This window comes from Winogradskyella flava, from assembly GCF_014243395.1.
GTDB classification, from domain to species: Bacteria; Bacteroidota; Bacteroidia; order Flavobacteriales; family Flavobacteriaceae; genus Winogradskyella; species Winogradskyella flava.
The window spans coordinates 115,343-173,013 of the sequence record NZ_JACLCP010000005.1 but is presented as its reverse complement, the minus strand read 5'-3'; the positions used below and the strand labels follow the sequence as shown (position 1 = coordinate 173,013).

At 34.2% G+C, this 57,671-nt stretch carries 62 protein-coding genes (2 of these 62 running past the window's edge); 39 read left to right on the top strand and 23 right to left on the bottom strand.

What is annotated here, in order from left to right:
* Nucleotides 1-250 carry the 3' portion of a hypothetical protein gene (locus H7F21_RS15040; protein ID WP_221892490.1) on the top strand. 245 nt of this gene lie to the left of the window's left edge, so the window shows 250 of its 495 coding nt (coding positions 246-495); its start codon lies beyond the left edge, outside the window; the stop codon is at nucleotides 248-250.
* Between the two features lie 51 nt (nucleotides 251-301).
* Here H7F21_RS15040 and H7F21_RS15035 read toward each other — a convergent pair whose 3' ends face one another.
* From H7F21_RS15035 to H7F21_RS15015, 5 genes are all read right to left on the bottom strand, one after another.
* Nucleotides 302-958 carry a carboxypeptidase-like regulatory domain-containing protein gene (locus tag H7F21_RS15035; RefSeq protein ID WP_185790128.1) on the bottom strand — a complete coding sequence of 219 codons (657 nt, stop codon included), beginning with the start codon at nucleotides 956-958 and terminating at the stop codon, nucleotides 302-304.
* Nucleotides 959-1,106: 148 nt separating this feature from the next.
* Nucleotides 1,107-2,189, bottom strand: coding sequence for a bifunctional 3-deoxy-7-phosphoheptulonate synthase/chorismate mutase type II (locus H7F21_RS15030; RefSeq protein ID WP_185790127.1), 1,083 nt, complete (start codon nucleotides 2,187-2,189; stop codon nucleotides 1,107-1,109).
* Nucleotides 2,190-2,210: 21 nt separating this feature from the next.
* Nucleotides 2,211-3,062 (bottom strand): prephenate dehydrogenase, encoded by an 852-nt coding sequence (locus tag H7F21_RS15025; RefSeq protein WP_185790126.1) that lies wholly within the window; start codon nucleotides 3,060-3,062, stop codon nucleotides 2,211-2,213.
* 4 nt (nucleotides 3,063-3,066) lie between these two features.
* A complete protein-coding gene (locus H7F21_RS15020) occupies nucleotides 3,067-4,209 on the bottom strand; it encodes a pyridoxal phosphate-dependent aminotransferase (protein WP_185790125.1) in 1,143 nt (380 codons plus the stop codon).
* Nucleotides 4,206-5,033, bottom strand: a complete 828-nt coding sequence (locus H7F21_RS15015) for a prephenate dehydratase (RefSeq protein ID WP_185790124.1) — start codon at nucleotides 5,031-5,033, stop codon at nucleotides 4,206-4,208. Before H7F21_RS15015 ends, H7F21_RS15020 begins: the two co-directional genes overlap by 4 nt.
* Before the next feature lie 375 nt (nucleotides 5,034-5,408).
* Here H7F21_RS15015 and gldA point away from each other — a divergent pair, with 375 nt between their 5' ends.
* Nucleotides 5,409-6,302 carry a gliding motility-associated ABC transporter ATP-binding subunit GldA gene (gldA, locus tag H7F21_RS15010; protein WP_185790123.1) on the top strand — a complete coding sequence of 298 codons (894 nt, stop codon included), beginning with the start codon at nucleotides 5,409-5,411 and terminating at the stop codon, nucleotides 6,300-6,302.
* On the opposite strand, the gene H7F21_RS15005 is transcribed toward gldA, so the two are convergent.
* The 5 genes from H7F21_RS15005 to H7F21_RS14985 form a co-directional block, all read right to left on the bottom strand.
* Nucleotides 6,295-7,038: a head GIN domain-containing protein gene (locus H7F21_RS15005; RefSeq protein WP_185790122.1), complete on the bottom strand. Its 744-nt coding sequence runs from the start codon at nucleotides 7,036-7,038 to the stop codon at nucleotides 6,295-6,297. The two genes, gldA and H7F21_RS15005, sit on opposite strands and share 8 nt — an antisense overlap.
* A 140-nt stretch (nucleotides 7,039-7,178) precedes the next feature.
* Nucleotides 7,179-9,476, bottom strand: a complete 2,298-nt coding sequence (locus H7F21_RS15000) for a M1 family metallopeptidase (protein WP_185790121.1) — start codon at nucleotides 9,474-9,476, stop codon at nucleotides 7,179-7,181.
* Between the two features lie 63 nt (nucleotides 9,477-9,539).
* Complete coding sequence (locus tag H7F21_RS14995) at nucleotides 9,540-10,046, bottom strand: DUF6702 family protein (RefSeq protein WP_185790120.1); 507 nt, start codon at nucleotides 10,044-10,046, stop codon at nucleotides 9,540-9,542.
* 41 nt (nucleotides 10,047-10,087) lie between these two features.
* On the bottom strand, nucleotides 10,088-10,882 hold the full coding sequence (locus H7F21_RS14990) for a peptidase associated/transthyretin-like domain-containing protein (RefSeq protein WP_185790119.1): 795 nt from the start codon (nucleotides 10,880-10,882) through the stop codon (nucleotides 10,088-10,090).
* Nucleotides 10,872-11,687: a carboxypeptidase-like regulatory domain-containing protein gene (locus H7F21_RS14985; RefSeq protein ID WP_185790118.1), complete on the bottom strand. Its 816-nt coding sequence runs from the start codon at nucleotides 11,685-11,687 to the stop codon at nucleotides 10,872-10,874. The genes H7F21_RS14990 and H7F21_RS14985 overlap by 11 nt, the downstream gene beginning before the upstream one ends.
* A gap of 161 nt (nucleotides 11,688-11,848) precedes the next feature.
* Here H7F21_RS14985 and pepE point away from each other — a divergent pair, with 161 nt between their 5' ends.
* Nucleotides 11,849-12,556, top strand: a complete 708-nt coding sequence (pepE, locus tag H7F21_RS14980; protein WP_185790117.1) for a dipeptidase PepE — start codon at nucleotides 11,849-11,851, stop codon at nucleotides 12,554-12,556.
* Between the two features lie 4 nt (nucleotides 12,557-12,560).
* On the opposite strand, the gene H7F21_RS14975 is transcribed toward pepE, so the two are convergent.
* Nucleotides 12,561-12,986: a GNAT family N-acetyltransferase gene (locus H7F21_RS14975; protein ID WP_185790116.1), complete on the bottom strand. Its 426-nt coding sequence runs from the start codon at nucleotides 12,984-12,986 to the stop codon at nucleotides 12,561-12,563.
* 116 nt (nucleotides 12,987-13,102) lie between these two features.
* On the opposite strand from H7F21_RS14975, the gene H7F21_RS14970 reads away from it, so the two are divergent.
* On the top strand, nucleotides 13,103-13,870 hold the full coding sequence (locus tag H7F21_RS14970; RefSeq protein ID WP_185790115.1) for a M48 family metalloprotease: 768 nt from the start codon (nucleotides 13,103-13,105) through the stop codon (nucleotides 13,868-13,870).
* A gap of 50 nt (nucleotides 13,871-13,920) precedes the next feature.
* Here H7F21_RS14970 and H7F21_RS14965 read toward each other — a convergent pair whose 3' ends face one another.
* Nucleotides 13,921-14,316, bottom strand: coding sequence for an ankyrin repeat domain-containing protein (locus H7F21_RS14965; protein WP_185790114.1), 396 nt, complete (start codon nucleotides 14,314-14,316; stop codon nucleotides 13,921-13,923).
* Between the two features lie 264 nt (nucleotides 14,317-14,580).
* Between H7F21_RS14965 and gpmI the strand changes: the two genes are divergently transcribed.
* Nucleotides 14,581-16,098 carry a 2,3-bisphosphoglycerate-independent phosphoglycerate mutase gene (gpmI, locus tag H7F21_RS14960; RefSeq protein WP_185790113.1) on the top strand — a complete coding sequence of 506 codons (1,518 nt, stop codon included), beginning with the start codon at nucleotides 14,581-14,583 and terminating at the stop codon, nucleotides 16,096-16,098.
* 42 nt (nucleotides 16,099-16,140) lie between these two features.
* Entirely contained in the window at nucleotides 16,141-16,539 is a 399-nt protein-coding gene (locus tag H7F21_RS14955; RefSeq protein ID WP_185790112.1) for a BT0820 family HAD-type phosphatase, read from the top strand.
* A gap of 11 nt (nucleotides 16,540-16,550) precedes the next feature.
* Here the strand turns inward: H7F21_RS14955 and H7F21_RS14950 are convergent, their stop codons facing one another.
* Entirely contained in the window at nucleotides 16,551-17,816 is a 1,266-nt protein-coding gene (locus H7F21_RS14950; RefSeq protein WP_185790111.1) for an acetyl-CoA hydrolase/transferase family protein, read from the bottom strand.
* 125 nt (nucleotides 17,817-17,941) lie between these two features.
* Between H7F21_RS14950 and map the strand changes: the two genes are divergently transcribed.
* The 4 genes from map to H7F21_RS14930 all read left to right on the top strand — a co-directional run bounded on the left by map (nucleotide 17,942) and on the right by H7F21_RS14930 (nucleotide 21,566).
* Complete coding sequence (map, locus tag H7F21_RS14945; protein ID WP_185790110.1) at nucleotides 17,942-18,760, top strand: type I methionyl aminopeptidase; 819 nt, start codon at nucleotides 17,942-17,944, stop codon at nucleotides 18,758-18,760.
* A gap of 1 nt (nucleotide 18,761) precedes the next feature.
* Nucleotides 18,762-19,526: a class I SAM-dependent methyltransferase gene (locus H7F21_RS14940; protein ID WP_185790109.1), complete on the top strand. Its 765-nt coding sequence runs from the start codon at nucleotides 18,762-18,764 to the stop codon at nucleotides 19,524-19,526.
* A 61-nt stretch (nucleotides 19,527-19,587) separates the two neighbouring features.
* Nucleotides 19,588-20,250, top strand: coding sequence for a peptide-methionine (S)-S-oxide reductase MsrA (gene msrA, locus H7F21_RS14935; RefSeq protein ID WP_185790108.1), 663 nt, complete (start codon nucleotides 19,588-19,590; stop codon nucleotides 20,248-20,250).
* An 89-nt stretch (nucleotides 20,251-20,339) separates the two neighbouring features.
* A complete protein-coding gene (locus H7F21_RS14930; protein ID WP_185790107.1) occupies nucleotides 20,340-21,566 on the top strand; it encodes an alpha/beta hydrolase in 1,227 nt (408 codons plus the stop codon).
* Between the two features lie 19 nt (nucleotides 21,567-21,585).
* Here the strand turns inward: H7F21_RS14930 and H7F21_RS14925 are convergent, their stop codons facing one another.
* On the bottom strand, nucleotides 21,586-22,386 hold the full coding sequence (locus tag H7F21_RS14925; RefSeq protein WP_185790106.1) for a class I SAM-dependent methyltransferase: 801 nt from the start codon (nucleotides 22,384-22,386) through the stop codon (nucleotides 21,586-21,588).
* 40 nt (nucleotides 22,387-22,426) lie between these two features.
* Between H7F21_RS14925 and H7F21_RS14920 the strand changes: the two genes are divergently transcribed.
* A complete protein-coding gene (locus tag H7F21_RS14920) occupies nucleotides 22,427-23,107 on the top strand; it encodes a hypothetical protein (protein WP_185790105.1) in 681 nt (226 codons plus the stop codon).
* Nucleotides 23,108-23,254: 147 nt separating this feature from the next.
* On the opposite strand, the gene H7F21_RS14915 is transcribed toward H7F21_RS14920, so the two are convergent.
* Together H7F21_RS14915 and H7F21_RS14910 are read right to left on the bottom strand one after the other, a co-directional pair.
* Nucleotides 23,255-23,623, bottom strand: coding sequence for a hypothetical protein (locus tag H7F21_RS14915; RefSeq protein ID WP_185790104.1), 369 nt, complete (start codon nucleotides 23,621-23,623; stop codon nucleotides 23,255-23,257).
* Nucleotides 23,624-23,688: 65 nt separating this feature from the next.
* Nucleotides 23,689-24,108 (bottom strand): (4Fe-4S)-binding protein, encoded by a 420-nt coding sequence (locus H7F21_RS14910; protein WP_185790103.1) that lies wholly within the window; start codon nucleotides 24,106-24,108, stop codon nucleotides 23,689-23,691.
* A gap of 108 nt (nucleotides 24,109-24,216) precedes the next feature.
* On the opposite strand from H7F21_RS14910, the gene kynU reads away from it, so the two are divergent.
* The 26 genes from kynU (at nucleotide 24,217) to H7F21_RS14780 (ending at nucleotide 45,206) form a co-directional block, all read left to right on the top strand.
* The gene (kynU, locus tag H7F21_RS14905; RefSeq protein ID WP_185790102.1) at nucleotides 24,217-25,497 is read left to right on the top strand and encodes a kynureninase; all 1,281 of its coding nucleotides are present in this window, start codon (nucleotides 24,217-24,219) and stop codon (nucleotides 25,495-25,497) included.
* 127 nt (nucleotides 25,498-25,624) lie between these two features.
* A complete protein-coding gene (locus H7F21_RS14900; protein WP_185790101.1) occupies nucleotides 25,625-27,067 on the top strand; it encodes an FAD-dependent oxidoreductase in 1,443 nt (480 codons plus the stop codon).
* Between the two features lie 116 nt (nucleotides 27,068-27,183).
* Complete coding sequence (locus H7F21_RS14895) at nucleotides 27,184-27,588, top strand: RidA family protein (protein WP_185790100.1); 405 nt, start codon at nucleotides 27,184-27,186, stop codon at nucleotides 27,586-27,588.
* A gap of 283 nt (nucleotides 27,589-27,871) precedes the next feature.
* Nucleotides 27,872-28,594, top strand: coding sequence for a DUF6090 family protein (locus H7F21_RS14890; RefSeq protein WP_185790099.1), 723 nt, complete (start codon nucleotides 27,872-27,874; stop codon nucleotides 28,592-28,594).
* Between the two features lie 8 nt (nucleotides 28,595-28,602).
* Complete coding sequence (locus H7F21_RS14885) at nucleotides 28,603-29,352, top strand: hypothetical protein (RefSeq protein ID WP_185790098.1); 750 nt, start codon at nucleotides 28,603-28,605, stop codon at nucleotides 29,350-29,352.
* Nucleotides 29,349-30,086: a DUF6090 family protein gene (locus tag H7F21_RS14880; RefSeq protein ID WP_185790225.1), complete on the top strand. Its 738-nt coding sequence runs from the start codon at nucleotides 29,349-29,351 to the stop codon at nucleotides 30,084-30,086. Before H7F21_RS14885 ends, H7F21_RS14880 begins: the two co-directional genes overlap by 4 nt.
* On the top strand, nucleotides 30,086-31,138 hold the full coding sequence (locus H7F21_RS14875) for a DUF6090 family protein (protein ID WP_185790224.1): 1,053 nt from the start codon (nucleotides 30,086-30,088) through the stop codon (nucleotides 31,136-31,138). The genes H7F21_RS14880 and H7F21_RS14875 overlap by 1 nt, the downstream gene beginning before the upstream one ends.
* A gap of 114 nt (nucleotides 31,139-31,252) precedes the next feature.
* A complete protein-coding gene (locus H7F21_RS14870; protein ID WP_185790097.1) occupies nucleotides 31,253-32,008 on the top strand; it encodes a DUF6090 family protein in 756 nt (251 codons plus the stop codon).
* Nucleotides 32,001-32,732, top strand: coding sequence for a DUF6090 family protein (locus tag H7F21_RS14865; RefSeq protein ID WP_185790096.1), 732 nt, complete (start codon nucleotides 32,001-32,003; stop codon nucleotides 32,730-32,732). Before H7F21_RS14870 ends, H7F21_RS14865 begins: the two co-directional genes overlap by 8 nt.
* A gap of 56 nt (nucleotides 32,733-32,788) precedes the next feature.
* Nucleotides 32,789-33,508 (top strand): DUF6090 family protein, encoded by a 720-nt coding sequence (locus tag H7F21_RS14860; protein WP_185790095.1) that lies wholly within the window; start codon nucleotides 32,789-32,791, stop codon nucleotides 33,506-33,508.
* A gap of 101 nt (nucleotides 33,509-33,609) precedes the next feature.
* Complete coding sequence (locus tag H7F21_RS14855; RefSeq protein WP_185790094.1) at nucleotides 33,610-34,326, top strand: DUF6090 family protein; 717 nt, start codon at nucleotides 33,610-33,612, stop codon at nucleotides 34,324-34,326.
* Nucleotides 34,319-34,957, top strand: a complete 639-nt coding sequence (locus tag H7F21_RS14850) for a hypothetical protein (RefSeq protein WP_185790093.1) — start codon at nucleotides 34,319-34,321, stop codon at nucleotides 34,955-34,957. Before H7F21_RS14855 ends, H7F21_RS14850 begins: the two co-directional genes overlap by 8 nt.
* A gap of 31 nt (nucleotides 34,958-34,988) precedes the next feature.
* A complete protein-coding gene (locus tag H7F21_RS14845) occupies nucleotides 34,989-35,717 on the top strand; it encodes a hypothetical protein (protein ID WP_185790092.1) in 729 nt (242 codons plus the stop codon).
* Between the two features lie 139 nt (nucleotides 35,718-35,856).
* Nucleotides 35,857-36,654, top strand: a complete 798-nt coding sequence (locus tag H7F21_RS14840; protein ID WP_185790223.1) for a DUF6090 family protein — start codon at nucleotides 35,857-35,859, stop codon at nucleotides 36,652-36,654.
* On the top strand, nucleotides 36,647-37,360 hold the full coding sequence (locus tag H7F21_RS14835) for a DUF6090 family protein (RefSeq protein WP_185790091.1): 714 nt from the start codon (nucleotides 36,647-36,649) through the stop codon (nucleotides 37,358-37,360). The genes H7F21_RS14840 and H7F21_RS14835 overlap by 8 nt, the downstream gene beginning before the upstream one ends.
* 113 nt (nucleotides 37,361-37,473) lie before the next feature.
* Nucleotides 37,474-38,214 carry a DUF6090 family protein gene (locus H7F21_RS14830; protein ID WP_185790222.1) on the top strand — a complete coding sequence of 247 codons (741 nt, stop codon included), beginning with the start codon at nucleotides 37,474-37,476 and terminating at the stop codon, nucleotides 38,212-38,214.
* Nucleotides 38,215-38,245: 31 nt separating this feature from the next.
* Entirely contained in the window at nucleotides 38,246-38,947 is a 702-nt protein-coding gene (locus H7F21_RS14825) for a DUF6090 family protein (protein ID WP_185790090.1), read from the top strand.
* Nucleotides 38,944-39,318, top strand: coding sequence for a DUF6090 family protein (locus H7F21_RS17525; RefSeq protein ID WP_185790221.1), 375 nt, complete (start codon nucleotides 38,944-38,946; stop codon nucleotides 39,316-39,318). Before H7F21_RS14825 ends, H7F21_RS17525 begins: the two co-directional genes overlap by 4 nt.
* Nucleotides 39,284-39,691 (top strand): hypothetical protein, encoded by a 408-nt coding sequence (locus tag H7F21_RS14815; protein WP_185790089.1) that lies wholly within the window; start codon nucleotides 39,284-39,286, stop codon nucleotides 39,689-39,691. The genes H7F21_RS17525 and H7F21_RS14815 overlap by 35 nt, the downstream gene beginning before the upstream one ends.
* A 43-nt stretch (nucleotides 39,692-39,734) precedes the next feature.
* Nucleotides 39,735-41,174, top strand: coding sequence for an aldehyde dehydrogenase (locus H7F21_RS14810; RefSeq protein WP_185790088.1), 1,440 nt, complete (start codon nucleotides 39,735-39,737; stop codon nucleotides 41,172-41,174).
* A 15-nt stretch (nucleotides 41,175-41,189) separates the two neighbouring features.
* On the top strand, nucleotides 41,190-41,702 hold the full coding sequence (locus H7F21_RS14805; RefSeq protein ID WP_185790087.1) for a PsbP-related protein: 513 nt from the start codon (nucleotides 41,190-41,192) through the stop codon (nucleotides 41,700-41,702).
* A 20-nt stretch (nucleotides 41,703-41,722) separates the two neighbouring features.
* A complete protein-coding gene (locus H7F21_RS14800; RefSeq protein ID WP_185790086.1) occupies nucleotides 41,723-42,505 on the top strand; it encodes an SDR family oxidoreductase in 783 nt (260 codons plus the stop codon).
* 31 nt (nucleotides 42,506-42,536) lie between these two features.
* Nucleotides 42,537-43,073 (top strand): 3-hydroxyanthranilate 3,4-dioxygenase, encoded by a 537-nt coding sequence (locus H7F21_RS14795; protein WP_185790085.1) that lies wholly within the window; start codon nucleotides 42,537-42,539, stop codon nucleotides 43,071-43,073.
* A 98-nt stretch (nucleotides 43,074-43,171) separates the two neighbouring features.
* Nucleotides 43,172-44,257, top strand: coding sequence for an amidohydrolase family protein (locus H7F21_RS14790; protein ID WP_185790084.1), 1,086 nt, complete (start codon nucleotides 43,172-43,174; stop codon nucleotides 44,255-44,257).
* Between the two features lie 52 nt (nucleotides 44,258-44,309).
* Nucleotides 44,310-44,534 (top strand): hypothetical protein, encoded by a 225-nt coding sequence (locus H7F21_RS14785; RefSeq protein ID WP_185790083.1) that lies wholly within the window; start codon nucleotides 44,310-44,312, stop codon nucleotides 44,532-44,534.
* Nucleotides 44,535-44,564: 30 nt separating this feature from the next.
* A complete protein-coding gene (locus H7F21_RS14780) occupies nucleotides 44,565-45,206 on the top strand; it encodes an O-methyltransferase (RefSeq protein WP_185790082.1) in 642 nt (213 codons plus the stop codon).
* 52 nt (nucleotides 45,207-45,258) lie between these two features.
* On the opposite strand, the gene H7F21_RS14775 is transcribed toward H7F21_RS14780, so the two are convergent.
* The 3 genes from H7F21_RS14775 to H7F21_RS14765 form a co-directional block, all read right to left on the bottom strand.
* Nucleotides 45,259-46,764, bottom strand: a complete 1,506-nt coding sequence (locus tag H7F21_RS14775) for a S8 family peptidase (RefSeq protein ID WP_185790081.1) — start codon at nucleotides 46,762-46,764, stop codon at nucleotides 45,259-45,261.
* A 115-nt stretch (nucleotides 46,765-46,879) separates the two neighbouring features.
* Entirely contained in the window at nucleotides 46,880-47,170 is a 291-nt protein-coding gene (locus H7F21_RS14770; protein ID WP_185790080.1) for a Sec-independent protein translocase subunit TatA/TatB, read from the bottom strand.
* Between the two features lie 89 nt (nucleotides 47,171-47,259).
* Complete coding sequence (locus H7F21_RS14765; RefSeq protein ID WP_185790079.1) at nucleotides 47,260-48,354, bottom strand: acyloxyacyl hydrolase; 1,095 nt, start codon at nucleotides 48,352-48,354, stop codon at nucleotides 47,260-47,262.
* 377 nt (nucleotides 48,355-48,731) lie between these two features.
* Here H7F21_RS14765 and metK point away from each other — a divergent pair, with 377 nt between their 5' ends.
* The gene (gene metK, locus H7F21_RS14760; RefSeq protein ID WP_185790078.1) at nucleotides 48,732-49,985 is read left to right on the top strand and encodes a methionine adenosyltransferase; all 1,254 of its coding nucleotides are present in this window, start codon (nucleotides 48,732-48,734) and stop codon (nucleotides 49,983-49,985) included.
* Between the two features lie 125 nt (nucleotides 49,986-50,110).
* Nucleotides 50,111-52,009 (top strand): hypothetical protein, encoded by a 1,899-nt coding sequence (locus H7F21_RS14755; protein WP_185790077.1) that lies wholly within the window; start codon nucleotides 50,111-50,113, stop codon nucleotides 52,007-52,009.
* A gap of 37 nt (nucleotides 52,010-52,046) precedes the next feature.
* On the opposite strand, the gene H7F21_RS14750 is transcribed toward H7F21_RS14755, so the two are convergent.
* From H7F21_RS14750 to H7F21_RS14735, 4 genes are all read right to left on the bottom strand, one after another.
* Entirely contained in the window at nucleotides 52,047-54,836 is a 2,790-nt protein-coding gene (locus H7F21_RS14750) for a TonB-dependent receptor (RefSeq protein ID WP_185790076.1), read from the bottom strand.
* A 115-nt stretch (nucleotides 54,837-54,951) separates the two neighbouring features.
* Nucleotides 54,952-55,845, bottom strand: a complete 894-nt coding sequence (locus H7F21_RS14745; RefSeq protein WP_185790075.1) for a GLPGLI family protein — start codon at nucleotides 55,843-55,845, stop codon at nucleotides 54,952-54,954.
* Between the two features lie 156 nt (nucleotides 55,846-56,001).
* A complete protein-coding gene (locus H7F21_RS14740; RefSeq protein WP_185790074.1) occupies nucleotides 56,002-56,883 on the bottom strand; it encodes a GLPGLI family protein in 882 nt (293 codons plus the stop codon).
* 116 nt (nucleotides 56,884-56,999) lie between these two features.
* Nucleotides 57,000-57,671, bottom strand: partial view of a carboxypeptidase regulatory-like domain-containing protein gene (locus H7F21_RS14735; RefSeq protein ID WP_185790073.1) — the 3' end only. 2,175 nt of this gene lie beyond the right edge of the window; only the last 672 of its 2,847 coding nucleotides appear in the window; its start codon lies off the right edge, out of view — the gene reads right to left on this strand; its stop codon occupies nucleotides 57,000-57,002.

Here is a 57,671-nt window from a genome sequence, read left to right as displayed (position 1 = left end):
CAAGTCTAAGCGCGGTGAAATTAGAACCAAAGAATATGAAGAAACCAAATTATTAAATTTCTATAATCTTGGTGGTATTCGTTTTCAAAACATCGCGGCTAATGATGCCATAATGACCTCTAAAGTAAATACTATGATTGCTGAAGGCTGGGAATTGGCGTTTATCAATACTGGTGTTGAAAGCTCTGGTGGTAAAGGTGATGGACAAGGGATCTTTATTACGAGATATACTTTTAAGCGAAGTATATAAAATACTATACAACAATAAAAAAGGCCCGCAAATTGCGAGCCTTTTTAACTTTTAGCTCTTTATTGCCTTTATTGCTTCAAGATGCTGACCATCCGCCATAATATTGACAATATATATTCCAATGGCATATTCAAATAAATCTAAATTTAGCTTTTCTCCATTCATTTGATGAGTTGTATTTTGAATTATTTGACCATTAATATTGGCTACTAAAATTTTCACCTCATTGTAATCATTATTAAGCTTAATCTGAAATATCCCATCTGAAGATGGGTTTGGATAAAGTTTGATACCTTCATAACTTTCAATAAAGGCTATCTCTATGCCTACAGTACATATGCCACATCGAGAAACTACAGTGCATGTTGTTCTGCAATTAGTTTTTAAACCTTGATCATATGCATTAACAACAACTTCATCAAGCTGATTACTTTCTTCTAATCTAATTTTATAAGTTGTATCATCATCAAGTACAATATCTTTGGTTTCGTACCCTAAATAAGATACAGATAAGGTATCTCCTTTTTTAGCCTCAATTCTAAATTGTCCTTTACTATTTGTTGCTGTCCCCTTTTTCGAATTTTTAATAATAATATTTGCAGATTCTAAAGCCATAGAATCATTCTGCACTATACCTTTTATTATAATTTGAGAAAATGATAGCATTGAGAAACTTAGGGCAGCTAATAGAAATGTAATTTTTTTCATGAGTATTGGTTTTAGTTAATAGACCAAACCTAAGTCATAAGATTACTTCAAAAAATAAGCAATGAGTTAATCCTACTGTTTAATGAGTAAACGTACCCAACAAAAAAGGCTCGCAAAATGCAAGCCTTTTTCCAATTACGCATGTAATCTAGTGATTAATAATCTCTTCTTGATGGTTAATCGATTCTTGGTGAATAGCTTTAAACACCCTAAGAATAAATTCTTCACTTAAATTTTTCTCTTCGCCTTGAAGAATCATTTTACCCAAGATTTCATTCCAACGTTTGGACTGTAAAACCGCAACGTTGTGATCTTTTTTCAATTGACCAATATCATCGGCAACGTTCATTCGCTTCCCTAGCATCTCGATTAACTGGTGGTCAATCACATCTATCTGAGTTCTTAAGGTATTTATTCTGTTGTTGAATGCCGCATCATCTGCAGCCTCTTTACGAATTTTTAAATCTTCTGTGTACTTTATTAAAGTCTCTGGTGTAATCTGTTGTGCCGCATCACTCCATGCATTATCAGGATCGTGATGTGTTTCTATCATTAAACCATCGTAGTTTAGGTCTAATGCTGTTTGACTTAAATCGAATATTATATCACGACGTCCTGCAATATGCGACGGATCTAAAATCAACGGTAAATCTGGAAAACGATTTTGTAAATCTACAGCCACTTGCCATTCTGGATTATTTCTATAACGTGTCTTTTCGTAAGTAGAAAATCCTCTATGAATCACACCTAAATTCTTAACATCTGCGGTATAAAAACGCTCCACAGCTCCTAACCACAAAGACAAATCAGGATTTACAGGGTTTTTAATCAATACAGGTTTGTCGGTTCCTTTCAAAGCATCCGCAATATCTTGTACAATAAATGGACTTACCGTTGTGCGTGCACCTATCCAAAGGATATCCACATCGTGCTTTAAAGCCAGCTCCACATGGTTGGCATTCGCTACCTCAGTGGTAATCATCATACCTGTTTCTTCTTTTGCTTTCTGAAGCCATTTTAACCCTAATGCGCCTACGCCTTCAAAATTTCCTGGTCGTGTTCTTGGTTTCCAAATACCAGCTCTATAAACCGTGGCATCGCTATCTTTTAGCTGATGTGCTATATTTAATACTTGTTCTTCCGTTTCTGCACTGCAAGGCCCCGCGATAACTAGTGGATGTTCTAAGTTAAATGCATCTAGCCAATTCCTCAATTCTTTTTTATTCTCCATTTTGCTAATTAATCTAATGTTCTATTGTATTCCGTTTAATATATCTTTTATATGATTCGTTGTTTCCATTTCGCTATAAACCGCTTCAAAATCTCCATCTTCCATCAACTTTTTAAAATGTTTTAAATTATTAATGTACTCATCTAAAGTCTCTATAACATTGGTTTTGTTCTGTTGAAAAATAGGTGTCCACATTGCTGGCGAGCTTTTTGCCAAACGCACGGTACTTTCAAAGCCACTTCCAGCCATATCAAAAATATCGCGTTCGTTCTTTTCTTTGTCAATCACTGTTTTACCCAACATAAATGAGCTGATGTGCGATAAATGAGAGACATAAGCTATGTGCTTGTCATGCGCTTTTGGATTCATATATCGAATGCGCATCCCTAGTTCTGCAAATAACTTCAATGCTTTTTCTTGAAGCTTAAAAGCAGTTTCTTCAACCTCGCAAATGATGTTCGTCTTATCTTTATACAAATCATGAATCGCAGCACTTGGACCAGAATGTTCAGTACCAGCAATGGGATGTGCTGCTAAATAATTCCTGCGTTTAGGATGATTTTTCACCTTTAAGCATATATCCTCTTTGGTTGAACCGGCATCAAAGACAATAGCTTCATCTGAAACTTTATCCAAAACTTCTGGTAATACATTTAAGGTGGCATCCACAGGAATCGCAACAATCACCACATCAGCTTTACCTAATGCTTCGAAATCCGACTTTTTATCAATAATACCAAGTGCTATAGCTTCATCCAGATGAGCTGTATTTTGGTCGATACCATGTATCACACATTCCGCATTTCGCCTCTTAATGTCCAAAGCAAAACTTCCACCTATTAAACCTACACCTATGATAAAAATGTTCTTCATTAACCTATACCCTTGCTATTGCTTCTTTAATTATTTCTTCTGATGCACATAACGAAAAACGCACATAACCTTCACCATTAGTTCCAAAAACAGTTCCTGGTGTTATAAAAATCGAATGCTCTTTCAATACCAAATCCGTGAACTCTTCGGACTTTAAATGTGGTGGTAACTTTGCCCAAACAAACATACCTGCCGTATCTTTATCATATGTACAATTAAGTCCATCTGCTAATTTCCATATCAACTCACGTCTTAGTTGATAAACGCTATTTAAACTTACAAACCACATATCCGAACACTTTAAGGCTTCAATAGCACCTTTTTGTATGCCGTAAAACATCCCAGAGTCCATATTACTCTTCACCTTCAGAACTGCACTTAGATGTTCATAACTTCCAACCAACATACCAACTCTCCAACCAGCCATATTAAAAGTTTTGCTAAAAGAATTCAACTCCAAGCACACTTCTTTCGCATTATTATAACGCATAATACTTATTGGTTTTTCATTGAGCACAAAACTGTAAGGATTGTCATTAACAATAAGAATATTATGGCGTCTTCCAAAAGCTATAACTTCGTCATAAAACTTATTAGTAGCGTTTGCGCCTGTAGGCATATGAGGATAATTGATCCACATAATCTTTACTTTACCCAAGTCCAATCGCTCCAATGCCGTAAAGTCTGGCAGCCAATTATTATCTTCTTTTAAATCGTATAGAATTGGCTTGGCTTCTAATAGTTTTGTAACAGCCGCATAAGTTGGATAGCCAGGATTTGGCACTAACACTTTATCTCCTTTGTTTAAAAAAGCCATGGAAATGTGCATTATCCCTTCCTTACTACCAAGTAAAGGCAACACTTCTGTTTGACCACTTATACTGACCTTATATCTTGTCTTGTAAAAATTTCCTATTTCCTCTCTAAGCTCTGGTAAACCTTGATAACTTTGATATTTATTGGCACCTTCGTCGTCCAAACTATCTTTTAATAGCATCGTGGCCTTGAAAGGTGGTTCCAAATCTGGACTACCTATGCCTAGATTAATTATGGGTTTTCCTTGAGATTTTAGAAAAGCGACTTCTCTCAACTTTTTAGAAAAGTAGTATTCTTCGACATGCTTCAAACGGTTGGCGACTTCAATCATAATCTTGCATTTTTATATTCACCTAACACTTTAAAATTCTCTGCCATTAATTGCATAATTGACTGGGCCTTTTCGTAATCTTTATAATCTTCGAAAGTGACATCTACAAAAAAAGCATACTTCCAAGGCGTTTCAATTTTTGGCAAGGATTGAATTTTGGTTAGGTTGAGTTTACAATCACTCATTACATTGAGTATTGTTGCTAAGCTACCACGTTTATGGTCTAATTCAAATTTTAAAGATGCCTTATTGAGTTCTTTTCGTTCTATTTGATGGTTTTGTCGCTTAATAATAGCAAAACGTGTTTCGTTATGCTTTATGGTTTGAATACTTTTTGCCAAAACATCCAATCCATACAAATTCGCAGCATTTTTACTAGCGATAGCAGCAATACCTTTAATTTTTTCTTCGGAAATTTGTTTGGCTACATCTGCGGTATCTTTAGCTTCTACCAACTTTATATGCGGATAATCCTTTAAAAATACTTTGCATTGCAACAATGCCATAGGGTGAGAATGCACCTCTGAAATAGACGCAATTGACTGACCAGATAATGCCATTAAATTATGCTGAACATCCAAATAATACTCACCGACGATGCTTAGATCATGGTTATCAATTAATGCGTAATTCGGAATAATGGAACCTGCAATAGAATTCTCCAAAGCCATGACGATATAGTCTGTATCGCCTTGCAAAAGACTATCCACCGCACTATCAAAAGACATGCACTCCACTACTTCCGTTTTAGGGTTGAAGTATTGTTGAGCTACCTCGTGATGAAATGAGCCTTTAATTCCTTGTATGGCTATTGGTTTTGTCAATAATCTATATTTTAATCTTTTGATATCCCGAAATAAATTCGGGATTTGTTCATCCACTGTTTTTAATACGCTTCGCAGTTTTTAAAAACAGGTATTCACAAAAAAAAGTCTCGACTTTTCATCGAGACTTAAATAATATTATATTTTATTAAAACATACTTAGTCTCGTTCCTTTAGCTAAAAAAGAAATAAAACCAGTTAAAATATGTTTTAGATGTGTGCATTGTTCTAATTATGTGGCTAATGTAATTAATATTTTTACAAATCAAAATTGTTGACCTTTCTTTTTTATGCTTCAGATTATCTTTTAAAGATTTAATAATAAACAGCATACAATATTATATAATACTTATTTTTGGGTAAACTTTTTCTACTATGTCTATTGAAGTTAAAAACATCACTAAACTATACAAAGAGCAGAAAGCGCTTAATGACATTTCATTTGCGGTAAGTAATGCTGAAATTGTTGGGTTTCTGGGACCAAATGGTGCTGGTAAATCTACAATGATGAAGATTTTAACCACTTATATTGAAGCATCAGATGGTTCTGCTAATGTCAATGGCTTTAATGTAAATTCAGATAAGAAAAATGTACAACGTAGTGTTGGATATCTGCCTGAGCACAATCCTTTATATACTGACTTATATGTAAAGGAGTATTTAAACTTTAACGCCAATGTGTATGGCACTTCAAAATCCAGAATTGAAGCCGTAATTGAATTAACGGGTTTAACTCCAGAGGCGCATAAAAAGATTGGTCAATTATCTAAAGGGTACCGACAGCGTGTAGGACTTGCCAACGCTTTATTACACAATCCAGATGTACTGATTTTAGATGAACCTACCACAGGACTGGACCCAAATCAATTAGTGGACATTAGAAATCTGATCAGAACTATCGGAAAGGAAAAAACTGTTTTCTTATCCACACATATCATGCAAGAGGTTGAAGCTATGTGCGACCGTGTTATTATCATCAATAAAGGTGAGATTGTTGCAGATAAATATTTAAAAGATTTAAGAGACGGCCAAGAACAAATAATTGTTGTAGAGTTTGATTATAGAGTTGAAGATACATTTCTACTGAAGCTTCCTAAAGTAACATCTGTAAAAAACACACACGACTTTGTTTACGAAATCACGTTTTCCACAAAGGATGACATGCGCTCTCATGTCTTTGACTTTGCCCATGACAATGAATTAAAGATTCTACAGCTCAACCAGAAAAATGCTAGTTTAGAGAGTTTATTTAGGGAATTGACTAGTTAAAAATCAACTGACCGATATAAACTTCTTCTATATCTACAACTGGAGGCTCATTTACTGAAATTAAATCTCCTGTTCCTCTGAGTATGCCTGTTAACGATTGAATAGGATTCACAATCATATCGTTACTGCCACGATGATTGATACTTACATTTTGAGCCACTAGATTTTCGCCCTCAAAACGTCCAGAACCTGAGAAAAATCCAATAGAAAGGCTTTCAGAAGCTCCATCAAGATAGAATGAAGAAATGTTATTGGATACAACACTCAAACTTTCAGAATTCACAGTCAGCCTAAAATCACCAACCGTAAACTCGATATTCTCGTTAAAATCTTCTGAAATTAAACTTAAATCTGGATAGCTCAAAAGTCCGTTTGAAGACACTTCATATTGAGATGAGTTTCTAATTTCTGTTATATTAGGTGCATTCACATAAACTTTGGTAATACCATAATCCCTTACATAATTACAAGTATTATTGTCCGTAAGCACCAAACGATTTTCGATAACTTCAGCTTTAACATCATTGAATAAGTTTTCACCAGTTTCAATAGTAACCGTATATTCTGGAGCTTCAGAAATAATTAATTCAACATTGCGATTAACAAGAATCCTATCAAAACTATTAACCTCAACGTCCTCTTGAATAATACTACCCGAAGTCTGAAAACAGTCATTTGCATCTTCGCTATCGCAAGCAAAGATCAAAAGTAACATGACAAACCATAGTTGTTTCATCCGTTTATTTTTGTTGTTCAATGGTCATATGAAAATCGAACCTAAATATATGGAATTCAGAATCCATATGACATTTTTTAAAAGCAAAACGCCTGTCTAAAACAAACAGGCGCTTCTTATAGTTGTATAAAGCTTGAAGACTAATCTTTCACTTTATTCTTAAACTTATTGAAATCACTTTCTTTAACTTCTCTTGGCCAAGAATTGTTAGAGGTATCCACATCTGCGGTTTCTAAATCTGGATCTACAGTAATGCCAACAATTTCTTTTTCACTGGCTACTGCTCTACTTACTTCTTTATCATTAAACCTCCAAATTTGAGCAGGATAAGTTACTTTCTCCTTAGAACCATCTGAATATTCATACTCCACAATTAATGGCATTACTAATCCTCCTGGCTTATCAAAAGTAACCTGATAGAAGTACTTAGGAGACTTCTTCATATTCTTTTGTTGCTCTGGTGTAAAGTTATCCATGATGTATTCTTTCACCGTTGGTAAATCTTCCATCGAAGTTCCATTTTTCATAGCTTCATCATAACCCTCATCCCCTTCTCCAATGAAGTAAACTAAACTGTTCGGATCCATGTTATAACGCTCTGCCAATTTTTTACCATTGTCGTTTGGAGTATTCGTTACCGCATATTTCTTCACTTCTTTGATTCCGATATCCGTATAATCCGTAGTATAGAACCACCCTCTCCAGAACCAATCTAAATCCACTGCAGAAGCATCTTCCATTGTACGGAAAAAATCTTCTGGTGTTGGGTGCTTAAACATCCAACGATTGGCATATTCTCTAAACGAGTAATCGAATAAATCACGCCCCATAACCGTTTCTCTAAGGATATTTAATCCTGTTGCAGGCTTACTATAAGCATTACTACCAAATTGATACGTATTTAGACCTTTGGTCATAATAGGTGCAATATAATCTTGATTGCCTCCCATATACCTTACAATATTTTTTGCTGGTCCTCTTCGAGATGGGTATTTATCATGACCTGGAGATAACGCCGTTGGATTCCATTCACCAAAATCCTGTTCTGCAACATACTGAACAAATGTGTTTAAGCCTTCGTCCATCCATGTCCACTGACGCTCATCACTATTAACAATCATAGGGAAAAAGTTATGACCAACTTCGTGAATAATAACACTTATCATTCCATATTTAGTTCTATCTGAGTAGTTCCCTTCTTTATCAGGACGTCCAAAATTGTAACATATCATTGGATATTCCATACCCATAGGAGCGTGCACTGAAATCGCCTTATGATATGGATAATCAAAAGTCATACGAGAATATGATTTCAACGTACTCGCAACAGTTCTAGTAGACCATTGTTCCCATAATGGATTTCCCTCTTTGGAATACATGGAAACAGCCATAACGTCTCTGTCTCCAATTTTAACAGCCATCATATCCCAGATGAACTTACGTGAGGTCGCAAAACCAAAATCACGAACCATTTGAGCAGATAATTTCCAAGTTTTCTTTTTATTGCTTTTTGACTTTTCAGTTTTTTCAGCTTCTGATTGGTTTACAATCATTACTGGCTTATCGTAAGATTTCTTTGCCTGATTATAACGCTTCATCATGTCTTTTGTAAAGACTTCTGCTCTATTGGTTAGAAAACCTGTTCCATCGAGAATGTGATCTGCAGGAACTGTAATATTAACGTCAAAATCTCCAAAAGGTAGCGCAAACTCATCACGCCCCCAAAATTGAGAATTTTGCCAACCTTCTACGTCATTATAGACTGCCATTCTTGGATAGAACTGTGCCATGACGTAAATTCTATTATCGTTCTCTTCGAAATATTCATAACCTGAACGACCACCATCCTTAACGTGGTCATTGATATTATACCACCACTTTATGCTGAATGAAAACTTATCTCCAGTCGTCATTGGTTTTGGCAACTCCACGCGCATCATTGTGCGATTAATACTATGTGGTAAATCCTTACCATTAACATCCTTAACATGTTCTATATTAAAACCACCATCGAAACGTTCTTTAAGATAAGATCTTGTTGCTCTAGATGCAGAAGTTGCTGGGCCGATACCTGAGCTATTTATTAAAGGACTCTTAGAATCCTTAGCACGCATATTTTGATCAAGCTGAACCCAAAGATACTTTAATTCATCAGGCGAGTTATTAGTATAGGTTATGGTTTCGTTACCATATAATTTAGCATTTACATCATCGATTTCGATATCCATCTTGTAATCTGCTTGTTGCTGATAATATCCTGGACCTGGAGCTCCCGAACCCGTTCTGAACATGTTAGGTGTTGCAAATTCATCATACAACTGTTTAAACTTATTTTGGTTAGTGTGACCAGGTTTGCGCTCAGGCTTTATCTCGTTTTGTGCAAAAGTACTTGCAGAAACAAACAACAAAGCACCAAGGAAATACTTGAAAATTCTCATTGTGATTAGTGATTTTTAAAAATGATGCCTAAAATACGTATTTTGGGATGTCTTTAACAGATTTTAGTCAAAGTTTAACATGCATTTATCATTGTCTGGAACGAGCAAAAAACTTTTATTCTTACCTAATAATTTCAATCTTACAATGTTTTGTTGTTCTGGAAAAATATCGAACAATACTCTATTGACAACTTCTATAGATTTCATATTTGAAACGTTTTCTATTTCTAAGTAACAATATGTAATATCATCTTTGTACTCTTTCCCAATAAAAATAAACTCAACAGGATTTCCATTAATACTTATTTTAAGTTTATCCGAGAGGTAACGGTTCACATAGTCATCAATGATTTCAGGCTTATTATCTGGCGCAAGGGTAATATCCTCATCATATCTTTTACGCAATAACTCCTCAAAATCATCAATAAATATCTGACTAATTATTTGAAGTGATTTTTGCTCCTGAGCGTACTCAATTTCTGTTACACCTACATAATAGTCATGCGACATATCGTAAGACGTAACTAATGGAAATACTATAAATGCAATAAGGAGTTGTAAATACTTCATAATTAAAATTTGGTGGTTAGATTTCAAAAAGCATTCCAAAGTTAATCTTTAGTGGCAGATTCCCTATTTTTCTTGTAGGCTTTTAACTTCGCTTGTAAGAACTCAATGGATTTTAAATCATTATTCTCATCACACAATGCTTTAAAATTGTCGTCTTCTTGGCAAAACATAAAGTATTCGTTTTTTAAATTATTGGCTAAAGAGTCGTTTTCAAAGACAATAGATTCATACTCTCTTCTTAAGCGATTAATACACCTGTCCCTATCATCCAATTCTACAATAGCCTTAAGCTTTTTAGTTCTACCGCTAATTCTATTTAGAAGCTTATGAAAGTTAACCCCAAAACCAAGACCAATATATCCCCAAGATCCACCATCTGCATCATTCAATTTTTTTTCATTTTGTGTTAGTGGTAAATTAGTATTTCCAGGAATGCCCAAATCATAGAAGTTAATTTCGGTTTTGGCCTTAGAATTTTCAAGATCAGACTCGAGACTGCCTGTTAAAATTTCTCCTACGATGACTTGATCTAGTTCGTTGATTTTCTCTACAAGTACCACGGAAAAAGAACCAGCATCTTCCATACTTTTCGTAATAACGATCTCTTTTGGCTTATACTTTAATCCAGAAATTGACAGCGTATCGTTAGCTTGTGCCAAAATCACAAAACTCCCATCTTCAGCGGATACGGTATATTTTGCAGCCGTTCTATTTTGGATATGAATGCCCTCAATATCATCATCCGCAACAAGTTGCCCTTTCAATTCTTTGCGCTGCGCTTGTAAGAAAGAAACTGAAAGAAAAACAGTCAAAAAGACAAATACGTTAATCTTCACTCTTTCTCTTTAAAAAGGTTTTGCTCAGTTGGGTAATACGCTCTAAAAATTGTATTTCTTTATCTTCAGCCAGCAGTTCCTTATCAATCCCTTGTTCTTCTACATAGTCAATAAATGCTTCAACTTGATCTAAAGGAATATCAAAATTCACATGAATATAATTAGCACTGTACTTATCCAAAGCTTCTTTGAATGGTGTTTTCCTTATTTCCTTATTAGCAATATCCTCTGATTTATCATTATCTATATCCGCTATTTGACTTACAATAAAACCAGCCAGATTGACCACATTAAGCATATTCTCTACTCTTGGATTATACTCATTGAACGCTAAATTATCAGCCTTGGTTTTAAAATCTGGAGAGAAATCAAAATCCTCAATATGATCTAACCCAAAATAAACATCATCCAAACTCACATTGTAAGTTCTTACATTTTCCAAGTCTGCACCTAAATTACCTGTTAGGTCGAAAGGCAGCAGAACAATCTCGTCTAACTTATTTACCTCTTCCACAAGAATGACGGTCAATTTCCTTGATTTTATAATGTCTTCCGAAATAGTAACAGTAAAATCTTTAAACTGAAGTGCACCAAACTCAATTTTATCATTAAGCGCTACCATAATCTTGAATGTTCCTTTTTTGTCAGTAACCGTTCCTTTATTAGACGAGGAATTATACACAGTTACTCCTTCTTTATCTTCAGAAGATACTATGATTCTCCCATTTACAGTAATCCTTTCAATGTCTTGGGCATAAATTGAAAGCGCAAAAAAACTAAGAACTATAAGTAGTATTCTTTTCATGTTGGTTATGTTGATTTTAGAACTTAATTTAAATTTCGCCTATTTTCTTCACATGTCATAAAAAATGGTTTATAAATCTTTGTTAAATCACTTTCACTAATATCATGCTAATCTTGAATTAAATAAATAATAACTTTTATTTTTACAAAAACTATAGAATTTTGAAGTCACTAATTATTGCAAGTACCTCTACTATTCATGGCAGCGGACCTTTAGAATATCTTATGGATGAACTCCGAGTTCATTTTAAATCTGTCAATGAGATTTTGTTTATTCCTTACGCCAGACCTGGAGGAATATCGCATGAAGATTATACTACAAATATTGCTAAAGCCTTTAGCGCAATTAATATATCTGTAAAAGGGATACATCAATTTGATAATCCTAAAAAAGCCATTGAAAATGCACAGGGTATTTTTACAGGTGGCGGAAACACATTTGTATTGGTGAATCAATTGTATAAAAACGATGTTCTAAATTCGATAAAAAAGGCTATTACTAAGGGAACACCATATCTAGGCACAAGTGCCGGAAGTAATATTTGCGGACTAACTATGAATACTACCAACGACATGCCCATTGTATATCCACCAAGTTTTAAGACGCTTGGTCTCGTCCCTTTTAATATAAATCCTCATTATTTAGATCCAAATCCAGACAGCAAACATATGGGAGAGACGCGAGAAACACGAATAAAAGAATTTCATGGGTTTAACACACAACCTGTCATTGGTCTTAGAGAAGGTAGTTGGATTGAAGTTAAAGGAGATCATCTCACCTTAAGAGGTAAATTAGAGGCTAGGATATTTGAGTATGGCAAAGCGCCATATGAATTACCGACTAATTCTGATTTAGACTTTTTGAAATAATCATTTAAATATTCCTAAAAAAATGATAGCCCCAAATTTCGTAACCCTCATTATAGTAAAACTTATGAGACGGATAATTCTGCACATAAGTATTTAACTCCATAGAATTACAGCCTTTCTCTTTTGCATAAGCATATATCCAATCCATAAATTGTTTGCCCAGTCCTTTATTTCTGTACTCGGTCTTTATGTAGACATGGTCTAGCTCCACAGCTTTCCCAACATAATGCCGTGTACAGAACCATAGACCGGTAACTCCAATCACATCATTACCATCAAATATTGCGGCACACTCATAATTTTGATATTTCATTTCATCGAATCTCGATTTGAGAACTTCCATACTCACTTTTCCCTCATTAAGTTCAAAAACCAAAGGAATAATGACGCCCAAGTCATCTTTGGGTATTAATTTAAATTGATAATTCATATCTCACAATTTGTCATATAAAAGTAGAAATTTTAGAGCTGCAAAAGCAAAACCAATGACTTTTCAATAAAAATTGTGTCAAACTTTTGTAAATTTATCACGCTAACACAATCATTATGAGAAGAGGAAGTTTTAAAATTAGGATATTTATTTTTATAGCTGTTGCTGCATTTGCATTCCTAAGAAAGTGTAGCCAAGAAGAAGTTAATCCTTACACCGGCAAAAAACAAGCGATTTCGTTATCGCCACAAGAGGAGATTTCCATTGGTTTGCAAAGTGCTCCTGGTATGGCGCAACAGCACGGCGGTTTGCATCCTAATAATGAGTATCAAGCACTTGTTGATAATATTGGAAATAACCTTGTGAATAGTAGTGTAGCGAAAGACACACCATATCAATATGAATTTCATTTATTAGCTGATCCAAATACCATTAATGCATTTGCATTACCTGGTGGTCAAATTTTTATAACCTTTGCCTTGTTTTCAAAATTAGAGAATCAAGATCAACTTGCTGGTGTTCTTGGACATGAAATAGGACATGTATTAGGGAAACATTCTAATGAACGTATTACAAATGCTAATTTCTGGAAAGTCCTCGCCATGGGAAGTTCTGCCATAGATATGGGAGGTGTGGCACAGCAAATGGGTCAAGGTCAACTTTTAAAAAATGGTCGCGGGGATGAACTTGAAAGTGATGAACTTGGTGTGAAATTTATGATGGATGCTGGCTACAATCCCGAAGAAATGATAGGTGTTATGCAAATTTTGAAAGCAGCCGCAGGCCCAAATCGAGTACCAGAGTTTCAGAGTACACATCCAGATCCAGAAAATCGTATCGAAAAAATAAGGGAAGCTATTAATAAATACAAAAGAGCGTCTTAAATTTAAAACGCTCTTTTCAACTAACTAACTCAAATAATTGTCTTCAATAATTAGACATTTCTCTTTTTAAAACGCTTCAAAAATTGTGCTGCGTCTACGGCATTAGATTTCTCAGCATGCCTTAAAGCTGAATAACCTTTGTCACAAGGCGTGTGTATTTCAGAACCTGCGGTGATAAGAACTTTTATCAATTCCACTCGATTATACTTTGCAGCATAGTGAATGGGTTGCATACCGTTAGATTTTTTATTAACGTCTGCTCCCTGCTTGATCAAGGTTTTAACAAGTTCAGTATTACCGCTTGCAATGGCTTTACATAGCGGATTAACCTCTGCGGTTTGAACGGTTACATTATTAGTTTCTAAAACTAAATTGTCGTTTGTTGCATTTAAATTACAAACTGAAAAGCCCAATGCTAAGGCTAAAATTACTGCTGATTTTCTCATGATGAAAGATTTAAAATTTAATTGATTTGTTTTTTGATATACTAAATAGACGATATAAAATTCAATCTGTTACACCAAAAAAAGTTATATAACATACATTTAACGTTTTATAACAAATCTGTTAAGACGTTGCCAAAAAATAACACTTTGCTAGTAAGCATAAGATCAAACTTTAGGATATAGATAACTTTTCAAAATTTTGTAGCATTGCAAATAAGATGTAGTATTCTATATGTTATCTTTGAAAGCATTAAAAATTTCAACATGAATAAAAAGGTCATTCTAATGATTTTAGACGGCTGGGGAAAATCGCCAGACCCAAAAGTTTCAGCAATAGACAACGCAGAAACGCCCTTTATTGATTCACTTTACAGCAAATATCCTAGTGCTAGTTTGCGCACTGACGGTCTTCATGTAGGCTTACCTGAAGGACAAATGGGTAATAGTGAAGTTGGCCATATGAATTTAGGTGCTGGTCGAATAGTCTATCAGGATTTAGTGAAAATTAACCTTGCGGTCCAAAATAAAACGCTTCAAGAGGAGGACGTATTACAGGATGCTTTTAAATATGCCAAAACCAATACTAAGAAAGTTCACTTTTTGGGATTAGTAAGTGATGGAGGTGTTCATTCGCACATTAATCATCTTTTTGGACTTCTAGAAGCTGCACATGAATTTGGCTTAGAAGAGGTTTTTGTTCATGCGTTTACCGATGGTAGAGATGTTGACCCAAAATCTGGCTATGGTTTTATTTCAGAATTGCAAGATCATCTAGAAAAGACCACAGGGAAACTAGCGACTGTAACAGGTCGTTACTATGCTATGGATAGAGATAAACGCTGGGAACGTGTTAAACTTGCTTATGATGCTATTGTAAAAGGAGATGGCATTGTTACTACAAACGTTTTAAAATCTATTCAAAACAACTACGAGGATAATATAACCGACGAATTTCTTAAGCCTATGATCGTTTCTGATGACGATGGAAACCCTTTGGCTAAGATTAGTGAAGATGATGTCATTATATTTTTTAATTTTAGAACCGATCGTGGACGTCAGCTAACACAAGCACTATCCCAAGAAGATTTTCATGAGCATAACATGCACAAGCTTAAATTACACTATGTAACTTTAACTAATTATGACGATAGCTTTAAGGGTATCAATGTGGTTTTCAACAAAGAAAATCTTACAGAAACTCTTGGTGAAGTATTAGAAAAGCACAATAAAAAACAGATAAGAATTGCCGAAACCGAAAAATACCCTCACGTGACATTTTTCTTTTCAGGTGGACGTGAAGAACCTTTTAATGGTGAAACCAGAATTTTAAGAAATTCACCTAAAGTTGCCACTTACGATTTAAAACCTGAAATGAGTGCCTATGAATTGCGAGATGCGCTAATTCCAGAATTAGAAAGTCAGGATACTGACTTTATTTGTTTAAATTTTGCAAACGGCGATATGGTAGGCCATACCGGAGTCATGGAGGCTGCAATAAAAGCGTGTGAAGCTGTTGACACTTGTGTTAAAGATGTTGTTACAAGTGCTTTGAAAAATGACTATACGACTATACTCATTGCAGATCATGGTAATTGTGAAACCATGATCAATCCTGATGGCTCACCTAATACGGCTCATACTACAAATCCAGTACCTATAATTTTGATAGACAGTGATATCAAAGACTTAGAGGATGGTATTCTGGGTGATATCGCACCAACAATTTTAAAATTAATCGGTATACCACAACCAGAATCCATGACACAACATAGTCTTGTATAAAGTTGGTAATATTGTACCTTTGCCCAAAATTGAAGTAATAGCATGAATTTTCAGGATAGATTGATAATAGCAGTTGATTTCGATGGCACCATTGTTGAGGATGCCTATCCAAAAATTGGAAAAACACGAATTTTTGCTTTCGAAACCTTGAAACGGCTACAGCAAGATGGTCACAGACTTATTCTTTGGACCTATAGATGTGGCTCTAAGCTCCAGGAGGCCGTTGATTTCTGTAAAGACAATGGCATTGAATTTTATGCTGTAAACGCCAGTTTCCCTGAGGAAAAATTCGACGATACAAGAAGTAGAAAAATTCATGCAGACCTATTTATAGATGACCGTAATATTGGTGGCATTCTAGGCTGGGGCGAAGTGTATCAGCTAATCACCAACGAAAAGCCAGAAATAAAAATGCCTAAGAAAAAATGGTGGCCGTTTTAAAATAGCTTTTGTCAGAGCAATTCAAAATAGGCCTTATCTATACTTTCCCTATGATCTGGATGCGCAATATTAACAAGCGCCTTGACACGTTCTTTTATCGTTTTTCCAAATAAATTCGCAATACCATATTCTGTAACGACATAGTGTACATGGGCCCTCGTCGTTACAACACCTGCACCCATTTTTAAGACTGGCACTATTCTACTTATACCTTTTCGCGTTACAGAAGGTAATGCAATTATAGCTTTACCACCATCGCTTAAAGAGGCACCACGAATAAAATCCATTTGCCCACCAACACCAGAGTACATAAAAGAACCAATAGAGTCTGCGCAAACCTGACCAGTGACATCAATTTCTATGGCAGAATTAATGGCTACCATTCTTGGATTTTGCTTAATATATGAAGTGTTATTTGTATAATTAGATGCTCTCATTTCCACAAATGGATTATCATCTACATAATCGTACAAACGCCTCGAACCCATTAAAAACGTCGTTAGGGCTCTACCTCTATTAATCTTTTTATAATTGCCATTTATGACATCACTTAATATCAAATCAATAACACCATCAGAAAACATCTCGGTATGCAAGCCTAAATCTTTATGATTGGTCAACCGCGTTAAAACCGCATTAGGTATGGAACCAATTCCCATTTGAAGTGTGCTTCTATCTTCAATTAAGCTAGCTACATTATCGCCTATTTTACTTTCAACTTCAGTCGGTTGTGCCATGTCCATTGTAGGAATAGCATCATCACATTCTACAAAATAGTCAATCTCAGTATGGTGAATTATTCCAGCACCATGGGTACGTGGCATATTTTTATTGACTTGAGCTATAACAATACTCGCATTGTCTATTGCGGCTAATGTTGCTTCTACAGAGACACCTAAAGAACAATAACCATGTTGATCCGGAACTGACACATGAATCAGAACAACATCTAGATCAATAATATTTTGATGAAACAAGCGTGGTACTTCACTTAAAAAAACCGGAGTATAAGAACCATTACCTGCTTTAAGTGTATGCCTAACATTTTTACCTATGAAAAAAGAATTTACATGAAAACTATCTTTCAGTTTAGGATCTGCATAAGGTGCTTCACCCTCAGTATGTAACTGACATATTTCAACATTTCTGAGCTCTTCATGCCTTTCAGACATCGCTTTAATCAAAGTCTGAGGAGCAGCCGCAGCCGCTTGTATATATACCTTATTGTTGGATTTTATGACTTTTACAGCTTCTTCAGCACTAACTGTTTTATACATTTTTTTATTTTTTTTAGATTACAAACTTACCTCACAAAAGGTAGAAAAAAACTGTCATTTATCATGTTTATGTAATATTTTAAAATTGTTATAATTACCTATCTTTGCCAATCAAATAAAGCGTTATGATTATTGTAAAGACTTTAGAGGAAATTGAATTGATGCGCCAAAGTGCTCTTATTGTATCCAAAACACTTGGCATGTTGGCAAAAGAGGTAAAAGAAGGTGTTACAACTAATCATCTCGATACTATTGCAGAAGAATTCATAAGAGATTATGGTGCCCTACCTGGTTTTAAAGGGTTATATGATTGTCCATCAACCTTGCTCTGCAGTGTTAATGAAGCAGTAGTTCACGGTCTACCCACAGACAAACCATTGAAAGATGGTGATATCGTGTCTATCGATTGTGGCGCATTGATGAATGGTTTTTATGGCGATCATGCCTATACTTTTGAGATTGGTGATGTCCCTGAGGACACCAAGAAGCTTATTCAAGTAACTAAGGAGTCCCTTTATGTTGGTATCCAACAATTAAAAGTGGGTAACCGTGTTGGAGATGTTGGTTATGCCATACAACAATATTGTGAAGCCGAAGGATACGGTGTGGTTCGTGAATTGGTAGGGCATGGCATTGGCAGAAAAATGCATGAAGACCCAGAGATGCCGAACTATGGAAAACGTGGCAGAGGAAAGAAGTTTATAGAGGGCATGGTTGTGGCCATAGAGCCCATGATAAATATGGGAACTCACAAAGTAAAGCAACTTAAGGATGGTTGGACCATTGTTACCCAAGATGGTAAACCAAGCGTACATTTTGAGCACGATGTCGCCATAATAGATGGTCAACCTGAAATTCTATCGACATTTGCCTATGTCCATGAAGCCTTAGGCATTACTTCTAATGAAGAAGATGCTTTTAGGCAAAAAGCGTTAGTGCTTTAAGATGAGATCTATTTTTAAATTTTTTCTGAATCTTTTTCCCAGGCCACTTTTAATACGGCTCAGTTATATTATCAGACCCTTATTGGAGTTATTTTTAAGAGGAAGTCGCTTTACAGATCCGATTGACAGTAAGAACTTCAGATCTTTTTTACCATATGGTTATGTAAAACAACGGCCAAATATATTATCGCCTTCAACACTTTCATTAGAAAGACATCGATTACTTTGGTTGTATTTAAAAAACGAAACCCACTTTTTTTCAGAGGACTTAAAAGTGCTTCATTTTGCGCCAGAACAATGCTTCTTAAAACGCTTTAGAAAATTAAATAATCTAGATTACACCACTACGGACTTATTATCGCCAATTGCTGATGTCAAAGCAGACATCTGTGATCTTCCTTTTGAAGATAATAGCTACGACGTCATTCTCTGTAATCATGTGTTAGAGCATATACCAGATGACACCAAAGCCATGCAAGAGTTATATCGCGTTATGAAACCCGGTGGTTGGGGTATTTTCCAAATTCCGCAAGATCTAAATCGTGAAACGACGTTTGAAGACGACACCATAACAGATAAAGCAGAACGTGCTAAAATTTTTGGACAGTATGATCATGTAAGGATTTACGGCCGTGATTATTTTAACAAACTTCGATCTATTGGATTTAAGGTAGAAGAAGTTGATTACACCAAACAACTTGCCAAAGAAGACATCGATAGATATCGACTAGCTTCTGGTGAAATTATTCCCTTAGTATATAAATAATTTTCTTTTGACTTTAAGGAATCGTATTTTTATACGTCCAAGAGAAAAAGAAAATATTACTATGAAAAAATTAATTTACATTTTAAGTATCAGCTTATTGTTTAGCTGCCATAACCAAGCACAAGTCAATCCGAAACAACAAGAAGTTATAGATGCAGAACCTGTTGTTGTACCATTAGAGAATGGTAAAGCGAGAGCCTATTTTGCAAGTGGGTGCTTTTGGTGTGTTGAAGCCATTTATGAAAGTGTGAAAGGTGTTGACGAAGTTATCAATGGGTACTCTGGTGGGTTTACAACCGACATTAATTACAAGAAAAGTAATACAGGAAGAACAGGACACGCAGAGGCCGTAGAAGTCATATATGACCCAGAAGTAGTGAGTTTTGCTACTTTAGTTGATGTGTATTTTGGATCTCAAAACCCAACACAAGTTAATGGTCAAGGACCAGATAAAGGGTCTCAATACCGTTCCATTATTTTTTACCAAGACCAAGATCAAAAGAAAATCGTCGAAGAGAAAAAAGTCGCTCTTGCGAAGCAACTAGATGCTGAGATTGCTGCCGAAATTTACCCTTTTCAAAAATTTTATGAAGGTGAGGCGTATCATCAAGATTTTGAAAAAAGAAATCCAAATCAAAGCTATATCAGAGCCGTCTCTATACCAAGGTTAAATCGTTTTAAGGCAAAGTTTCCTGAGTTATTGAAAGATGATGAAAAGCACTAATATGACGTCCGTTAGATTTTCTAGCGGATTTTTTTTTGAATCAAAAAGTTTATAACACGGTATAAAAATTTACGCTTACCTTTCCTATTATGAAGAAATCAATTTTTATTCTCCTTGTTATTGTATTTGTGACCGGATTAAGAAATAATGTTTTCGCCCAAAATTACATCAAACAAATTGATAGTATTTATTCCGATATTCTATCAGAAGAAAGATCATTTTATATTCATCTGCCAAAAAAGACAGACAAAATCTATCCCGTACTCTATCTTCTCGATGGCCGTTCTAATTTTGATGCTGTCCTAGCTATAACCAAGCATCTCAAAAGGCACGGTCAGATCCCAGAAATGATAATAATAGGGATACACAATACAAACAGAACACTCGATTTAACACCATCCGCAATGCAAGTGTCTCGACAAGGGCAGCCTATTCCAAAAGGCACAAATGGTGGAGGTGAAAACTTTACAAATTTTCTAAAAGAAGAACTTATTCCTTATATAGAAAAAACCTATCCTGCATCATCTCACAGAACATTAATTGGGCATTCTTTAGGAGGATTACTAGCCATAAATACGCTGATTCACACATCTGATCTATTCAATAATTATATTGCAATTGATCCAAGTCTTTGGTGGGACAATACAAAACTATTAAAAGAAACAAATGCGATATTAGCCCATAAAGATTTTAAAAACCAATCACTTTATCTGGCGGTTGCTAATACACTTAGAGACGACATGACTTTTGACCGTGTTGAAAAAGACACAACTAACGCCACGAGTCATATTAGAGCTATTTTAGATTTCACAAAAACTTTGACTAAAGAAACCTGTAACGAATTAAGATTTAACTGGAAATATTATAAAAATGAGAACCATGGCAGTATTCCATTTGCTGCAGAATATGACGGTTTGAAATCCGTTTTCTCTTGGTATAATTTCAATATAAATGACGAATTTAGAAAACCTATTGCTACACCAAAATATCTAATTAACTACATAGAAAATCACTATACCAAAGCTTCCGAATATTTCGGGTATACTGTAAAACCTAAAGAGTCATTTATAAATCAACTAGGTTATCGATTTCTCGACCCGTCTAATTCTGATAATATGGCGAAATCTTTCGCTTTTTTTGATTTAAACATTAAGAATTATCCTAAAAGCGCTAATGTTTATGATTCAATGGCAGATTATTATGAAAAGCAAAATGATCTTGTTAGTGCTTTGAAGTTTGCCTCTAAAGCCTTTGAAATAAATAAAAACACATTATATAAGACTAGAGTAGAAAGTCTTAAAAAGCAGATTAATTAAGAGTATCATAAATAGAAACTCAAACTTTTAAAGCTTTTATCTCAAATAACATAGGAAATAATTGATCTTTCATCTTATACATGCCATTTTCTAATTGTATTAGATCTGGAAACACATCATAAGGACTTTCATCATATTCATTGAGGTATTCAACTTGTAATCCCGCTTCTATTAGTGCATTAACAACCTCACTTAATCCGTGATTCCAACCATATTCCTTACTGACCATTTTTGAAGATTGGTCTGCATACGTTCCTTCATACTCATCATAAATAACGTCTTCTTGGTTATAGTGATACTTCATTTCGGGTTGTCCATCAACATAATCAAACATCCAAAGTATCGGATGAAATTCTACGATGTAAAATGCACCTCCAACTTTAAGACGTTCTGAAATCATTTTTGCCCAAGGCTTTAAATCTGGCAACCAACCTATAGTGCCATAACTGGTATATACAATATCAAAAGTTTTAGTAACATGTTGGGATGTATCTAATACATTACAACATACAAATTCAGCATCGAGATTTAATTCTTGGTTTAACTCCCTAGCTAATTTCACCCCTTCATCGCTCAAATCGACTCCAACACATTGTGCTCCCATTCTGCTCCAACTTAGAGTGTCTTGACCAAAATGACATTGTAGATGCAATAACGACTTACCACTAACATCCCCAAGAGCCCTTAATTCATAAGGCATCAAAGACGTTTCTCCTGCTTTAAAAGCTTCCATATTGTACATTTCACTTTGAGCATGTATGGCTACTTTTTTATTCCAGGTATCTTTATTTACATCAAAATAATTAGTGTTGTCTTCCATCGTTGGTTAATTTTGCATCAAAATTAAAATTTCTTTTCACATGAAATCATTATACCTTGGTTTGATATGCCTATTATTTGTATTGGCATGTAAATCTGAAAAAAAAGAACCTGTACTTGTAGAAGACCAAAAAGAATTAACCATAGCAGAGAAAATAGCTAATGCACATGGTTTTGAAAACTGGAAAAACGTTACTGAAGTAAAATTCACCTTTAAAGTTGATAGAGATACCATAAAGGGAAAAGGACGATCTTGGGTTTGGAAACCAAAAGAAGACAAAGTAAAAATGACAGCAGGTGAGACTACTGTTGAGTATATAAGAAGCCAAATGGATAGTACGCATATGAGAACGGATAGAGGCTTTATCAATGATAAATATTGGCTACTGGTGCCTTTTCAATTGGTTTGGGACACATCGGCAACGATTTCAGAGCCTAAAAAAGCGGAGTCACCAATTCATAAAGAACAATTGGATATGATTACCATATTATACGCCAACGAGGGAGGCTATACACCTGGAGATGCTTACGACATTTATTATGATGACAATTATATGATTAAAGAATGGGTCTTTAGAAAAGGGAATTCAGAAGAGCCCTCATTAAGCAACACCTTTGAGAACTATAAAGATTTTAATGGCATTAAGATAGCCATTGACCATAAAAAAGATGAAGGTCACTGGAATTTAAACTTTGCTGATGTTAGCATTACATTAGAATAACACAAAATTTAATTTTTGGCATTACTTTTGCAATCTATAATGTAAGTTTCACGTCTGTCGTTTCGACTTAAAACGTATAGCTTACATTTTCCGCCTCGTGCGCCTATATATATTCACTAGCGCTTTATTATTTTTAAAGCGCTTTTTTTATTCCGACCTTTCAAAGGTCATATAGATTATGGGATCTTCTGGAATGCTTGGGTAAAGATTTTCAATTTCAAAAGTTGAACTATTAATAATTTCAAAATCAAATTGAGCTGATATTGGTTCATCAGATTGTGTTGGTGTTAACCAAATCGCATTGTCATCAATTATAAAATTATATTCATCACTAATGTTAGATCCATTTTCATACTTAGTGACCGTATTATCTTCAAAGATAAGTTGTGTTCGTCCTTGTACTGGTGAAGTTTCAATATAAACTCCAGATAATTCATCACTATTATTACTGTCATCATTATTGCAAGACAATAGTGACATAAACAAAAAGAGTGTGAAAAATTTTGTTCTTTTCATATCCTATGTTTTCTTATAAGATGTAGATATTGTCATTTGGTTGCAACATTTTAAACAATTACTTTTTACCCTCTAAAATCGGCCTTTACATGTGCACCATCGCAATATGGCTTATTTTGCGACGCTCCACAACGACAAAAAGCAGTCGTCCTGTTTTTGGTGTCTTCACTACCATCTTTACGCTTAACTTTTAACGTGCCATAAACCAAAAGTGGTCCATTCTCTAAAACTTCAACTTTAGTTTCCAGAGTTTGAGAAGATTGATCATCTTCTTTAGTCATATAATAACTCAAAGCACCCGATGGACATTTTTTAACGGTTTCAACGAGTTCATCTGTAGAAGCTGCATCAATCTTTATCCAAGGTCTTTCTTTTGGTTGAAACACATTAGGTAATCCCTTGACACACAATGCAGAATGAATACATTTTTCAGCTTCCCAGACTATAGTCACTTCACCATTACTATATTCTTTTGTCTTTCCCATAGTATTATTTCTTTCTTTAAAGATAACGAAAATTCTTATCGCTTTAAACACCTTTAATCCTACGCTTTAAATCCTTATTTTTGTTACAAACCGAAAATCAATCTCATATTGTCCGACTATAAACTTGGTCTAGATTACGCCAAACAACAAGACACTCTAGACGAACTATCCAGTTATAGGCAACAGTTTCATATCCCAAAAGACAAACACGGGAATGAACTGATTTACCTTTGTGGTAATTCCTTAGGCTTGCAACCAAAATCTGCAAGAGATTATATAAATCAAGAATTGGAAGACTGGGCAAATCTTGGTGTAGAAGGCCATACAGATGCTAAAAACCCATGGTTACCCTATCATGAATTTTTAACGGAGAGTACAGCAAAATTGGTTGGCGCAAAACCGATTGAAGTGGTTACCATGAATTCGTTAACTGCGAATCTTCATTTTATGATGGCTTCGTTCTACCAACCCACTAAAGAACGTTATAAAATTGTCATTGAAAGCGATGCATTTCCATCGGATAAATACGCGGTCGAATCCCAATTGCGCCACCACGGTTATGATGATAAAGAGGGATTAATTCTTTGGGGTCCAAGAGATAATGAAGAGTTATTGCGCATTGAAGATTTAGAACAAATTCTTGAAGCTCATGGTCATGAAATTGCATTAGTAATGATTGGAGGTGTCAACTATTATACTGGGCAGTTTTTCGACTTAAAGCGTATTACGGAATTAGGACATAAACATGGTTGCAAGGTTGGCTTTGATTGTGCTCACGGTGCTGGAAATGTGGATTTAGACTTGCATAATTCAGGTGCGGACTTTGCCGTTTGGTGTACTTATAAATATTTAAACTCGGGCCCAGGAAGTTTGTCGGGTTGTTTTGTACATGAGCGCCATGCTTACGATAAAAGTTTGAACCGTTTTACCGGCTGGTGGAGCCATAACAAGCAAACACGTTTTAATATGCGTCATGAATTTGACGTTTTACCTGGAGCTGAAGGTTGGCAATTGAGTAATCCGCCAATTCTGTCTATGGCAGCCATTAAAGCGTCATTAGATCTATTTAATAAAGTTGGCTTAGAGCCACTTCTTAACAAATCGAAAAAATTAACAGGTTACTTTGAATTTTTATTAAAAGAACTAGGTGAAGATGTTATTAGAATTATTACACCAGAAAACCCTAATGAACGTGGCTGTCAATTATCAATACAGGTGCTGAACGCCGACAAATCATTACACGACAAATTAACTGAAGCAGGAGTTATAAGTGATTGGAGAGAACCAGATGTGATTAGATGTGCTCCGGTGCCTCTTTATAATTCGTTTGAAGATGTGTATTTAATGGTTGAGAAAATGAAAGCGGTATTAAAGAAAAGCCCATCCTAACTTTCCCAGAAGCAAGGAATTGTTATAGTTTAATATCAAAATAGAATGTTCATTCGATTAAAAAATGAGATCCTGAAACAACACTTCGACAAGCTCAGTGTGACAGTTCAGGATGACAAAAGATAAAATGAGTAATAAACAACAAAACATACTAATTATAGGAGCAGGTCTCTGCGGAAGCTTACTCGCCTTAAGACTTGGACAACGCGGCTATAACGTCAACGTTTATGAAATGCGCCCAGACCTACGACGTACAGATATTTCAGCAGGCCGTTCCATTAACTTAGCATTTTCAGATCGTGGTAATAAGGCTATGAAATTGGTTGGCATAGAGGATCAAGTGAAAGACTTATGTATTCCCATGAATGGCCGAATGCTACATGATAAAGAAGGCAACACCTTTTTATCTAATTATAGTGGTCGCGATTATGAGTATATCAATTCTATTTCGAGACAAGAACTTAATTCCCTATTACTTGATGAAGCCGAAAAGCATGAGAACGTAAAAATTCATTTTAATAAAAAATGTAAATCCGTCAATTTTGAAAAAACCACGGCACTATTTCAAGATTACCAGACTAAAGCCGAATTTATTGAAGATTCAGATTGTATTATAGCAACTGATGGTGCAGGTTCGGCATTACGAAAAAGTTACTTTCTAGAGAAAAAATTCTTATTTAGTTTCTCTCAGCAATGGTTAAGTCATGGCTATAAAGAGTTAAGCATCCTACCAAATGCTGATGGCAGTTATAAAACTTATAAAAATGCACTTCATATTTGGCCAAGAGGTGACTTTATGGTCATTGCACTACCCAATTTAGACGGAAGCTTCACGGTAACACTCTTCCTTAGTTACGATGAAGGCGAATACAATTTCAATAATTTGACAACGCCGGAAATAGTCACAGAGTTTTTCAAAAAAGAATTTCCAGATGCCTTAGAATTAATGCCCAATCTTATTAAAGACTTTTTTGAAAACCCAACAGCACCTCTAGGCACTGTAAAATGTTCTCCTTGGCATTATAAAGGGAATACATTGTTAATGGGAGATTCTGCACATGCTATTGTACCTTTTTACGGTCAAGGGATGAATGCTTCTTTTGAAGATGTTGTAGAATTTGATGCTATTTTAGACAAGCACGAAGGCCATTGGGAAACCGTCTTTTCGGAATATGATAAAGTAAGAAAGAAAGATACCGATGCGATTGCGGATTTAGCCATTGACAATTTTCATGAAATGAAAGATCATGTTGGTCAGGCCATATTTCAAGAGAAACGAAAAATTGAAATGGCGCTTGAGAAAGCATTTCCAGAAGATTATTCATCCAAATATAGCTTAGTGACCTTTAATGAAGATATTGGCTATAGAGAAGCTATGCTTAGAGGACGCGCACAAGATAAAGCCATTTTAAATATGTTAGCTGATGGAGAGGTCTCGACAGAGTTTATCCTGAGCGGAGACGAAGGGCTCGATATGACATATAAGGAAGTATTAAAAGATATTTTAGACAAAGTAAAAACTGAAACCGAAGCGATTTTAGAGGATGATAAAATTGCTGGGTTACATTAAAATTAAAATGTCATTACGAGGAACGCAGTGACGTGGTAATCTTTTAACTAGAAGTTATAATTAGCAGATTGCCACAGCAAATAAATTTGCTTCGCAATGACAGAAAATATTGAATTATGAGTAACAACAAAATAGTAACACCGAGAGGAGCATATCCACACACAAAACAAGTAGGTAATTTTATTTTTGTTTCTGGCACAAGTTCTCGTAGACCAGACAATACCATTGCTGGAGTTGATATTATCGACGAGATGGGCACTAAAAAGCTAAATGCTTATACCCAAACCCAAGAAGTTTTAAAAAACATAGAAGGTAATTTAGCCAAAGTTGGAGCATCCTTAAAAGATGTAGTAGACGTCACCTCTTTTTTAGTAAACATGAATGACTTTGCAGATTATAATAGGGCTTATGCTGAGTTCTTTGATAAGGAAACAGGACCAACCAGAACCACAGTTGCAGTACACCAATTACCACATCCAGATTTGGTGATTGAAATAAAGGTGATGGCTTACAAGAAATAACACTAATTAACACACTGTCACCTCGAGCATTTTCGAAATGCAAATATATTTGAATTGAAGATAGTAAGCATAGCTTAACAAGAGGTCAATAAGGTCTCGCATCTCGACTCCGCTCGATATGACAGCTCGACCAGACAAACTAAGCTATACTAAAAATTGTATTCTGTAACAAAATACTATCTTTAAACACACATAGTTAACCAACCTCAACGACTACCATCAACCTAATTTGCTTTCAATATTAACGAAGCAAATAAGATTCCCGCTTTCTCGGGAAATAAATATGATTAAATTTTTTCGGCGTGTTCGTCAACGTCTGCTTACTGAAAACAAATTCAGTAAATATCTCATCTATGCCATTGGTGAAATTATCCTTGTGGTAATCGGAATTCTCATTGCCTTACAAGTGAGCAACTTCAACGAACAAAGAAAACAGCAAGAACAGGCATTTCAACTTAAAAAAGCCTTACAAACCGAATTAAAGGCAGATATAGAGTTGATTAAACTAGATTTAGAGTATATAGAGAAGGAACTGAAAATAAACAATTCATTTGCGCAAAGATTATCTACTGCTAGTGCAACTGAAGACACACTCATACAAATTGTTAGACACGAATACAGAACGGGCTTCAATGGTGCACGCACATTAGACAAAACAACATTTAACTCATTAGAATCTACAGGTAAAATTAATTTGCTCAGTAATGAAATAGCGAGTAGAGTACAAAAATATTATAGAGATAGAGACTTGATTATTAGTGATAATAAAATCAACCTTCAAATTTATTTTAATTTGGTTGAGCCATTTTTATTGAAGTATCCTAACGACAGTTTTTCTATTACAGGGCCTCTTCAAGACACGTATTGGAAAAATGCAGATGTTAATACACTAAACAGCATGTTCAATGGCCTTTTGACCATGCGATTATTTACATTGAATGTTAGAAAAGGAAGGCTAAACAAATCCTTAGAAGTAACACAAAACCTAATTAATCAATTAGATTAAAGAAATCAATGATAAAATTCTTTCGAAAAATCCGTCAAAATCTGCTTTCTGAAAACAAATTCAATAAGTACATACTCTATGCCATTGGCGAAATCACACTTGTAGTTATTGGTATTCTCGTTGCTGTGCAAATTAATGCATGGTATCAAAAACGAACTTTAAAAATTAATGAAACAAATACTTTAAGTCAGTTAAATATAGATTTAAAAGAAAACCATAAGGAGCTTTCAGAAATGTACGAGATGATTGAAGCAAGTAATGTAGCAGGTGAGAAAATATTAGACCATTTAAAGTATAGAAATGAAGTCACAGATTCATTGCGGTATTGGATAGAAGAATTTAATATTTCTAACATTTTCAATAATGCCAATACCACTTATAAAAATCTCGAAAACAGTGAGAATAATATTATCTCTAATGATTCCTTAAGACTTCGTATAACCTTAATGTACGAAAAAGACTTTGCTAATGTACATAAACGCGAAGCAATGTTTTACACAGAGCACTATACGAATTATAAAAACGAACTTCTTAAAAATTTTAAAACAGGACCTGTTTTTTACCAATGGTTAGAAAAAGCCACTTTGGAAGTTAATACACCTATAGATTTCAATGATTTAAAACGGAATGAAACTTATAAAAACGCAATGGTAGAACTCTATAATTTTAGACTATTGCGATTACACTGGTTAAAAAGCTCTTTAGAAGATTTAGAAAACCTTATTAAAGATATAGAAAAAGAAATTAGTAAACAATGATTAAATTCTTTAGACATATCAGAAAATCATTAATCTCAGAGGATAAAATGGGAAAATACTTTAAATACGCTATTGGTGAAATATTACTAGTAGTTATTGGGATTTTAATTGCACTACAGATTAACAATTGGAATGAAAACAGGAAATCCAGACTTACTGAGGTTACTAAACTCAATAAACTTCTCGAAGATCTAAAACTAGATTCTATTGCTTTCGACTCAAATCTTAGAGTGCTATCAGAAATAAATAACTTGCACCAACAACTTTATAATATTGGGTACAAAAACACTAATGAGCCATTAACTGAAGATCCAAATAATATCAGACGTTACATAACTCTTGAAGCACCAAGTTTAAAAACATCATCATTATTAGTAAGTCAATTAAATAATGAAACGATTAGAAAAGAACTTATGGATTATAATGAAGATTTAAACTTAGGTGTAATTGAAATGAATGAGTTTGTGGGTATAGTCAAAGATAAAATAAGACCTTATTTAGGTCAAAAGGAAGCTTATAATTTATCCAGTCAGTTTGAGACTCAAGATTTAGAAAAAGTAAATATGATAACTAAAGAAGACCTTATTAAAATCAGTAAACAAGTTGATTTTCAGCAAATTCTATTTGAAGTAAATCTTAAATTAAAATCCAATTTATATCATATTAAAAATGAAAGTTTAAGACGAAATAGCAGACTTCGAAATTTAATGATTAATGAATTAAAAACTTACTAATGATTAAATTCTTTAGACATATCAGAAAATCATTAATTGAAAAAAATAAAATGGGTAAATACTTTAAATACGCCATTGGTGAGATATTGTTGGTAGTCATTGGAATATTGATTGCACTACAAATTAACAACTGGAATGAAAACAAAAAAATTGAAAATGAAATAACTCAAACTATTAGTGATTTAGAAAATGACTTAACTTATAATCATAAAGAAGCACAAAGGATTCTAAAATTTTACTATCAATTGGATAGTTTAACCAAATTAGGCATTTATAAAAAACTCAAAAAAGAGGATTATTATGAAAATAATTTTCTTGATTATATCACGACGAACTGGGATCAACTAAGACCAAAGACCAGTAACATCATTAAGTTAATAGATTACGAAAAAGATGCAAAAAAAGAATACAAAGAAGTCATTGAGGAAGCTAAATTATTACGAGATCAAAAAGTAGATTTAGATAGCAATTGGGAGCATGTAACTAAAGTTATTAGTGATGAATTAGAATATATGAGTCAGTACCTGTTTACATCAGCCAAAGACAGTATTAATAAAGAAGCCAAAATTAATTTCTTTTTACATAATCCTGAGTATGAAAAACGACTTTATAAGAGTTGGTCAATGAATCAAGTGTATTACGATAATATATCAAGATATATGGCTGTAAACTTAGCAACATTATTAAAAATAAAACAGGCAAATAAAGATTTTGACACCTCTCAAATGAAGCAGTTATTAGCACATTATAATATGAAACCTTTTAAAAAAGCAGCGTGTTCAGAGTCACAAATTACAACACAGCAGTATAGAAAATATAGAGCATCACATCTGATTGTAAACACTACTAAAGATTCGATGTTTCTAAACTTATATTTTGATAAAAAGGCAACAAGCCAACTTATACTAGAGCCTTACCAAATGGCTCGAAGCTATAGCTATTTTGTAGGTGTAGATGGAAATCAAAATGTGCTATATGAACAGGTAGATAATAGTGGCAATTGTATTAAAAAATTTAGAGCTATTCAGAACGGTTATTTAATAATAGAATAAAGCTTATGATTAAATTCTTTCATTATCGAAACAAAATTTTGCTTTTGCAAAATCAAAGGTCTAGTAGACCTTTGGTGAAGATAGCCGCTTGCCAAAAAATTAAAATCAACAATCATGATTAAGTTCTTTAGACAAATACGATACGATCTCATGAAACAAAACAAGACTAGCAAATACTTTAAATACGCCATTGGCGAAATTATCCTTGTTATGGTTGGTATTTTATTGGCCTTAGGCATAAACAACTGGAACCAAGACAGATTGTATGACAAACAAGAACTAAATTATTTAGGCAACTTAAAAGAGGAATTAGCGAACAACCTTGATCAGCTAAGCGCAATCGATTCTGTTTATTCATACTTTGAAAAGGAAAATATTAAGGGTATGACCCTACTAAAAAACAGTCCTTCAATTTATGAATTTAAAACTATAGATTCTTTAGTAAGTACGATGTGGATGACCTTTCAAGTCACCAGTAGTACTTATAATGAAATGTTGAATAATGGAAGCTTTTATACCCTTAAAAATAAGACCTTAAAAAATCAAATAGATGAACATTATAGTCTTGCAAAAAGATTTGATACCGCATTTTTAGAGATAAACAGTAATGGACAAAATATTTCTTACAATAAAGATATCTATCCTTTAGAATTGTTGTTAGATAGATTAAATGAGAACCCTATAAATTTAAGCGATATCGACACCTCTTGGATACATAATCCTAATTCTAAAATCTATACTGGCTATTTCAGAAAAGTAGAATTTTACATCCATTCAAGTCAAGTAAGAATACGTTTAACAAATAATTTTTCTAAGAGCTGCAAAAGATTAATAGACACGATAGATAAAGAATTAAAACACCATGATTAAGTTTTTTAGACGAATCAGATATCAACTCATGAATGAAAATAAAACAGGCAAATACTTTAAATACGCCATTGGCGAAATATTATTGGTTGTCATAGGAATCCTCATCGCTCTACAAATTAACAACTGGAATGAAAACAGAATAAATTCTAATAAAGAAACTGCGATTTTAGCAAACATTCATAAAGAGTTTCAACAAAACCGAAAACAGTTAGATTCTGTTGTGTTTGGTCATAGACGATCACATACTAATAGTGCAAAAATTATAAAATTATTTCCAATAAAATCAAAACCTAAACCTGCAGTTTTAGACTCTTTAGGTTTTCAACTATTTTGGTCGTATGGAGGTATTACTTTTAATCCTTCGCAAACAAGTATTAACGCATTGGCGAGCACCTCATCTTTCGATATCATTAAAAATGAAACCTTACGCGATTTATTAATTTCTTGGAATGATTTAATTACAGATTATCAAGAAGAAGAATTACGCTCAAGAGATTATGTAACAAATCAATATGATGCATATATGTCTAAACATTTTGATTGGAATAGTAATTTTAAAGATGAGCGAAATAATTTTGATGCATTGCAAACTTTAGAATTTGAATATGTAGTGAAAAATAATTACGATTTAGTTAATCAAATATTAGTGTCTAGCGGCGAATTGCAAAAAGTGCAAGAAACATTAAATACCATTATTGCGCTTTCAAAACCAAAGAACAACTAGATGATATGATCAAATTCTTTAGACATATTCGTCGTTCACTCATCCAAAAAAATCAAATGGGAAAATACTTTAAATACGCCATTGGTGAAATCCTACTAGTTGTAATAGGAATCCTTTTAGCACTTCAAATTAATAACTGGAACGAGCAAAGAAAACTGGAGCAACAAGAAGCCAACTACTACTGCAAGATTAAAGAAGATATTATTAGTGATTTGCTAAATATTCAGCGGTCTACAGAATCCTTAGATGAGCGACAACAAACAACTAAAAGACTCTTAACCAACCTGCTTAAAATACAAGACGATAAATCTGTAATATTGAAGGATTATCTTGGCACATTAAGGTCTTATACATTTGTTCCAAGTAAGTCGGCTATAACAGATATTACCTCTTCTGGTAAACTCGAAAACCTTAAAAATGAAGATTTAAAAAACACCATTCTAAATTATTACTCTGAGCAAGAATATGCTTTAAAAATCATTGAAGCCAATCAGAATAACTTAAGTGGGAAAGTTTTTGATTATGAAGACTATTCCAGTTTCGGGATTCAGGAAACTCCATTGTATAGAGACATTTATGGTGTTGAGCTTCAGTCACTATTAACAAGTACGGATTGGCACAAAGACCCAAATGACAAACTTTTTATACATCTTAAAAACCATATGAATATGACTATGATTCTATGCCAAAGAGAAAAACAACTTATAACTGATATTGAAAGAAAAGCTAAGGCGCTTAGAGATTCTCTTCAAACTTATTGCATACCAAATGATTAAATTCTTTCATTATCGAAACAACATTTTGCTTTTGCAAAATCAAAGGTCTAGCAGACCTTTAGTGAAGATAGCCGCTTGCGGAAAAATTAAAATCAACAATCATGATTAAGTTCTTTAGACAAATACGATACGATCTCATGAAACAAAACAAGACTAGCAAATACTTTAAATACGCCATTGGTGAAATCCTACTCGTTGTTATAGGAATCCTATTGGCACTTCAAATTAATAACTGGAATGATCTAAGAAAAAACAGAAATTACGAACAAGAAATCCTAACGCTAATTAATGAAAATTTAAAAAATGATTCTATTGCTTTGTCCACGCAGTTATCATATTCAAAAGAAGCTACTAAACTAACCAATCAATTGTTAGAGGAAGTTACTCAGGGAATTTATAACGATAACCTAAACCAATGGATGGGAAAAATTATTTCATTTGAAATATTTAAATCACAATCTAGTGCTTTTGAAATTCTAAAATCAAAAGGCATAGATATTATTTCTAACACGGAACTTCAATTAGAACTAATATCCTATTACGATGAAAGTTTATATCATACTTATCAAGCCTTCGAAGATGTTGAAGAATCTTTTAAAAATGACTGGACACCAATTCTTAAAGAAGATTTTTTAGATTACAAATGGCGTGAGTATGCTATCCTTGCAGATGCTAAAGCCTTTTTTACAAAACAATCTAACATAAGTTTTATTAGACTTTATAAAGATAATAGAGCTAGTGGCGAACCTTATTCTGAAATAGCACTAGAAAAAATATCTAAAATTAGAACGCTATCTAAAACATATATTAATGATTAACGCATTCAGAAAAATAAGAAAAGACATGTTTAAGAAAAAAAGCTTTTTAAGTTATATACTTTATGCTATTGGCGAAATAGCATTAATCGTAGTCGGTATTTTGCTAGCGCTATATCTACAGAATAGAAATGAAGAAAATAAAGTTAAAGAAACCGTCAGTAATACTATTAATATGCTAAAAGACGAAATCGATACGAATAAGAATAGAATTAAGCGCGTACAAGACTATCATATTATGGTTAAAGATTCATTATTTAAAATGAGCATGCCAAAATCTGAAAAAGAAATTGATGGGAAATTAAATTTTTGGAAAGGTATGCAAACGCCAAGATTACAAAATGCAGCTTTTCAAACCAGTATTCAATCTGGTATTGGAAAAGAATTTAATCCAGAATTATTAAAAGCGCTAAACGGTCTTTACACCTATCAAGATAGCTATAATGAATATTCTTCTCAGACGACTCAAATTTTCTTTGGTACAGATTTAACGGATTTCAAGAGTTTCGGCAAAGTTATGCGATCTATACAAATGTCTATGAATGATCTCTATTGGTACGAAAAAGAACTCATAGAAATGCTCGATCATAACTTAAAGCAAATCGATTCATTATATCCAGCTATCAATGATTAAATTCTTTCGACATGTACGCAAATCACTTCTTATGGAAAACAAAACATCCAAGTACTTCAAATATGCCATTGGCGAAATTATCCTTGTAGTCATTGGTATTCTCATAGCACTACAAGTGAATAATTGGAACACCAAACGTAATGAGAGTAAGGCCTCAAAAAATCTTATGAGTAGATTACTAATTGAAAGTAATAAAAACCAGGAAGCCTTGAATGAGAATATTGAACGCATCAAATCATTAATGACAGATTCTGAAAGACTGCTTCAATTTATGGGTAATGCTTTTACTAATAAAAATGAAAAAACAATCGATACCTTAATTTATTCTGTTTTAGCGTCCCCTAGTTTAAACTATAAATCTTCTACGCTTGATGAGGCATTAAGTTCTGGTGCAATTTCTTTAATAGTCTCAGATAGTCTACGAGATTTGCTGTATCAAATACCAAGTATCTACGAAATAATTAAAAGAACTGAAAAAAATGAAGATGAAGATAGTACAAACAATCTCATACCCTATTTCTATGATAATATTTCGTTAAGACAAGTCGATTATAGATTTGCACCAATTAAAGATAGAATAGGTAAAAGTGAACTCGATTACTCGGATAACAGAATCATTTTAAATGATAGAAAATTTGAGAGTATCATTGATAATAAAATGTTTTTACTTAATACTGCACTAAATAGAAATATTGAGTATCAAAAATTTAATAGTAAAACTATAAAGTTATTAGAACAAGAAATAGCAAAGCTAAACTAAATGATCAAATTCTTTAGACATGACCGGACTGTCATTGCGAGCATAGCGTGGCAATCTCTTAAAAACAGAGATAAAAACAAACAGATTACCACGTCTCCCGAAATTTCGGAATCCTCGTAATGACAAAACAAGCTAAATTATGATTAAGTTCTTTAGACAAATACGATACGATCTCATGAAACAAAACAAGACTCGCAAATACTTCAAATACGCCATTGGAGAAATCATCCTTGTAGTTATTGGAATTTTAATTGCGTTACAGATTAATAACTGGAATGAGAAAAGAAAAGAACGTGCTCAAGAACAAGACCTGTTAGTTCAACTTCAATCAGAATTCAATAGCAATCTCAAACAATTAGATGAGAAAATTACGATAAGAAGAAATATGTATAATTCATCTCTAAAGCTGTTACATTATATAGACAATCCTGTTGGTATTCATAACGATAGCATTTTAAAGCACCTTGTACAAACTACATTGTCGCCTACATTCGACCCGATAAGTACCGATTTTATAGGTACTGGTAGAATTCAACTTTTACAAAATAATAGACTAAAAGAATTGTTAACACGCTGGTCTAGCGAAATTGTGGCTGTTACGGAAGAAGAGATTCAATGGCTTGACTACTCTCAAAAGCATTATACGCCTTTCCTGTTAGAACATACTTCGCTTAGAAATGTATTGAATTCTTATTGGGAAAATAATACCACAGACGCCTTTAATCTTGACAAGGGAAAAACAATACAGGTCAACCTAAAAAAATCAAAAACCGAGTTTGATGAATCAAAAGTAATTCACAATCCTAAACTTGAAGACCATATGGCCTTTTGCGCATCACTGGCTATAATTGGGAATAGTCAATCCACAAGTTTAAGGCAACGTATAGTCGAAATTTTAGAATTAATAGGACAAGACTTAAAACCAACAGATGATTAAATTCTTTAGACATATTAGGAAATCCTTGCTCATGGAAAACAAAACATCCAAGTACTTTAAATACGCCCTAGGTGAAATATTACTTGTCGTAATAGGAATCCTTATCGCACTGCAAATCAATAATTGGAATGAAGAACGAAAAGAAAATTTGTTCGAGAAAAAAGTGCTTTCAGAAATTTTAATGGATACCGAAGAAGATCTAAAGGAAATGAAAAACGCATTAGATTCGTTAAATGACACTCAAAAATCAAGTCACGCATTACTGTCGCACTTAAATGATAGAAAACCATACCATGACTCATTAGATGTTGATTTTGCCAAACAGTTTCGGCTTTGGTCTCTTTCGCCAAACACTACGGCCTTTGAAACGGCAAAAACTGAAGGGTTACACATTATTAAAAACGACTCTATAAGACTTCTTACTGCAAAAGTGAATGAATATACTTTTGACTATATCCGTGTACTCGAAAGCAGATTTCAAGATTACAAAACTAATATTGTTTTAAGTTACACACTTCCGTTATTTGATAGTTATAATTTCGAAAAAATGAAACCTAGAAATTATGAAGCCTTAATCGAAGATGCTACTTATTTAGGTATTGTAAAAACATTAAGCCTTATGAGAAAGCGCTACTTAGAAAATATTAAGTTCCGCTATGACCTCCTTAAAAAGCTTAATGAAATGATTAAAACTGAACTTGAATGATTAAATTCTTTAGACATATTCATTATCGAAACACAATTTTACTAGTCAAAATCAAAGGTCTAGTAGACCTTTGTTGAAGATAGCCGCTTGCGGAAAAATTAAAATCAACAAACATGATTAAGTTTTTTAGACGAATCAGATATCAACTCATGAGTGAAAACAAAACAGGCAAATACTTTAAATACGCTATTGGTGAAATATTACTTGTCGTAATAGGAATCCTTATCGCACTACAAATCAATAATTGGAATGAAGGCAAAAAAGCTAAAGCAAAAGAACGAGAAGCACTTCTCGAAATCGTGTCAGATTTAGATTATAGTCTAAATGATTTAGATAAGGTTGTTAATACACAGAACAATAATTTAACAAAAAATATTAACTCCCTCAAAATCGTAATTAAGGTTTTACAAACAGATCAGAAATACCATGATTCTTTAGGCACTCACTTTAATTCGACAAACTCATATGACGAACCCTATTTTAAAACAAGTGGTTATAATTCGCTTTCATCAATTGGAATGGATTTAGTAGAGGATTCAAAAATTCGTTCGGCAATAGGGCAGTTTTATAGTGCTGCAATTAGTGATACTGAAGGAGCATTTAGTGAATTAAAAAAAGACTTTCATGAATATATGTTAGATTTTATAAGAAAAGATTTTACACTTTTAACTTTAGATAAAGGGCAAAAAGTATTATATCCTAATAATTATGAAACGCTAAAGGTTAATAAAGAATACATTCAATCTTTAAGAATTTTTTTAGCGCTGAATGAATCCTATCTTAATAGCTTAAATGACATTAAGGATGAAGCTATTCAATTAAAAAAAGATATAGAAACTTATCTAAATGATTAAATTCTTCAGAAAAATACGTCAAAACCTAATTATGGAAAATAAGACAGGCAAGTACTTTAAATATGCCATTGGTGAAATCATTCTAGTCGTTATTGGCATTCTTATAGCACTACAAATTAATAATTGGAATGAAGCACGATTAGAAGGTATACAAGAACAAATAACACTCGCTAACCTTAATGAAGAGTTTCAAGACAATTTAAAAGATTTAGACTCAATAAATCTAGATCTATTGAAAGTGACGCATAAGATGGAACTTCTTTTTTCAATGTTTAAAGAAGAAAACAGTACTGATAATATTAAAAGTTTAGATAGTGTAATAGGTAGTATTTTAACGAGTCCAACTTGGAAACCTAGCGAGTTTGTTTTAAATGATCTTAAAAGCTCTGGTGGATTATCGAAATTAAAAAGTAACAGACTAAAAAAACTATTATTCCAATGGACACGTTTTTTTAATCAAATGAAAGAGACAGAAGAGCAAATGGAGGAGACAAGTAAGGATATCATTGATTTTTTAAAAGTAAATGGATCGTTAAGAAATGTTGACGCTACTGCAAAAACTTTTAATTATGAGCCATCTCGATTATCGATTAATAATCTAGGCTTGTTGCAAAATCCAGAATTTGAAAACCATATTGACGACAAATTATTTGTGCTACACGAAACCAAAGCGCAGTTTGCGATATCAAAACAATTAATATCAAAAATACTAGAAGAGACTTCTGCTGAATGACCATGATTAAATTCTTTAGACATATTAGAAAATCCTTATTAGAACAAAACAAAATGGGTAAATACCTTAAATACGCTATTGGAGAAATACTTTTAGTTGTAATAGGAATCTTAATTGCTTTACAGATTAATAATTGGAATGAAAACAGAAAGGAAAGCTTAGAAGAAAGTTCTATACTACAGAACCTCTATGATGAGTTTTCTGAAAACAAGAAATTATTTGAAAAAAATATGTCCGCAACAAAAATTGCAAAACAAACAGGATATACCATAATGAATCTTATGGGAAAACCAGAGGAGGAATTAAAAACCCAAAATATAGATAGTCTATATATATATGGTTCTCGAACCTGGGGAGTACCGTCCGAGTGAAAATACGATTAATGACCTTATACAATCTGGTAGACTTAGGTTACTAAAAAACAAAACGCTTAAACTACTACTTTACAATTGGCAAAGCGAACTCAAAGACGTGCATGTTGCTTTTGAACGTGCAGAATTAAAAATAGACAATGAATTCATACCATATCTGTCACAACATTATGCATTAAAAGACATAGATAAATATGGAGCATTAAAATGGGAAGAAAACACAAATCTCAAAATAGATAAATATGCCATTTTTAATGATATTGAGTTTGAAAACATTACTGACGATTACCTCTATAGAGTTGTAGCAGCTAAGAAAAGTCTAGAACGAATAGGAAAGACTATAGATGCAATTTTAGAGCAAACGAATGATTAAGTTCTTAATGAGTAATATCCCAATAAATCTTTAAATTGCAGTAATGAATATTTTAAACTTCATCAACGGAAAATTTGTAAATCCAATCAATAATGAATGGCTAGACAACTACAACCCAGCGAGTGGTGAGGTTTATAGCCAAATACCAAACTCATCAAAAGAAGATGTTGAAAATGCATACATCGCTGCAAAATCTGCCTTTCCTGCGTGGAGTCAGACCACTTTAGAAGAACGCAGCAGAATTATGCTCAAAATATCAGAATTAATAGAAGCTAACTTGCAACGTTTAGCAGAAGCAGAAAGTAAAGACAACGGCAAACCTTTATGGTTAGCCAAAGCTATTGATATCCCAAGAGCATCGAGTAATTTTCGTTTTTTCGCAAATGCTATTACACAATTCGCAAGTGAAAGCCACGAAAGTGTTGGGCAGAATGCCATTAATTATACATTAAGACAATCCATTGGAGTTGTTGGCTGCATCAGTCCTTGGAACCTTCCACTCTATCTCTTTAGTTGGAAAATTGCACCTGCCATAGCCGCAGGAAATTGTGTCGTCGCTAAACCAAGTGAAGTCACGCCAATGACGGCTTACTTATTAGGTGAAATCTGCAACGATGCTGGTTTACCAAAAGGTGTTTTAAATATAGTCCATGGACTTGGAGGCTCAACAGGACAAGCCATTGTAGAGCATCCAGATATTAAAGCCATTTCTTTTACTGGTGGAACAACCACTGGAGCGCACATTGCAAGCGTTGCTGCACCAATGTTTAAAAAACTATCTTTAGAATTAGGTGGTAAAAACCCTAACATCATTTTTGCTGATTGCGATTATGAGGATATGCTCACAACCACAGTACGTTCGTCTTTTGCTAATCAAGGTCAAATTTGCTTGTGTGGTAGTCGTGTCTTTGTGGAAGCCTCTATTTATGAAAAATTCAAGAAAGATTTTGTAGAAAAAGTAAAAGCGCTTAAAGTAGGTAATCCCTCTGAAGCGGAGACAAAAGTAGGAGCATTAGTTTCTAAACCGCACTTAGAAAAAGTAAAAGACTATATTAACATTGCAAAAGAAGAAAATGGAATTGTTTTATGTGGTGGAAATGAGGTTAAAGTAAATGGTTATGAAAATGGGTACTATTTAGAGCCAACAATAATTGAAGTTCCCAATGATGAATGTAGAGTAAACCAGGAAGAAATTTTTGGACCTGTTGTCACTATAATGCCATTTAATACTGAAGAAGAAGTTTTAAAAATGGCAAACAAAGTAAAATACGGCTTATCAGCGACACTTTGGACCAACGATTTAAAACGCACAATGCGTATGAGCAATCAATTACAAGTAGGAATCGTTTGGGTAAACACCTGGCTAATGCGCGATTTACGCACACCTTTTGGTGGAGTAAAAAACTCTGGTGTTGGTCGTGAAGGTGGTTTTGAAGCCTTGCGCTTTTTTACCGAACCTAAAAACATATGTATAAAATATTAATTTAAAAAAACAACCATGAACAAATTAAGAACCGTATTAGCAACTATTGTTTTATTAATCATCGTTTCTTGCGGAGAAAGTGAAACGCAGAAAACGTTTTCAAATGACAATTATTCTATTGATTATCCTGGATCTTGGGACTTTGATGATTCTGGAAAATTTAATACAAAATTTTTAATTTATTCAAATGCTGAGATATTGGATGGATTCAGAGAAAATATAAATCTTACTGTTCAGAATCTTCCCGTCAATACTACACTTAAACAGTTTGAAGAAGCAACAAATCAACAACTTTCTCAAATTCCTAAATCAAAAATTATAAAAAGCAACATCATAAAACGAAATGGTAAAGATGTATTTGAAATTGTGTGGCAAGGTTATGTAACAAATAATGATTTAAAATTCAAACAACATTGTTATTTAGAAGATAACAAAGCACATATTGTGACTTTTACAGCAAAACAAGATACTTACGAAAAGTATGAAGAAAAAGCCTCAGAAATTTTAAATAGCTTCACTTTAAAATAAAGAATACTCTCTAGTAAAATATGAACTTACAACTCAACAATAAATTCGCATTAGTCTGCGGCAGTACAGCAGGCATTGGTAAAGCCACAGCACAGGCTCTTGCTGAAGAAGGTACTATAGTTACTTTAATTGCAAGAAATGAAGATAAGCTCAAAACCGTATTGGCTGCACTGCCCCAACATCGTAATCATGATTACATCGTTGCAGATTTTTCGAACCCTGAAGAGTTAAAGCAAAAGGTAGGATCTTATATAAAAGAAAACCATGGTTTCCACATCTTAGTTAATAATACGGGTGGACCAGCAGGAGGTCCAATTTTTTCAGCTAAAGTTGAAGAATTTGAAAGCGCCTTTACACAACATTTAAAATGTAATCATGTGCTAGCTCAGACTATAGTTCCTTTCATGAAAGAAGAAAATTATGGTAGAATAATTAATGTGATTTCAACCTCTGTTAAACAACCTTTGGACGGTCTTGGTGTAAGCAACACTATACGAGGAGCCGTTGCCAATTGGAGTAAGACACTTGCCAATGAACTAGGCCAATTCGGTATTACGGTAAACAATGTTCTACCTGGAGCTACTGGGACAGAACGTCTAACTGAAATTATTAAAAATAAATCTGCAAAGACTGGTAAATCGGAAGAAGAAGCGGCAAACGCCATGAAAAACGCGGTTCCAGCCAAGCGTTTTGCCAGACCCGAAGAAACTGCAGACGCTATTACTTTTCTGGCAAGTGCTCGAGCAGCATACATCAATGGAATTAACCTCCCAGTTGATGGTGGACGCACAAAAAGTTTGTAACTTTATAGAATTACCTTTTAAATTATAAATTATGAGTAAGTTATATCCTCCCATTAACTTTAAAGCATGGATTGAAGAAAACAGACATTTGCTAAAGCCACCTGTAGGTAATAAAGTTGTTTGGAAAGATGGCGATTTCATTGTCATGGTTGTTGGTGGGCCAAATAGCAGAAAGGATTATCATTATAACGAAACCCCTGAGTTTTTCTATCAGGTTGAAGGTGATATCATATTAAAAGTCATTGATAAGGGTACTCCAAAAGACATCCACATAAAAGAAGGGGAAATTTTTCTTTTACCACCCAAAGTACCCCATTCTCCACAACGTGGAGCTAATACGGTTGGTTTGGTTATAGAATATCCGCGCGAAAAAGGTGTCAAAGATGCATTGCTTTGGTTCTGTGAAAATTGCACGACTAAGTTATATGAAGAAGATTTCACTTTGGATAATATAGAAACTGATATGCCATCAATTTTTGACAATTACTACAATGATCAAGATAAGCGTAGCTGCCCAAATTGTGGCGAGATAATGCAACCACCTAAGAAAGTTCAAGTTGAGGATTAAAAAAATCATCCAAACATTCGTCATTACCAGGAAGTATGACGAAGTAATCTCTTAATTAAAAAGATTGCCACGGCGAAAAGCCTCGCAATAACAACAAAATGATAAAACGTAAACTAAGAATAAACGGGCATTCACATTTGCTTCCCTATCCTGAAGAAATTCCAGACTTTATGAAAGACAAGGGGATTTTCTGGGTAGACAAGGATAGAAAGTTTATGCTCCAGAAAGATTGGAATCGACCCATTACGGATTCGAGTTTCTTTTTAAATGAGAAGCTAGCTTGGATGGAGCATTTCAAAATTGACCATGCTGTTGTATTGAATTTATCACAACTTTATGGAAATGGTTTACGCCTCGAGGAAATGAAGCAAGCCCTGCGCTTTCAAAACGATTTTAATGCACGAATTCAACATGAAAATCCTAGTAAATTTACATGTGGCTTTGTTGTACATCCTGGTTTTGTAAGAGGTGCCTGCTGGGAAATAGAACGTTGTGTAGAAGAGCTTGGATTGCAACTCTTATGTCTTCCAACACATTACATGGATACTATTGGCACATGGCGTTGTATTTTTGATGAAGAAAATGAACCAATCTTTGAATTAGCCGACAAGTACAATCTTGCTGTAGAAGTTCATCCTTATGATGGTGAAAAGTTCATAAAATTAGAAAACACCTCTTGGCGCTTTCATTTAATATGGATGTTAGCCCAATGTGCTGATGCCTATCATTTTCTAACACTCAATGGCTACTATGAAAAGTATAAGAACATGCGCGTTTGCTTTGCACATGGAGGTCAATTAGCACAGATTAATTTGGGAAGACGAATCCAAGGTTTTGATGGACGCCCTGATTTATTTGAAGGGAAACGCCATCCAAGAAAAGCGGTAGGTCATAAAAATATCTTCTTTGACACTTTGGTTCATGATACAGGAGGATTAGAATTATTAATTAAAAACCAAGGCTCTAAACAGGTTTTAATGGGATTAGACGACCCCTATCCTCTTGGTGAAATGGAGAGTGAGAAACAATCGTCTTACCCGGGAAAAATTTTAGATTTAGCCATGGAGAGACAAATAATTTCCGAAACAGAACGTGATGCTATTTGGGAAGACAACGTGGTTCAATGGCTATGTGGTGATGATAAAGAAGCGAAGCAAAAACTGATTTCGCGAATTACCGATTGATTCTTTTTTAAATATTATTTCTATATTTAAAATCTAATCAACAACTATAATTATGAGAAAAATTGGAATTTATGCAGCGCTTATAGGTCTAGCCTTAATCATCCTACCCTATTTTGGGCTAACCTTAAGACTTTTTGGAATGATTGATGAACTTGGACAAACACCGGCGTGGGCCATAAAAATAGGCTTAATCGTAGTGGGCGGCGTCCTTTTCTTTATGGGTAAGCCTGATGAAGAAACAGAACTTGAACTTCCAGAAGAAAATTCTGCTGAATAAAATTTTTCTCTTCTAAAAACTGTTGTTACTATGAATTTTTTGCCTGAAGCTATAGACCATTATGTTGTGGCGCATTCAGAGCAAGAACCAAAATTGTTACAACAGCTCACCCGAGAAACGTATCAAAAAGTATTACAACCTATCATGCTTAGTGGTCCCTACCAAGGTAGGGTCCTAAGTATGATTTCCAAATTGATAAACCCAAAATCTATCCTAGAATTAGGGACTTTCACCGGATATTCCACACTTTGTTTGGCAGAGGGTTTACATGCAGATGGGCAAATTCACACCATAGACGTCAATGAGGAATTAGTTGACTTTCAGCGTAAATATTTTGAAAAATCGGGTTTTGGAGATGAAATCATTCAACATACTGGGAACGCGCTAGATATTATACCAGAACTCAAAACGTCTTTTGATCTCGTTTTTATTGATGCCGATAAGCCCAACTATTGTAATTATTTCCATTTAGTTATTGAAAAACTCAATCCTGGTGGCGTTATTCTTTCGGATAATGTACTATGGCACGGAAAAGTTATAAAGGCCATCGACGAAAAAGACATATCCACAAAAGCGGTTTTAGACTATAATACACTTCTAAAAAATGACGAGAGGGTTGAAACGGTTCTATTACCCATTCGCGATGGTCTAACTATAAGCAGGAAAAAATAAAAAAAGGAGCTTTACAATTGTAAAACTCCTTTTTTTATAACGCTTTTAAATTTTACTGTACAGCCTGAAGCGCATCAATATTACCATATCCAAAATTGCTACTCTTATTTGGATAGAAATCTGAAGATTGCTTCAACCTTGTTAGTACTTGTGATCTTGACCAATTTGGATACTTTGACCAGATTAAAGCTGCAATACCAGCCGTTGTTGCGGTCGCCACTGAAGAACCACCAGTGTAACGCCTCTGACCATTATAAAAGCCTAATACAGGTGGTGCTTTGCTACTATTACTAGCGCCTTCCATAATAATTGTAAAATCAATTTTGCTACCACTATGGCAGGTATCACAACGTTTATAATTACTACCGTCATCAACTCCAGTTACAGCAACAGTTTCACTCATAGTTGCAGGAAATATGACTCCGAATCCGTTGGTAAAACTTGTAGAGGTTCCACCTGCAGCAAAAATCAATTTACCTTTACTGTAGGCATATTTAACGGCATCCTTAATATTACCAATAGACCATACATATCCAATGGACATAGATATGATTTTTACGTCACTTCGATTCCCTAATTGGGTTAATGCCATGGATACGCCTTTACGCTCGTGATAATCATTTAAAAGCACATCCTCAGTAGCGCGATAAGCCACTAAATTAGAGTTATAGGCCACTCCTACAGGCATACCATCATTATTTCTTGGCGCTGCCATAGCAGAACCCATAGCCGTTCCATGTCCACATTTATCATGTGGCCCATCATAATTATTTGACCACCACCACCAAGAATCTATAAACGTGCCGTATTTCTGAACAAAACGTCCATTGGAATACCCATCGTTAATTCCTGAGGAATTAAGCAAATATTGCGATGCTGATACTCCTGTATCTATTAAACCAATAGTAACACCAGAACCTGTACTGTAGTTCCAGGCCTGCTGAATATTGTGCTCATTAAAATGCCAAGATACTTGAGCATTATTTGGGCTAGTTGTTGTGTAGTGCGCAGTATTAATAGTATCTGCATTTTTGTCACATCCAGAACTAGATTTTGCATTCAGTTCTTTACCATAATGATTATAGCCATTAGGTTCCATATAGCGTATATTTTTGCTTTCTCTAAGCGCTCTGATGGTTTCAATGTTCTTTACTTCAACATCGATAACGGTAATAATATCATGCTCTAAAAATTTTAATTTTTGCTTTGGGCTTTTTTCATTCTCTATTACAATTTCCAGAATTTCTTCTTTCATAGCCTCTAAAGTAGCATCAGGTTTTTCACTAAAACTTTGACCAGGATTCCCATACCCAATCGTAAGTACATTTTGCCCATGAGCAATGGCACTCCATAAGAAATGCTCATCAACAGCGCTCCAATCAAAATCACCAGTATCCTTAATGGTTTTTGATATCTGGGAATTGATTTGCTTAATACTAAGTGGCTCTTTAAGATTTTGAAGTTTCTTAGGTTGACTTTCAAAGGATGCATCTTCTTCAGAACAAGACACAAACACTATTACTGAAAGCAGCAATAGCATAAATAGATTTTTTTTCATTTAATATGATTTAGACAGTTAGTAATTGCCTAAATATATTAATTTATCCACAATAATTTTAAATGGTTTTTAGGAATATGATAATTTTTTATAGATATAATTAAGAAGACAATAATTACATCTTCCGTTTTACGGAACCCGTAAAATCTTCGAGATCATCTTTAACTTTATTGAGTTCGTCTTGGATGTCCTTTGCAGCATCTGTATCAATGATGTTGCTTTCCTTGGCGCTTTTAGTTACCTCATGCTTAATATCGTTAGTGGCGTCCTTAAGTGTGCGCATGCCTTTACCTAAACCGCGAGCTACCTCAGGTAGTTTATCTGCACCAAAAACCAATACTACTATAAATAGTATGAATATGATTTCGGTCCCTCCAATGAACAAAAATGTAACTAGCTGTATCACATTGCAAATATAGAGTGACTTTAGTTAATAATTATAGATAAAAATCTTAAAAATTTAATTTGAGTTCATAAGGTATATTGTAAATACTATTAGAGTCTTACACCTACTCCAAACTCTACAGCTTCGGCTTTTGCCCCATGGGACTTTAAGGTCATGGCTCCAAAAAACTTATTTCCAAAATAACGTTTTAACCCAATTCTAATATATGTTCTACCCTCAAAATCAAAAGGATAATAGACATAATAGCCAAACTGTGTTTCAATAGACATTCGATTAATGAACAATTCATGACCAGCAAATAACCCAACACGTTTATAGTCTTCATCTCCAGTGACATCAAGCTCTGGAAAAGATACAGATTGATAATAGATCAGTTCCTTTAAGAAATTTGAAAAAAATACATCAACACCAAATTGGATAGCGCTAATATGACTCAAACGCTTATCGGCATAGGTCGATAATATATAAAATGGAAACTGTCCACTACCAATGACATCGCTTTGGTTAATGCCACTTCTAAAAGCCAAATTATATTTAATCCGCTCTGTATACTTTTCTTTTTCTAAATCGTCAATAAAGTCGCGATCATCACTATCCAAATCATAGTTTAGACCAATATTGAGGGCAATAGTATTCACACTCGTATTAGGTGCCTTAACATTAGCATTGGAATAATGGACTAAGGATAGACCAGTCTGGAATCCAATTCTATTAAAAAGTCGCTGCTTTTTATAATTCAGCATGACATAGGTCGAACTCAATAAATGAGAACCAAATGCCACATTTTTATGATTATCTATTTTATCATAAGGATTAGTGTTATAGGCTATCCCTTGGCCAAGACGTAACATTAAATGCCGCTTGAAAAAGTAAAAATTATAATGTGCATACAATCCATAATTATTACCTAAAACATAATTTTTTAAATCCTGATAAATAAAAGACACACCATAATCTGGATAATTATAACGTTGCTCCCAAGCGTCGTCACCAAAAGTCTTTTTATTCCAACTAAAAATAACACCTTCAGGATGCCCAGTAATTAAATGAAGAATATCGTTGTTATGAAGTGCGATATTACCACCAAAGTAATTGAGGTCAAAATATGAATCGGACGTTACCTTCTCTTGAGAAAATAAAAATAATCCAAGTGAAATTATCAAACCTGTAAGCCAGTACTTCATAAACAATATAGTTACTGGCAAAAGTAATGGAATTATTAATTTACTAGTAAAGTTGCTAATAAAGATACTAAGGTCAATACCAATAAACTCATAGCAAACCTAAATTCCTGTTTATATCTTTTCATCATACTAATTTTATGCTAAATTCTAAAATATCTCTCATCCATATTTAATATTACTAACAAGAAATTGTTAACACAACATTAGGTTTTTAATTCTCGTATTAATCCTTATTTTTGTCAGATATTATAAAGGAAAAATTTGTCTGATTGCAACCTTATAAAAAAATGCTAAAGCAGAAAGTATTACACTTCTCTTGCGACCAAGCAATCTTCAAATACCTTATTATAATTTAACCTTAACAAAAGAAAAGTTATATGCCTTATTTATTTACTTCAGAGAGTGTTTCCGAAGGCCATCCAGATAAAGTAGCAGACCAAATCAGTGACGCTTTAATTGATAATTTTTTGGCTTTTGATCCAGAATCTAAAGTAGCTTGCGAGACTTTGGTAACCACAGGCCAAGTAGTTTTAGCGGGCGAGGTAAAATCCAATACCTACCTCGATGTACAAAAAATTGCCCGTGATACCATTAATAAAATTGGTTATACCAAGAGTGAATACATGTTTGATGGCAATTCTTGTGGTGTTATTTCAGCGATACATGAGCAATCTGAAGATATCAATCGTGGTGTAGATAGAGCCTCAAAGGAAGAACAAGGTGCTGGTGACCAAGGTATGATGTTTGGCTACGCCACCAATGAGACTACTAATTATATGCCGCTGGCCTTAGATATTTCGCATTTAATTTTAAAGGAATTAGCAGCATTAAGACGAGAGCATAAAGACATTACTTACTTAAGACCAGACTCTAAGAGCCAGGTAACTATAGAATACAGTGATGACAATACACCGCAGCGTATAGATGCCATTGTAGTATCTACACAACATGATGAATTTGACACAGATGAAAGCATGTTGGCAAAAATTAGAAAGGATATTGTTGACATACTAATTCCTAGAGTGGTTGCTCAAGTACCAGATCATATTAAGCCATTGTTTAATAATGATATAAAATACCACATCAATCCAACAGGGAAATTCGTAATAGGTGGACCACATGGTGACACTGGCTTAACAGGCCGAAAAATCATAGTAGACACTTATGGTGGAAAAGGTGCGCATGGTGGTGGCGCATTTTCTGGTAAAGACCCAAGTAAGGTAGATCGCAGTGCAGCTTATGCAACTAGGCATATCGCCAAGAATTTAGTGGCTGCTGGTCTATGTGACGAAGTTTTAGTGCAAGTCTCTTATGCTATTGGTGTTGTGGAACCTATGGGAATATTTATTGACACCTATGGTACTTGCCCATTTAATTTAACGGATGGTGAAATTGCTGAAAAAGTGTCTAAGATTTTTGATATGCGTCCGGCTGCTATTGAAGGTCGATTAAAACTACGCCAACCTATGTACAGCGAGACTGCAGCCTATGGGCATATGGGAAGACAAAACGAGACGGTCTCCAAAACTTTTGACCAACCTTATGGCGAATCAAAAACCATAGATGTAGAGCTATTTACTTGGGAAAAACTAGATTATGTAGATAAAGTTAAGGATGTATTTAATATATGATTCTCAATAGACTATAAATTTTTTTAGACTGTCTTTTTCTAGGCAGTCTTTTTTATTTACTTATATATTGTATGAATTCTTTTATATATTTAGTATCTAAAGGTTAGAACTTAACATCAACAGCTATGAAATCCAAAATATCTACTCTAACATTTCTATTCACTTTTTTGCTACTATTTAACACGTGTGAAAAAGACGATGGCAATTCTGGAAATGGCGGACAACAAGACAACACCCCTGATACATTTTCCGAATATTTTGGCCCTGAGATATCGCGAGATTTTTTAGGAAATGTCATCGACCAAAATCATAACCCAATTGAGGGTGTTATCATAACCATTGGTAATGAAACGGCCATGACCGACAGCGACGGTATATTCATTATTAGAAATGCCAATATTAACGAACGCTTTGGTTACATAAAAGCTGAAAAAGCAGGCTATATTCATGGATCACGTAGTGTTGTACCATCTAACGGCACAAACAAAGTCACTATTATGTTACTTGAAGCTACAGCAGTAGGTTCTGTTGCCAGTGGCAGCTCTGGAACAGTTACCTCAAATGATGGCAGTTCTGTAAGTTTTGATGGCGATTTCATTAAAGAAGATGGCTCGGTTTATTCTGGTACTGTGGATGTGATTATGCATTATTTAGATCCAGCAGATGATGACATGGAGACACAAATGCCTGGTATGCTATATGCAGAAAATGAAGATGGTGAAGAACGCATGCTACAAACATTAGGTATGTTAGCTGTAGAGTTAAGAGGTTCTAGTGGAGAAGATTTAAACTTAGCTGAAGGTGCTACTTCTGAAATTAAGATTCCTATAAATGCTAGCTTGATTAGCATAGCGCCACCAACTATTCCGCTTTGGTATTTTGATGAAGACAGAGGCTACTGGAAAGAAGAGGGACAAGCCACCTTACAAGGCAATATGTATGTAGGCAATGTATCACATTTCTCCTTTTGGAATTTAGACGCTGAGTTTCCAGCAGTTAATTTATGTATTACATTGGTAAATCAAGAGAATAATCCAATAGCCAATCAAAGAATTACTTTGACACATTCAAATCCAGATTATTTGTTTTCTACAAGCACGGGGATTACCAATGATGTTGGTGAAGTTTGTGGCTTAGTACCGATAGATGAAAGTTTAGTGCTTAACGTTTTCAGTAATGTTTTATGTAACGATACATCTATACATACCGAAACCGTAGGACCATTTGCTATAGATTCTAGTATTACAATTATCGTTTCAGAAACTCCCAATATTGTTGAAGAAACTGTTACTGGTAATTTTTTAACTTGTGATGGTGAGCCTGTAACAAATGGTTATGTAAAGCTATCTTACGATAATTTAGAAGTCATAAATGAAGTCACTGATGGTACTTTCGAAATTAGCTTTTATAGGTGTTTAGAATCTTCTGATTTCACCATAACAGCAATAGATTATACAAATTCTCAAAGTTCAAATGATGTAACTTATAATTTCGTTTCACCATTAACTGAAGTTGGAGACATCTTATCTTGCGAAGATTATGCATATAGCTATATCTACTTCCAAGTAGGTAATAATGCTCCTCAAACATTAATAAGTGAACCACCACCTTCGTTAGATGAGACTCTTTTTAAATGCTTAATATATACTGATAACAATAGTTTAACTGCTGGCTATGTAAGGACAACTTTCGCCACTGAAACTAGATTTGTTTTAGGATTCTCTAATTTCAATGGTGCAGGCACATATAATAGCGAAGATGGGACTGGGTCTTCACCATCTGTCGATTTGACCGTTCGTAATATCCTTAACCACTTAGACTATTCTGATAATAATCATTATACCCATAATTTTGTTGGGACAGCAGAGATATTCACATTAGGTACCGAAGAAGGTGAAGTTGTTGAAATAAATTTTTCAGGAACGCTTGATGTATCTTACACTTTTGGCATCTTCGATCCCCCACAATTAAATGAAGAGAATGTTCCAATAAGCGGATATATGCATCTTATTCGAGATAACTAAAACCAAAGCTTTCGTATTTTCGAATGCTTTTAAAATTCTATAAAGTATAGGTTAACCTGAAAGTCAGAAACCTTGGTTGAATAAAGGTTTCAGAACTAAACACTGAGATATTACCCGCGCCATTACTGATATTAGAATCAATATCTAAAATATTGGAAGCTCTCAACGAGTATTCCCATTTCGCATCTCTACCTTTTCTATAGCGTAAAGAAGCATTCCAGGTTTTAAAGTCTTCTACTTGACCATTATTTTCTTGTTCTGTATATGTGAAATCCGTGACAAATGTTACAGCGTCCCAGATATAGGCATCAAACTCTATAGATGGTGCCCGTGTTATAAACTTATTTGAATTGGCACCTTGGTCATTGTTTCTAATAGTATACCCATAACGTAGTCTTACATTTGGCGCTTCTCTAAAATTGGTACGAATTTCTGGCGTATAATTTTGTGTAAAGCTTTCATTAATTGAAGGGCTTGTACTAGATTGAATAAATTGATTAAACTTACTATAGCTAAAATTAGCTCTTAAACTCGCTCTAATTTTTCCAAAAGTACGTTGCACTCTACCAAATAATGATGCGGTTTCATCTGCGAACTGAGAATTAAAGAAACTGTTTGTTCTAATCACACTTTGAAAATTTGTCAATGAACGGATCTGGTCTTCATTCTTACTATAATTTAATCCTGCAAATACATTTGTGTAGTTGAATAAGTTAAAGCTACTATAGAACAGTCTTATATTATGTGATAATGCATTTTGCAGCTCAGGATTACCAAATTGTATACTGTTAAAGTTGTTAAGCACTAGACCTTCAGCGATATTGGTAACATCCGTAAACGTATTGGTCATGTTATAATTAAACTGCAAACTTTCACTCTTTTTGAATTGAATCCTAGCTTCAAAATCTGGTAATACGTTAAAGAAGTTATCTTCGAAAGTATCACCTCCTTGCGTATTTTTATTTCCGTAAGCATGGAAAGATAAGCCTGGCGTAAAGGTAAATTTGCCCGTTTTAAATCTGTAATGTACACCTAAGTAGATATCCCTAAAACTATAATCTACATTATCATTTTCGGCAGATAACGGATTTCCATCTTCATCTGTAATTGTTGGTGTTGGATTAAACTGTGCGCCGTTATCTAAAAACTGAAAAATATTAGAGTTAAACTTTTGATTACTTAATATGGTACCAAGCGTTAAGTTGATATTACTTTTAGCATTAAGGATATTATAATAATCCAATTTAGCATCCAGCTGATTTGACTTCACACGTCGTTCCTGATTGATATCATAGCTGAACTGGTCTTGATTTAAACCTAAACCAAAAGCAGTGGCATCAAAGGCGTCCTGGGTATTTGGTGGTGTTGGGTCGTTTACTAACAAGGCATTGTAAAATGGATCTTCATCCTTGATAAGATGCTGCGCTTCAAACGCAAAAATATTATTTTCATCTAAGGTGTAGTAGTAGTTCAAAGTCTGGTTGATACTAAATGGCTTTACCCGATCCACTTGATCTGTAACACCAACAACGGATGAAAATAAATTCTGCCGTTCTTCATCGTCCGAGATACGGCCTAAAAGGTCATAATCCAACTGATTATTGACATTGGGTTTATAAGACGCACTCAACTTGGCTATAGCCTGATTAGAAGCTTCTCTACCCCTTGAAACTGTTGCCTCGTCTGGTGGAATATTTGCAGATTCATCAATTGGAGTCGAAGGATCGTCCTCAACCTCTATATAATCAAAGAAACTTTCTTCGCGTGTTCGTAATCTGCTACTATTGTATATAACAAATCCGCTTAAATCCAATGATTTACTCGGTGAATAACTAAAATTTGCTGTTGCTAATTTCGTAATTACTTCTTGGGCATTGGCAATATTGGTTAATCCACCAAGTCCATTATCGCCGAGATTGATATTGGTTCCACTAGTTCTACTTGGCAATCTAAATCCAAATCCACCACCAAAGTTTCTTAAGTCACGGTTAGTCAAGGCAACTTCACCAATGTTATTCATGTCTCCAATAATGTTAACACTATATTTTGGACTGTAATAAAATAGTTTGGGTTGTACCAAATACAACTCATCATTTGGAGATGGGGCAGTACCTCCTCCTGCAGTAATATCTCCAAACCAAAAGTTTTCCTTACCTTCTTTTAGTTTAATATTTAAGGCCACATTATCTTGATTGTTGGTGACACTTCGTAATTGTCCCACCTCAGAATAATTTCTTAATACCTCAACCTTATCTACGGCATTTGAAGGAATATTTTTAGTAGCTAGTTTGGTATCACCATCAAAAAAATCCTTACCATTAACCATTAATTTATTCACAACTTTGCCTTCGACTTCGACCTGTCCATCCTCATTGATTTCTACGCCTGGTAATTTTTCCAATACATCTTCCAACTTTCGTTCAGACCCATTTTTAAAGGAATCGGCATTATAAATAAGCGTGTCGCCTTTAATCGTCACAGGCATCTCATAAGTTAGCTCAACAGCGTCTAAGGAGTTATCTGGCATTAAGGTAAAATCCCTGTTGATATCTTCTTCCTTAGTTGTGATGATCTGCTCGAAAGACTTTAGACCAATATAGCTTACCTGTACTTTGTACTTACCATTTTTACCTAAGGACAATACATATTTACCCTTATCATTAGTAATAGCATAAGATTCTAAGGCACTTGTTTCTTGATTTATAGCAATGACATTTGCCAACTCCAAGGGAGCACCAATACTATCTTTTACAACACCTTGCATTTTAATTTGAGCAAAGGAAGTACTGGTTACTACCAAAAATAGTAGTATTAAAATTCTTTTCATCTGTTGATTTTTATTGTTTTTTAGTGGTCAGATGGAACTTGCCTGTAATCACCTTGGTTACAATCAAGATGTATTATGGCTCATTTCATAAGTTGATTAGATTATTGTAGTTATTCTAGTTTCTTCGGCCACCGCCTCTATTTCTTCCGCCGTACATCTCCCGCATTTCTTGCATCTTCTTGGTGATGATTTCAGTGTATTCTGCTTGCGTCACTTCTTCTCCTTTTTCAGGTTTTTCGATATCCTCTTTTTCCTCGGGATTCATTACAATTTTTGTACATAAAATTGTAGTTCTATCGGCATTAACTTCTAAGATGAGACCAGGTAAACCCCAATAATCATCTGGACCTTGATTAATCGGAATCTGAGGTGTATACCAAGCAACGACTTCTATAGTTTTTGGCACTTCAATTTCGCTCATTGGATCGTCATTTGTTTTTGTGGAGTCTTTAGCGACCTCGCTTTCTTTCTTTTCTTTATTATCTTGACCCCTTCCACGTCTTCTCATGCTTCTCCAATCGAACTGATCTACAGTTTTCGTCGCTGTGGCTTTAAAGCAAGTATAATTACCGATTTGCTTTGTTTCAGTTCCCATTTTCCATTCCAATCCTTTTAAGTCATCCTTAATCAGAAATTGCTTTCCAAAAAACTCTTGATCCTGTAATACTTCCTTTGTTTTTACATTTTTATATTTTGGACCACCTGTAAAGCTACTACCAAAACTTCCAAATCCTCGGCCAGATCCTCCAGGTGCTTCTAACTTTTCATCTTCTTTGTAGATGGATTCAGACTTGTTAAAGGTTAAAATGTATTCCTTTTCCAAAAAACTTTTCATTCTTTCCTGGATTTGCTTCTTACGTTCTGGACTCATTTCCCGTCCTCCCCATTGATCTAAATCCATAGTGGTTTTAGACATATAATGGGCTTTCCCCTGAAAGTCTTGAGCAATCGAAACTGAGCAAAAACAGAATGTAAATAATAACGTAAGTATTAAAAGCGGCTTTTTCATTTTTAATGATTAATGATTAACAACAAATGTAAGTCTATAATTCAAGTGCACATCTTAAAGAAATGTTACATTGCATATTCAACTTTATTACTATAAGCTTAGACTACTTTAGATGCGAAACGTTAATTTTAATTGCGTTAAACTTCTGTTAATTGATTATCCTCTTCTTCTACCCATTCTATTATTCCGAAATTCTTTCATTTTTTCTACAATAGTCTCTTGGTATTCTTGCTTGCTCACTATTTTACCTTTTTCTGGTGCGCTAATTTCAACTTTATCTTCTGGATTTATAACTACTTTGGTACATAGCATTGTAGTATTACCTGCACTGACTTCTAATATTAATCCTGGTAGTCCCCAATATTCTAATGGTCCATGGCCAACAGGAATTTGAGGCGAATACCAAGCTTCTACTTCCGTCATATCCACTGAAGGCTCTTGTGTTTCGTCACTTTTAGAATCAGATTCTTCCTCCGTCGTATTAGGATTTTGTAATCGACTCCATGAAAAATCATACCAAGTCAAATCACTAGTTGGAATTGATGCTGTAGCCTTAAAACAAGTGTAATTCCCTATCTGCTTTGTCTCTTTACCCAATTGCCATTCTATATTCTGCAAATTATCCTTGACCAAAAACTGCTTACCGTAAAACTCTTGATTTTGAATTTGCTCGTTGCTCTTTACATTTTTATACTGCTTCCCAGGCGCAAAATTCTTTCCCCAAGAATCAGTGGCACCAGACATCGCATCTAGTTTTTCATCTTCATAAAACAAAGCTTCTTCCTTATTAAAGGTCAAAATGTATTTTTTTTCCAATCTGTTTTTAAGTCTTGCCTTTACTTGTTTTTTCTGCTCTTCACTCAATCTTGCTCCCCATCTTCCCAACTCCATAGTAGATTTGGAAATATATGTAGCCTGTCCTTGAAACTCTTGAACAGTGTTATCATCATTGAAATTCCTTAATTCAACGGTATCTAAATTATTGGCTAAAAGAAATAAGAATATGAAAAAGCTAGATTTTAATAGTAGTGATCTCATGGTAAAACGTGTTAATTATTATTTTGTTTAACAAATATATTTAAAACATTAAACAAAGTGTCTCGTGTTTACCATAATATTAACATAGACATTACATGAGTCTTAAAGCTGTACAGTTACAAATCGTATACTAATCTAAATGTTATAAATCTTGGCTGAATGAAAGTCTGGTTGAAATTAGATGAAAAATTATTAACACTATTTCTATCTCTGGAACGTGTATTTAATAAATTAGTAGCTCTAATTTCATATTCTAATTTAGAATCTGGCTTTCCTCTATAGGATAGAGTAGCATTCCAAAAATCGAATGAATTTAATGTTCCACTTTCATTACTAATACGAGTATAGCCGTAATCTGTTCTAAATGTCAATGATTTAAAGATATAGGCATCAAATTCAATAGAAGGTGAATTTGTAAAAAACTTGGTGTTTCTGCCACCTTGGTTGTTATCTGCTTTTGCATAATTATAAGCTAACTGAATATTCGGAGCTGTTCTAAAATTAGTTCGTATTCGGGCAAAATAATTTTGATTATAATTCTCATTTATTGTAGGTACTCCTACAAATAATTGATTAAACTTATTGTAAGTAAAACTACCTCCTAAAGTTCCTGTTATCCTCTTTAATCTTTTTTGAAAACTGCCACTTGCAACTACAGATTCATTGTCTATAGGAGAATTAAATAGAGTTCTTGTTCTAATAACACTGCTAAAATCAACATTACTTTGCACTTGGTTTATACTCTTCGTGTAAGTAACATTTGCAAAAGCATTGGTATTATTAAATTG

Coding starts and splice junctions, on each gene's coding strand:
- H7F21_RS15035 (WP_185790128.1), bottom strand. CDS start 958: ATGAAAAAAATTACATTTCTATTAGCTGCCCTAAGTTTCTCAATGCTA.
- H7F21_RS15030 (WP_185790127.1), bottom strand. CDS start 2,189: ATGGAGAATAAAAAAGAATTGAGGAATTGGCTAGATGCATTTAACTTA.
- H7F21_RS15025 (WP_185790126.1), bottom strand. CDS start 3,062: ATGAAGAACATTTTTATCATAGGTGTAGGTTTAATAGGTGGAAGTTTT.
- H7F21_RS15020 (WP_185790125.1), bottom strand. CDS start 4,209: ATGATTGAAGTCGCCAACCGTTTGAAGCATGTCGAAGAATACTACTTT.
- gldA (WP_185790123.1), top strand. CDS start 5,409: ATGTCTATTGAAGTTAAAAACATCACTAAACTATACAAAGAGCAGAAA.
- H7F21_RS15005 (WP_185790122.1), bottom strand. CDS start 7,038: ATGAAACAACTATGGTTTGTCATGTTACTTTTGATCTTTGCTTGCGAT.
- H7F21_RS15000 (WP_185790121.1), bottom strand. CDS start 9,476: ATGAGAATTTTCAAGTATTTCCTTGGTGCTTTGTTGTTTGTTTCTGCA.
- H7F21_RS14995 (WP_185790120.1), bottom strand. CDS start 10,046: ATGAAGTATTTACAACTCCTTATTGCATTTATAGTATTTCCATTAGTT.
- H7F21_RS14985 (WP_185790118.1), bottom strand. CDS start 11,687: ATGAAAAGAATACTACTTATAGTTCTTAGTTTTTTTGCGCTTTCAATT.
- H7F21_RS14975 (WP_185790116.1), bottom strand. CDS start 12,986: ATGAATTATCAATTTAAATTAATACCCAAAGATGACTTGGGCGTCATT.
- H7F21_RS14970 (WP_185790115.1), top strand. CDS start 13,103: ATGAGAAGAGGAAGTTTTAAAATTAGGATATTTATTTTTATAGCTGTT.
- H7F21_RS14965 (WP_185790114.1), bottom strand. CDS start 14,316: ATGAGAAAATCAGCAGTAATTTTAGCCTTAGCATTGGGCTTTTCAGTT.
- gpmI (WP_185790113.1), top strand. CDS start 14,581: ATGAATAAAAAGGTCATTCTAATGATTTTAGACGGCTGGGGAAAATCG.
- H7F21_RS14955 (WP_185790112.1), top strand. CDS start 16,141: ATGAATTTTCAGGATAGATTGATAATAGCAGTTGATTTCGATGGCACC.
- H7F21_RS14950 (WP_185790111.1), bottom strand. CDS start 17,816: ATGTATAAAACAGTTAGTGCTGAAGAAGCTGTAAAAGTCATAAAATCC.
- map (WP_185790110.1), top strand. CDS start 17,942: ATGATTATTGTAAAGACTTTAGAGGAAATTGAATTGATGCGCCAAAGT.
- H7F21_RS14940 (WP_185790109.1), top strand. CDS start 18,762: ATGAGATCTATTTTTAAATTTTTTCTGAATCTTTTTCCCAGGCCACTT.
- msrA (WP_185790108.1), top strand. CDS start 19,588: ATGAAAAAATTAATTTACATTTTAAGTATCAGCTTATTGTTTAGCTGC.
- H7F21_RS14930 (WP_185790107.1), top strand. CDS start 20,340: ATGAAGAAATCAATTTTTATTCTCCTTGTTATTGTATTTGTGACCGGA.
- H7F21_RS14925 (WP_185790106.1), bottom strand. CDS start 22,386: ATGGAAGACAACACTAATTATTTTGATGTAAATAAAGATACCTGGAAT.
- H7F21_RS14920 (WP_185790105.1), top strand. CDS start 22,427: ATGAAATCATTATACCTTGGTTTGATATGCCTATTATTTGTATTGGCA.
- H7F21_RS14915 (WP_185790104.1), bottom strand. CDS start 23,623: ATGAAAAGAACAAAATTTTTCACACTCTTTTTGTTTATGTCACTATTG.
- H7F21_RS14910 (WP_185790103.1), bottom strand. CDS start 24,108: ATGGGAAAGACAAAAGAATATAGTAATGGTGAAGTGACTATAGTCTGG.
- H7F21_RS14900 (WP_185790101.1), top strand. CDS start 25,625: ATGAGTAATAAACAACAAAACATACTAATTATAGGAGCAGGTCTCTGC.
- H7F21_RS14895 (WP_185790100.1), top strand. CDS start 27,184: ATGAGTAACAACAAAATAGTAACACCGAGAGGAGCATATCCACACACA.
- H7F21_RS14890 (WP_185790099.1), top strand. CDS start 27,872: ATGATTAAATTTTTTCGGCGTGTTCGTCAACGTCTGCTTACTGAAAAC.
- H7F21_RS14885 (WP_185790098.1), top strand. CDS start 28,603: ATGATAAAATTCTTTCGAAAAATCCGTCAAAATCTGCTTTCTGAAAAC.
- H7F21_RS14880 (WP_185790225.1), top strand. CDS start 29,349: ATGATTAAATTCTTTAGACATATCAGAAAATCATTAATCTCAGAGGAT.
- H7F21_RS14875 (WP_185790224.1), top strand. CDS start 30,086: ATGATTAAATTCTTTAGACATATCAGAAAATCATTAATTGAAAAAAAT.
- H7F21_RS14870 (WP_185790097.1), top strand. CDS start 31,253: ATGATTAAGTTCTTTAGACAAATACGATACGATCTCATGAAACAAAAC.
- H7F21_RS14865 (WP_185790096.1), top strand. CDS start 32,001: ATGATTAAGTTTTTTAGACGAATCAGATATCAACTCATGAATGAAAAT.
- H7F21_RS14860 (WP_185790095.1), top strand. CDS start 32,789: ATGGGAAAATACTTTAAATACGCCATTGGTGAAATCCTACTAGTTGTA.
- H7F21_RS14855 (WP_185790094.1), top strand. CDS start 33,610: ATGATTAAGTTCTTTAGACAAATACGATACGATCTCATGAAACAAAAC.
- H7F21_RS14850 (WP_185790093.1), top strand. CDS start 34,319: ATGATTAACGCATTCAGAAAAATAAGAAAAGACATGTTTAAGAAAAAA.
- H7F21_RS14845 (WP_185790092.1), top strand. CDS start 34,989: ATGGAAAACAAAACATCCAAGTACTTCAAATATGCCATTGGCGAAATT.
- H7F21_RS14840 (WP_185790223.1), top strand. CDS start 35,857: ATGATTAAGTTCTTTAGACAAATACGATACGATCTCATGAAACAAAAC.
- H7F21_RS14835 (WP_185790091.1), top strand. CDS start 36,647: ATGATTAAATTCTTTAGACATATTAGGAAATCCTTGCTCATGGAAAAC.
- H7F21_RS14830 (WP_185790222.1), top strand. CDS start 37,474: ATGATTAAGTTTTTTAGACGAATCAGATATCAACTCATGAGTGAAAAC.
- H7F21_RS14825 (WP_185790090.1), top strand. CDS start 38,246: ATGGAAAATAAGACAGGCAAGTACTTTAAATATGCCATTGGTGAAATC.
- H7F21_RS17525 (WP_185790221.1), top strand. CDS start 38,944: ATGACCATGATTAAATTCTTTAGACATATTAGAAAATCCTTATTAGAA.
- H7F21_RS14815 (WP_185790089.1), top strand. CDS start 39,284: ATGGTTCTCGAACCTGGGGAGTACCGTCCGAGTGAAAATACGATTAAT.
- H7F21_RS14810 (WP_185790088.1), top strand. CDS start 39,735: ATGAATATTTTAAACTTCATCAACGGAAAATTTGTAAATCCAATCAAT.
- H7F21_RS14805 (WP_185790087.1), top strand. CDS start 41,190: ATGAACAAATTAAGAACCGTATTAGCAACTATTGTTTTATTAATCATC.
- H7F21_RS14800 (WP_185790086.1), top strand. CDS start 41,723: ATGAACTTACAACTCAACAATAAATTCGCATTAGTCTGCGGCAGTACA.
- H7F21_RS14795 (WP_185790085.1), top strand. CDS start 42,537: ATGAGTAAGTTATATCCTCCCATTAACTTTAAAGCATGGATTGAAGAA.
- H7F21_RS14790 (WP_185790084.1), top strand. CDS start 43,172: ATGATAAAACGTAAACTAAGAATAAACGGGCATTCACATTTGCTTCCC.
- H7F21_RS14785 (WP_185790083.1), top strand. CDS start 44,310: ATGAGAAAAATTGGAATTTATGCAGCGCTTATAGGTCTAGCCTTAATC.
- H7F21_RS14780 (WP_185790082.1), top strand. CDS start 44,565: ATGAATTTTTTGCCTGAAGCTATAGACCATTATGTTGTGGCGCATTCA.
- H7F21_RS14775 (WP_185790081.1), bottom strand. CDS start 46,764: ATGAAAAAAAATCTATTTATGCTATTGCTGCTTTCAGTAATAGTGTTT.
- H7F21_RS14765 (WP_185790079.1), bottom strand. CDS start 48,354: ATGAAGTACTGGCTTACAGGTTTGATAATTTCACTTGGATTATTTTTA.
- metK (WP_185790078.1), top strand. CDS start 48,732: ATGCCTTATTTATTTACTTCAGAGAGTGTTTCCGAAGGCCATCCAGAT.
- H7F21_RS14755 (WP_185790077.1), top strand. CDS start 50,111: ATGAAATCCAAAATATCTACTCTAACATTTCTATTCACTTTTTTGCTA.
- H7F21_RS14750 (WP_185790076.1), bottom strand. CDS start 54,836: ATGAAAAGAATTTTAATACTACTATTTTTGGTAGTAACCAGTACTTCC.
- H7F21_RS14745 (WP_185790075.1), bottom strand. CDS start 55,845: ATGAAAAAGCCGCTTTTAATACTTACGTTATTATTTACATTCTGTTTT.
- H7F21_RS14740 (WP_185790074.1), bottom strand. CDS start 56,883: ATGAGATCACTACTATTAAAATCTAGCTTTTTCATATTCTTATTTCTT.